Below are 55642 nucleotides of genomic sequence, written 5' to 3' on the forward strand. Positions count from 1 at the left end.
GCCGCAGGATGACGAACGTCCGCGCGTTGGTGGGCGCCGGGAAGACCGGCGTGAGCAGCGTGCCCTTCTCGGGGAAGCGCATCTCGATCAGCGGGACGACGCCCTCGTTGACGTCGAGCTCGGCCATCCGCTCGGGCGTCTCGGCGAGGTTGCGCAGGATCGGCGCCAGCCACTTCTTGAGGAAGTTGCCGTCGGCGTAGTCGCCGCAGTGGTTGATCGGGCCCTTGGCCTGCGGGCCGGTGCCGGTGAAGTCGATGACCAGCGGGGTCTCCCGCGTGGAGTCCATGGTCAGCGTGATCCGCTGGCGGTGGAGCTTGGGCTCCTCGACGCCGTCGTGCTCGGCGTAGTCCTCCCAGACGTAGGTGCCGTCGGGGATCTGCGACAGGATCTCCCGCCGGTACACCTCGGTGGAGTTGGCCAGGATCGCGTCGAAGCAGGCCTCGACGGCGGCCACGCCGTAGCGGTCGAACAGCTCGCCCAGGCGCCGGGCGCCGGCCAGGCACGCGGAGCACTCGGCGTCGAGGTCGGCGGCCAGCGAGTCGGGCATCCGCGAGTTGCGGGTCATGATCTTCAGGGCCGACTCGTTCGGCACGCCGCGGTCCCACAGCTTGATCGGGGGGACCATCAGGCCCTCCTCGTACACGCTGGTGGCCGCGCTCGGCATGGAGCCGGGCACCGCGCCGCCGATGTCGTCGTGGTGGCCGAACGCCTGGATGAAGGCGACCACCCGGGGCTCGCCGGTCTCCGGGGAGGCCGCGAACACCGGGACGGTCACGCACAGGTCGGGCAGGTGGCCGATCCCGCCCTCGGACAGGTAGACGTCGTTGTGGAAGAAGACGTCGCCGACGTTCATGGTCTCGATCGGGTAGTCGCGCACCACCGGGTGCACGAGCGCCGAGTACGAGCGGCCGGTGAGCTTGCGCAGCTGCCGGTCGTGGATGCCGGCGCGGAAGTCGTGGGCGTCGCGGATCATCGGCGAGCGCGAGGTGCGCCCGATGGAGGTCTCGACCTCCTTCTCGATCGCGGCCAGCGTGCCGGCGACGATCTCGACGAGGACCGGGTCGGCCTCGACCGCGCCGTTCTGGAGGCTCATCGGTCCGACTCCTTGGTGAGCAGCAGGTTGCCGTGGGCGTCGACGGTGGCGGCGAAGCCGGGGTGGACCGGGACGGTGGAGCCGAACTCCTCGACGATCGCCGGGCCGCTGACCACGTCGCCGGCGCCCAGCCGGGTGCGGTCGTAGGTCGGGGTGTCCACCCAGTCGTCGAAGAACACGCGGCGCGACCCCGTGACGGCCCGGTCCGTCCCGCCCTCCCGCTCGGGCAGCCGGACGATGTCCGGGCGGCGGATCGGCCCGATGCCGCTGACGCGCAGGTTGACCCACTCGACGGCCTGGCGCGGGTCGTCGGCGAAGTCGTAGCCGTAGAGCCGGCGGTGCGCGGCGTGGAAGGCCTGCGCGACGTCCTCCGCGGCGGCGCGGTCGAGCTCGCCGTCGGCCACCGGGACGCGGACCTCGAACGCCTGGCCCACGTAGCGCAGGTCGGCGGTCCGCTGCATCCGCTGCTGGTCGCGCCCGAAGCCCTCGCCGTCCAGGGCGGTCCGCGCCTGCGCCTCGAGGTCGCCGAAGACCGCCTGCACGCGCGCCAGGTCCAGGTCGAGGTGCTTGGAGACGACGGTCTGCACGTAGTCGTTGCGGACGTCGACGGTGAGCAGGCCGAACGCGCTGACGTTGCCCGGGTTCGGCGGCACCAGCGTGCGGGGCAGGTTGAGGACGTCCATGAGCCGGCAGGCCAGCAGCGAGCCCGAGCCGCCGAACGTGGTGAGCGTGAAGTCGCGGACGTCGAGGCCCCTGGCGACGGTCACCTGGCGCAGCGCGTTGGCCTGGTTCCAGGCGGAGATCTCCAGGATCCCGGTCGCGGTGCGCTCGAGGTCCATGTCGAGCTTCCCGCCGAGCTGCTGGAGGCCCTCGCGCGCGGCCTCGACCGACAGCGGGATCTCGCCGCCGAGCAGGTGCGGGGGGATCCGGCCGAGGACGACGTGGGCGTCGGTCACCGTCGGCTGGTCGCCGCCACCGGGGTAGCACATCGGGCCGGGGTCGGCGCCGGCCGACCTCGGGCCCACCTTGAGCGTGCCCTCGGGCGACAGCCAGGCGATCGAGCCGCCGCCCGCGCCGACCGTGACGACGTCGATCATCGGGATCTTGCTCGGGTAGTCGCCGACCGAGCCCTCGGTGGTCAGCGCCGGCTCGCCGTCGACGACCACCGTGACGTCGGTGGAGGTGCCGCCGCCGTCGCAGGTGAGCACCCGGTCGAAGCCCGCCGTCCCGGCGATGAGCGCGGCACCCAGGGCGCCGGCCGCGGGGCCGGACAGCATCGTGGTGATCGGCTGGTGCACGACCTCGCCGGCCGACAGCACGCCGCCGTTGCTCTTCATGACGTAGAAGGGCACGCCCGGCGCGATCTCGTCGAGCCGGGTGCGGATGTTGGTGACGTAGGCGCCGACCCTCGGCTTCACGGCGGCGTCGACGAGCGTGGTCACCGAGCGCTCGTACTCGCGGTACTCGCGCAGCACCTGCGAGCTGATGCTGACGACGGCGTCCGGGTGCTCCTCGCGGATGACGTCGAGCATGCGGCGCTCGTGGGCGTCGTCCGCGTAGGCGTGCAGGAAGCAGACGCCGATGGTGGTGATGCCGGCGTCGCGGAAGAAGCGGGCGGCGGCGCGGGCGTCGTCCTCGTCGAACGGCCGGACCTCGGCGCCGGTGTGGTCCAGCCGCCCGCGCACGGTGCGCACCAGGTCGGCCGGGACGATCCGCGGCGGCTTGACCCAGAAGTAGCTGTTGCCGTAGCCGTCGGGCACCGACTGGCGGGCGATCTCGAGCACCGACTCGTAGCCCTCGGTGGTGACGAACCCGATCCGGTCGAGCCGGCCCTCGAGCAGCTGGTTGGTGGCGACCGTCGTCCCGTGGCTGACCGCCGTCACCGCGGAGCCGTCCAGGCCCATGAGGCCGAGCACCTTGCGGACGCCGGCCAGGAAGCCCTCGGCGGGGTCGGCCGGGGTGGACGGCGTCTTGGTGGTCGTCGTCCGGCCGGTCTCCTCGTCGACGGCGACGACGTCGGTGAACGTGCCCCCGGTGTCGATCCCGATCCGCACCCGGCGCGCCGCTGCCATGGGTCGATACCTTAGCGCTGAGGGATCTCGGCGGGAAGGGACGCGCGGCGAGTCGGGAGACCGTGTCAGGGGACGGTGAGCGATCCGGGGCGGTCGCGGAACCGGACGGTCCGGGACCGTACTGATCGACGGTTGTCGGCAGGTCGTGCTGTGATCGCCTGTGCGGGGCGCCCGGTCCCGCCGGCGCGGGGAGGGAGGGGCCCGGGGTGCACGGCGGCTGCGGGGACGGCTCCTCCGGGGTCCGGTAGCGACCGGGTGGACGCCCGGCTGGCGCACGAGTTCGTGGAGGGCACCGACGCCCTCGTCTGCGTCGTGGACGGGGAGGGCCGCATCCTGCTGGCCAACCCGGCGCTGCAGCGGTTCACCGGGCGCACCCTCGACGAGCTGGTGGGACGCTCGTTCGTCGACGTGTGGGTGGTGCCGGAGCACCGCGCCCTGGCCGTGGACGCCGTCGGGCGGGCCGTCGCCACCGGCCGGGCGTTCCCGCAGGAGGGCGACTGGCTGACCGCCGACGGCACCCGCCGCCTGATCTCGATGCAGAACAACGTGCTCACCGGCGCCGACGGCCGCCCCTACGCGGTCGCGTGCGTCGGCATCGACGTGACCGACCAGCGGCGGCGGGAGGCGGTGCTGTCGGAGCGGGCGCGCACCGACCGGCTCACCGGGATCCTCAACCGGGGCGCGTTCTTCGAGGAGCTGACCGCCCGCCTGGAGCCGGCGGCCGACCGCGACTGCGGGGTCCTGTTCTGCGACCTCGACGGGTTCAAGGTGGTCAACGACGTGCACGGGCACGCCGTGGGCGACGCGGTGCTGGTCGAGGTCGCCGCCCGGCTGTGTGCGGAGGCCGGACCCGACGGGGTCGTCGCCCGGTTCGGCGGGGACGAGTTCGTGGTCCTGCGACCCGGCTGCGACGAGACCGCGCTCGACGACCTCGCCGCCGCGGTGCGCGAGCGGGTCGGCGCGCCGGTGCCCACCGCGGCCGGCCCGGTGGTGGTCGGCGTCAGCGTCGGCGGGGCGCTGGGCCGGCCCGGCGCCGCGCCGGACGAGGTCATCGCCCGGGCCGACCGCGCGATGTACGGCGCCAAGACCCGCCAGCGCCGCCGCTCGGAGCGGTGAGGGACACCGTCCCTCCCGCCACTCGCAGGCACGCGGCGAGCCGCCGGGCGGAGCCCGACGAGCCCTATCCCCTGGGCCGGCCGATCCCGGTGGCGTAGAGGACGGCGAGGACCGCGCCGGACGGGGCGAACCAGATGAACCACGGGTAGGCGGGGTCGCCGTTGCCGAGGGAGACCAGCAGCCAGACGACGACGTTCACCGCCACCGCGGCCGCCCACACGGTGGTGAGCACCCGCATCGCCGTCCCGCCGCCGGTGTCGGAGAACACCCGGTGCCGCGGCGCCGGGGGCGGCGGGGGCGGCGGCTCGGGCAGGTCGCGGGTGGTCCGCTCCAGCTCGCCGCGGGTGCGGGCGGCCCAGACCGCCGCCACCCGCTCGTCGAACTCGTGCAGGTCGAGCTGGCCGGTGCCGACCGCCCGGTGCAGCCGGTCCTGCACCGCCCTCCGCTCGACGTCGGAGACCCGCAGTTCCTCGGCCCGCACCGGCTCACCCATGCGCCTGATCGTGGCACCGCCGGACGCCCCGCGGGGTCCGTCGAGCGGTGGACCGTTCACTCCGCGACGGCGCGCAGCAGGCGGGCCAGCTCCGCGCGCTCGGCGGCGGACAGCCGGGCGAACAGCTCACGGGTGTCCGCGCGGCGGGCGGCGTCCACCTCGCCCTGCACCCGGCGCCCGTCGGCGGTCGCCCGCAGCAGCACGGCGCGGCGGTCGGTCGGGTCCGGTGTGCGCTCCAGCAGGCCCCGCTCCTGCAGGGCGTCGGCCACCTCGGTCGCCGAGCGGGGCGCGATGTGCAGCGCCTCGGCCAGGTCGGACAGCCGCACGCCCTCCTGGAGGACCACCACGCGCAGGGCCCGCGCCTGGTGGGGGGACAGCGCCCACGGGGCCAGGACGTCCCGCCAGCGCCGGCGCTGCGTGCGGGCGGCGCGCATCACCAGCTCGCCGAGCTCGGCGCCCTCGTCGTCCACGGGGGAATGCTACCGATGACAGTGTGGTTACCGGAACGTGAGGTAGCCTCAGCAACCACGGAGGTGGTCACCATCGAGGAGACGGGGAGTGGACGCGGGAGGGGCGGGTCCGGGCGGACCGTCGACCCCGCGGACCGGGCGCAGCTGGAGCGCGCGCCGGTCTCGCTGCGCCGGGTCGCGGCGCTGTTCCGCCCGTACCGCTGGCAGGTCGGGACCGTGGTGGCGCTCATCGTCGCCTCCTCGGTCGTCGCGCTGGCGACGCCGTTCCTCGTCCGGCTGGTCATCGACGAGGCCCTGCCCCGGCAGGACGTGCGGCTGCTGGTCTGGGCGGTCGCCGGCATGGTGGCCGTCACCGGGGTGACCGCCGTCCTCGGCGTCGTGCAGACGTGGCTGTCCACGACGGTCGGGCAGCGGGTCATGCACGGCCTGCGCACCGCCGTCTTCAGCCACCTGCAGCGCCAGTCGCTGGGCTTCTTCACCCGCACCCGCGGGGGAGAGGTGCAGTCGCGGCTGACGAACGACATCGGCGGCATGCAGTCGGTGGTCACCTCGACGGCGACGTCGCTGGCGGCCAACGCCACCACCGTCGTCGGCACGGTGGCCGCCATGGTGGCGCTGTCCTGGCGGCTGTCCCTGCTCTCCCTGGTCGTGCTGCCGCCGGCGATCGCGCTGACCCGCAAGGTGGCGCGGATGCGCCGCGCGGTCACCGCCCAGCGGCAGCGGCACCTCGCCGACCTCCACGGCCAGGTCGAGGAGGGGCTGTCCGTGAGCGGCGTGCTGCTGGGCAAGACCCTCGGCGCCGGCCCCGCCGCCTCGCGCCGGTTCGCCGCGACGTCGGCGGACCTGGTCGGCCTCGAGGTGCGCTCGCAGCTGGCCGGCCGCTGGCGGATGGCCTCGATGAGCGTCGTGTTCGCCGGGATCCCCGCGCTGATCTACCTGTTCGCCGGGCTGCCGGCGACCTCGGGCGGCATGACCATCGGCACGCTGGTCGCCTTCACCGCGCTGCAGGGGACGCTGTTCCGCCCGCTCATGGGCCTGCTCGACGTCGGCGTCTCGGTCACCAGCTCGATGGCGCTGTTCAGCCGGGTGTTCGAGTACCTGGACCTGCCGGTGGAGATCGACGACCCGGCGTCCCCGGTCGAGCTGGACCCGGCGGCGGTGCGCGGCGAGGTCCGCTGGGAGGGCGTGGACTTCACCCACCCCGACGGCGCCCGCCCGGCGCTGGCCGGCGTCGACGTCGCCGTCCCCGCGGGCACGACGCTGGCGCTGGTGGGCGAGACCGGCTCGGGGAAGTCGACGATGGCCTCGCTGGTCGCCCGGCTGGCCGACCCGACCGCCGGCCGCGTGACGATCGACGGCGTCGACCTGCGCGACCTGCGGCTGGCCACGCTCGCGCAGGTGGTCGGCGTCGTCTCGCAGGAGACGTACCTGCTGCACGCCACGGTGCGGGAGAACCTGCGGCACGCCCGGCCCACCGCGACCGACGCGGAGATCGAGGCCGCCGCCCGCCGCGCCCAGGTGCACGACGTGATCGCCGCGCTGCCCGACGGCTACGACACCGTCGTCGGCGCCCGCGGGCACCGGTTCTCCGGCGGGGAGAAGCAGCGGCTGGCCATCGCCCGCACGCTGCTGCGCGACCCGCGGGTCCTGGTGCTCGACGAGGCCACCAGCGCCCTGGACACCGCCACCGAGCGGGCGGTGCAGGCGGCGCTGGACGAGGCGCGCCGTGGCCGGACGACGATCACCATCGCGCACCGGCTGTCCACGGTGCGGCACGCCGACCGGATCGTCGTCCTCGAGGCCGGCCGGGTGGTGGAGTCCGGCACGCACGCGGAGCTCGTGGCCCGTGGTGGCCGCTACGCGGGGCTGGTCGCCGCCGGCGACGCCGCCGACGACCTGCTCGCCGCCTGACTCAGGCGGTCTCCACCGCCTTCAGCGGGACGCCGCGGAAGGCGGCCAGCCGCTCCGCCTGCTCCTCGATCCCGGCCCGGGCGGCGGGGGAGAGGCGGGTCCACGGCTCGACGGCGACGGTCAGCGTCCTCCCGGCCGTCCGCGGCCGCCAGACGCCGGCGATCCCGCCGTCCGCGAGCACCGCGCCGGGCCGGCCGAGCACCGGCCACATCGCCTTCCGCTGGCCGGTGTCGGGGACCAGCGTCCCGCGGTCGCGGGCCTGCAGGAACAGGTCGAAGGGGCCGAGCAGGCGCACGCCCCGGGGCGCCGGCGCGCCCAGCCGGCCGGCGTCGCCGGCCAGCAGCCAGCGGCGCCGCCCGTCCACCTCCACCTCGACGACGTCGTCCGGCCAGTGCGCCTTCACGTCCTCGACCGGCGCGTCGAGGTACCCGGCCACGTGCTGCGGCGTCGCCGGCCCGAGCAGGTGCAGGTACGCGCGGACGACGTCGAGCCGGTCGGGGACGGTGTCCTCCGGCGCGAGGCCGGGCACCGGCTGCAGCGCCGGCGGGGAGGTGCGCGGCTGCAGCTCCAGCCCGGCCCGCAGCGCGGCCAGGCGGAACGGCTGCTCGTAGAGGTGCACCGCGTCGCAGGGGCGGCAGTACCGGTTGTGGGGGCCGGGGTCGCCGTCGCGGGCCAGGGCGTCGGACACCGCCCGCGACACCTCGCCCGTGACCGTCGGCGCGGTCACGATCTCGCGCATCCGCCCGGCGATGGTGTCCAGGGCGGTGAGCACGGGGATGCCGGCCGCCTTGAGCGGCTTCGCGGCGTCGTGGACCCGCTTGGCCGCGTCGGCCTCGGAGAACGCCGCGGTGGCCGCGGTGACGGCGGGCAGGTCGGCGCGGCGGTACAGGTGCGGGGCGCCGCGCAGCGTCCACGCGGTGGCCAGCTCCGCGTCGTCCGGCACGACGCCGCGGATGGCCAGCGCCCACAGGCCGCCGTCGGGCCCGGTGTCCTGGACGCCGAGGTCGAGGACGGCGGTGTCGGCGGCCGTCCCGGCGTCGCGGTCGAGCTGCTGGGTGGTGACGCGGTACGCGAGGACGTCGTCGGCGGTCGCGGTCGGCACGCCGCGGACCCTAGGCCCGGCCGGGGACGGACGGTCCGTCCCCGGCCGGGGAGGTCAGTCGCGCCGGCCGTGCGCGGCGACCGACAGCGGCTCCCAGCGCCGCCACTCGGCGAGCCGGGACTCGTAGTCGCGGGTGGCGATGGCCAGCGGGCCGTCGCCGAGGAACACCCGCAGCGGCGGCTCGTCGGCGTCGACGAGCTGCAGGACGGCGTCGCGGGTGGCCACCGGGTCGCCGGGGTTCCCGGCGCGGGCCCTCCGCTGCTCGGCGGCCTTCTCGCGGAAGGCGTCGTAGGCGGGGTGGGGCTCGGCGTGCCTCGCCGACGAGCCGCCCCAGTCGGTGCCGTAGGCGCCCGGCTCGATGATCGTCACCCTGATCCCGAAGTCGGCGACCTCGGCGGCCAGCGACTGGCTGAACGCCTCGAGCGCCCACTTGGAGGCGTTGTAGACGCCGATGTTCGGGAAGGCGCTGATGCCGCCGATCGAGGAGACCTGCAGGACGTGCCCGGAGCCCTGTGCCCGCATGACCGGCAGCGCGGCCTGGGTGATCCACAGCGCGCCGAACAGGTTGGTCTCGAACTGGGCGCGGGCCTCGGCCTCGGAGACCTCCTCGATCATCCCGAACTGGCCGTAGCCGGCGTTGTTCACGACGACGTCGAGGCGGCCGAACCGCTCGGCGGCCTGCCGGACGGCGGCGACGCCGGCCTCGCGGTCGGTGACGTCGAGCCGCAGCGGCAGGACGGCGTCGCCGAAGCGCTCGACGAGGTCGTCGAGGGCGGCGGTGTCCCGCGCGGTGGCCGCGACGGAGTCGCCGCGCTCGAGGGCGGCGATCGCCCACTCGCGGCCGAAGCCGCGGGACGCGCCGGTGATGAACCAGGTCGTGGGCATGCCGGCGACAGCGCCGCCGCGGGACGGGGTGTTCCCGGGCGGGAGGTCAGCGCCGGCCGCGGCGGACGCTCTTCACGCCGTACATGGCCATGTCGGCGCGGTTCATGACGGTGTCGGGGTCGTCGCCGGGGCCGCCGGTCGCCGTCCCGGTGCTCACGCCCACCCGGACCTCGCCGTCGGCGACGTCGAACGGCTCCCGCACAGCCGCCTCGATCCGGTGGGCCCGGGCGGTGGCCGCGCCGGGGTCGATGCCCCGGGAGACGACGACGAACTCGTCGCCGCCGAGGCGCGCGACGACGTCGTCCGGGCCGGCGAGCGCGCGCAGCCGCCCGGCGACGGCGACCAGCAGCCGGTCACCGGCCGCGTGCCCGAAGCGGTCGTTGACCGCCTTGAAGCCGTCGAGGTCGCAGAAGACCAGGCTGCACCCGTCGCCGGTCTCGACGTGCAGGCGGGCGGCGAGGACGGCGAACAGCGCACTGCGGTTGGCCAGGCCGGTCAGCGGGTCGGTGACCGCCTGCTGCCGCACCTGCGCCTCCCGCTCGCGGTGCGCGGTGACGTCGATGCCGATGAAGGCGACGGCGTAGGGGGTGCCGTCGGCGCGGGTCAGCACGCTGGTCTGCAGCTCGACGCGGCGCTGCCGGCCGTCGCCGGTGCGCCAGTCGACCTCGCCGGGGATCGCCGGCCGGCCGGACAGGACCATCGCCACCGCCGCGCGGGCCAGCTCGACCTCCTCCGGGAGGGTCACCACCTCCCAGAACGGGACGCCGACCAGCTCGGCGGCGCTGCGGCCGGTGAAGCGCTCGAAGGCGGGGTTGGCCAGCAGGACCCGCCCGTCGCCGTCGCACACGAGCACGAGGGCCGCCGTCGCCTGCACGGCCGCGCGGGCCAGGCCGTCGAGGGCGGTGGGGGTGACGGAGACCGTCGCCGTCCGCGGGGTGCCGCCGGACGGGGACGGCCGTCGGGATGCGTGCACGGTCGGTCTCCTCGGGAGGGGTCTGTCCCCTTCATCGGCTCGGGGGACCGGTTGCTCGCGCGCGCATCCCCCGTCGGGGGTGCCCGCGCCCTTGGTGGTGGTGTGCTCGACGGCCGCACCTGCTGCGCCGGCCGCCCGGCGCCTGAGGGTCAGGCGGGCTGGTGCTCCGCGGCCCGGGGCGCGGGGACGGCGGGGCGCAGCGGGGACAGCGCCTCCGGCGGGCCGGGGCGGCCGTAGTACCAGCCCTGGCCGAGGTCGACGCCCAGGTCGCGCAGCCGGACGGCCTCCTGCGCCGTCTCGATGCCCTCGGCGACCACCGTCACGCCGCAGCCGTGGCCGAAGGTCACCAGCGACTCGACCAGCTTGGACAGCACCGGGTCGGTGTCCAGGCCGCTGACGATGCTGCGGTCCATCTTGATGACGTCGGGGTCGGTCACCACGATGTGCCGGAGCGAGGAGAAGCCGGCGCCGACGTCGTCGATGGCCAGCCGCATGCCGGCCGCGCGGAAGGGCACCAGCGCGGTGGTGAGCGCGTCGTAGTCCTCGACCGGGTCGTGCTCGGAGAGCTCGAGCAGGACGCGGTCGTGGGGCAGGTCGCCGAGCAGCGTGGCGAAACCCGGGGTGAGCAGGGTCTGCGGGGACACGTTCATCGCCACGTAGCCGCCGACCCGGTCCAGGTGGGCGGCCGCGCCGCGGAGGGCGAGCAGCTCCACCTCGGAGCCGCGGCCGACGCTGTGCGCCTCCTGGAAGACGACGTCGGGCCCCTTGCCCCACTCGCGGGGGAAGCGGCTGAGCGCCTCGGCGCCGACGCGGGCGCCGGTGACCAGGTCGACGATCGGCTGCAGGACGACGTCCGGGCCGCCCGCGGCGACCAGCGGGTCGAGCCGGCCGTCGATGTCGTCGCGGCGCTGCCGCTCGCGGACCTCGGGCTCGATGATCACCGACGCCGCCGACGCGAGGACCTGCATCAGCGCCTCGTCGCGGCGGGTGAGCTCCTTGTCCGAGGTGAAGCCGAAGGCGCAGAAGGTGCCGTAGAGGCTGCCGTCGGAGAGCGTGACCGGCGTCGAGACGTAGCTGCGGATGCGGGGGATGCGCGCCGCGGGCAGCGACATCGCCAGCGGGTAGCGCGTCACGTCGTCGATGACGGCGGGCAGCTCCCCGTCGAGGATCGCCTGGCAGAACGAGGTGTCCTGGGCGATCTGCGCCTTCTCCCGCACGAGCACCGGCACCCGGGTGTCGACCACCTCCAGGTGCTGGGTGGTCCCGTCCAGGCGGCTGAGGAACGCCACGCTCATGTGCAGCGACGTGCGCGCCGTCCGCAGCAGGTCGGCGATCTGCTGCTCGGCGTCGGTGCGCTGACGGGTCATCGGGTGCTCCTCGTCCGGTGGGGGTGACGTCCTCCCATCGGCGCCGGTCGTGCACAACTGGAGCGGGCCCGACGGGACTCACCCGGACCGATGAGTCCCGGCGCCGCCCGCCGTCTGCACCTCCGACCGCACCACCCCGGAGGAGAGACCGATGCGCCCGCTCACCGTGACCACGTTCCTGACCCTCGACGGCGTCGCCCAGGCCCCCGGCGGGCCGCAGGAGGACCCGTCCGGCGGCTTCCCCTACGGCGGCTGGCTGGTGCCCTTCGCCGACGAGGCGATGGGGGAGCAGATGGACGCCTGGTTCCGTCCGGCCGAGGACTTCCTCCTGGGCCGGACGACGTACGAGATCTTCGCCGCGCACTGGCCGCACGTGGACGCGACCGGTGACCCGGTGGCCCAGGCGCTGCAGACGAAGACCAAGCACGTCGCGTCCCGGACGCTGACCTCGCTGGAGTGGTCCACCGCCCGGCTGCTCGGCACCGACGTGCCGGCCGCCGTCCGGGAGCTCAAGGTCGCCGACGGCGGTGAGCTCCAGGTGCACGGCTCGATCGGGCTCGTGCAGACGCTGCTGGCCGAGGACCTGGTCGACGAGCTGCGCACCATCGTCTTCCCGGTGGTCCTCGGCACGGGCAAGCGGCTGTTCGAGGGCGGCGCCGCGCCGCGCACGTGGGAGCTGGTCTCCTCGACGACCACCTCGACCGGCGCGGTGATGACCGCCCACCGGCGCACCGGCGAGGTGGCCACCGGCTCCTTCGCGCTGGAGGACGCCGACACGACGGTTTGACATCCGTACTCACGGGTGTACGGTCCTCCCGTCTCGGTTGGAGAGTCCAACCGGGACGGGAGGAGGGACCCGTGACCGTCGCCGCTCTCGAGGCGCCGCCGCTCGTCTTCGACCCGTCCTGGCGGTCGTTCGCCCACGTGCAGGGCGGCCTGGTGGCCGGGCACCTGATGGCCGCCGCCGCGGACCGCACCGGCGCCGCGCCGCGGGCGGTCACCGCCCACCTGCTCGCCGGGGTGGAGCCGGGGGTGGAGACGGCGGTCGACGCCGTCCCCGACCGCACCGGCACCACCGGCAGCGTGCGGGCCACGATGAGCCAGCGGGGCCGGGTGCTCGCCGTCGCCCAGGTGCTCACGCTGGCCCGCCCCGCTTCCCCGGTCTCCGAGAGCGCCCCGCCGGCGCCCGGGCCGACCGTGCGCGAGGGCGTCCCGTTCCGGCTGCCGCGGGAGTTCGTGCCGATCGCCGACCACACCGAGATCCGCGCGCTCGGCACCTCCCGACCGCTGGCCGGCGGGCCCGAGCCGCGGCTGTCCGCGTGGGTGCGCATCGACGGCGACCTCGAGCCGCTGGTGCAGCTCGGCGTGCTGCTCGACGCGCTGCCGCCGTCGCTGTTCGCCGTCCGCACCACGCCGGCGGTGATGCCGACCGTCGAGCTGACCGCGCACCTGGCCGGCCCGCCGCCGGGGACCGGCGCGTGGGTGCGGATCGACCAGGTCACCACCTGGGCCGACGCCGACGTCGCGGTCGACGACGCCGAGCTGCGCGCCGTCGACGGCTCCCTGGTCGCCCGGGCCCGCCAGACCCGCCGCCTGCTCTCGCCCTGAGCGGCGCGGCTCGCGTCCCGGCGGGAGCGCCGTCAGTCCAGGCCGCCGCGGGCCACGAGCTGGCGGGCGATGACGTCGCGCTGGATCTCGTTGGTGCCCTCGCCGACGATCATGAGCGGGGCGTCGCGGAAGTAGCGCTCGACGTCGAACTCGGTGGAGTAGCCGTGCCCGCCGTGCACCCGGATGGCGTCCAGCGCCACCTTCATCGCCGTCTCGGAGGCGAACAGCTTGGCCATGCCGGCCTCCATGTCCGACCGCTGTCCCGACTCGTGGCGCTCGGCCGCGTACAGGACCAGCTGGCGGGCGGCGGTGAGCGAGGTGGCCATGTCGGCGAGCAGGTTGCCCACCGCCTGGTGCCGCCAGATCGGGCGCCCGAAGGTCTCCCGCTCCTGGGCGTAGCGCAGCGCGTCGTCGAAGGCCGCCTGCCCGACGCCGAGCGCCCGCGCCGCCACCTGGATCCGGCCGGTCTCCAGCCCGGTCATCATCTGCGCGAACCCGCGGCCCTCCACCCCGCCGAGGACGGCGTCGGCCGGTGCCCGGTACCCGTCGAAGACCAGCTCGCAGCTCTCCACGCCCTTGTAGCCGAGCTTGGGGAGGTCCCGCGACACGGTCAGGCCGGGCCCGTGCTCGACCAGCAGCACCGACACCCCGCGGTGCCGCGGCTGCGCCTGCGGGTCGGTCTTGCACAGCAGCGCCACCAGCTGCGACCGGCGCGCGTTGGTGATCCACGTCTTCGCGCCGTCGACGACCCAGCCCTCGCCGTCCCGCCGCGCGACGGTGCGCATCGCCTGCAGGTCCGACCCGCCGCCGGGCTCGGTGAGCGCCATCGTCGCGCGCACCTCGCCGGTGGCCATCCGCGGCAGCCAGCGGTCCTGCTGCTCCCGCGTCCCGAACGCCCGCAGCAGCCCGGCGACGACGGTGTGCCCGCCCATCGCCCCGGCCAGCGACATCCACCCCCGCGCGAGCTCCGCGGTGACCAGCGCGTAGCAGGGCATCGACACCGGCGCCCCGCCCCACGGCTCCGGGATCGCCAGGCCGAAGACGCCGAGCTCCTTCATCCGCCCGATCAGGGCCTCCGGGTACTCGTCCGCGTGCTCCAGCTCGCGCGCCACCGGCCGGACCTCGCGGTCGACGAAGGCGCGCACGGTGGCGACGACGTCCCGCTCCTCCGGGCTCAGCGCGGTCACCGGCGGGCCTCCGCGAGCACCGCGGTCCCGGTGACCGACGCCGGCTGCCCCACCGCCGCCGCGGTGAGCGCGAACCGGTCGCCGTCGAGCCGGCCGGTCGCCCGCACCGGCGTGCCCGCGTACGCCGGCCGGGTCAGCCGGTGGCCGAACGACGTGACGGACCGGTCCGGGGTGTGCCGGCGCGGCACCTCGAGCAGCAGCAGGGCGAGCAGCGGCCCGTGCACCACGAGGCCGGGGTGGCCCTCGACGCCGGTGGCGTAGGGCTGGTCGTAGTGGATGCGGTGCGCGTTGTAGGTCAGCGCGCTGAACCGGAACAGCAGCGGCGGGTCGGGCAGCACCTCGACCACGTGGTCGCCGTCGACGGCGGGCGACCCGGCGCCCGCCGGGGCCGGGGACGCGCCGGCCTCCTGGGAGCGGTAGACGACGTCCTGCTCCTCGGTGACCAGCAGCGCGCCGTCCGCCCGGTACTCGCTGCGCACGGTGACCAGCAGCACCTCCCCGCTCCGGCCGACCTTGACCTCGCACCGGGCCAGGGACGACGTCCGCTCGACGACGGCGCCCACCCGCAGCGGCGCGGCGACCTCCATCCGCCCGCCGGCGATCATCCGGCGCCGGTGCGGCAGCGGCGGGAGGAAGTGCCCGTCGCGGGGGTGGCCGTCGTCGCCGAGGTCGGCGGTGGCCGGCCGGTCGAGGAAGGTGAACCAGTGCCAGCCCGGCGGCAGCGGGTCGCCGTCGGCGAGGGGCGGCGCGGGCCGGTCGAGGACGGCGGCGAACGCGGCCGCGGGTCCGGGCAGGACCGGCGCGGCGTCGGTCAGCGGGCCCGGGGACCAGCCCGCGACGGCGTCGGACAGGAGGGACACGGCGTCATCGTGCCGGGTCACCGGCCGAGGGCACAGCGCCGCCTGTGACGCCGCCCGCATCCCGGAATGGCGCGGTCCCGCGAGGTGTCGGAACACCCGTGGACCTGTTCTCTCCCGTGAAGCTCGGCGACCTCGAGCTCGCCAACCGCGTGGCCATGGCGCCGCTGACCCGCATGCGCTCCGGCAAGGAGGGTGTCCCCGGCGACCTCGTCGTCGAGCACTACGCGCAGCGCGCCTCGATCGGCCTCATCGTCACCGAGGGCACCTACCCGACCCACGAGGGCCAGGCGTTCGTCGGCCAGCCCGGCATCGTCACCGACGAGCAGGTGGCCGGCTGGCGCCGCGTCGCCGACGCCGTGCACGCCCGCGGCGGCCGGATCGTCGTGCAGGTGATGCACGGCGGCCGCGTGACCCACCCCGACGTCAACGGCGGCCGCCGCGTCGTCGCCCCCAGCGCCATCGCCATCCAGGGCGAGGGGCACACCGAGAAGGGCAAGCAGCCCTACCCGGTGCCGCACGCGCTGACCACCGACGAGGTGCGCCAGGTCGTCCGCGACTTCGTCCGCGCCGCCGAGCGCGCCGTCGAGGCAGGCCTCGACGGCGTCGAGATCCACGGCGCCAACGGCTACCTGCTGCACGAGTTCCTGTCCCCGGCGTCCAACGTCCGCGACGACGAGTACGGCGGCTCCCCGGAGAACCGCGCCCGTCTGGTGGTGGAGGTCGTCACCGCGGTGTCCGAGGCGATCGGCGCGGGCCGCGTGGGGCTGCGCATCTCGCCGGAGCACGACATCCAGGACGCCCTCGAGACCGACCGCGAGGACGTGCGCGCGACCTACGGCACGCTGGTCGACCAGCTGCGCCCGCTGGGCCTGGCCTACCTCTCCGTGCTGCACCGCGAGCCGGCCGGCGACCTGGTCCAGGAGCTGCGCAGCCGGTTCGGCGGGCACCTGATGGCCAACAGCGGCTTCGGTTCGGTCACCACCCGCGAGGAGGCGCTCGCGCTCATCGAGGCCGCCCACGCCGACGTCGTCGCCGTGGGCCGGGCGGTCATCGCCAACCCCGACCTGGTCGAGCGCTGGGCCGGCGAGCACCCGGAGAACGAGATCCGGCCGCACCTGTTCTACGCGTCCGGCGCCGAGGGCTACACCGACTACCCGGCACTGCGCGCCGGCTGAGACGCCGCACGGACCGGGACCCCGGGTCCCCTCCGCTCCTGGGAGGGGGACCCGGGGTCCCGGACCGTGCTGCTCGCGCCGGGTGTCAGCCGGGCTGCCGCGCTCCCCCGGACGGGAAGTCGGCGGCGGGGTGCCGGTCGGAGCTGATGCCGAGCACGTTGCCGAACGGGTCGACGACGGCCACGCTGACGATCGGTCCGTGCGGCGTGAGCGGGATGTACTCCTTGGCGCCCATCGCGGTGAGGCGGTCGAGGACGGCCTCGAGGTCGTCGACCCGCCAGTACCCGACCGCGCCGCCGGTGCCCGGCGTCATGCCCGGCGGGGCGAAGGCGAGGTCGGCGACCGCCAGCGACGTCCCCCCGTCGACGGTGAACGTCGCGTAGCTGGGCCGCCCACTGGGACCGGGCCGGGTGAAGCGGGGCCCCGAGCCCAGCAGCTCCGTGTACCAGGCGACGGCCCCGGCCACGTCCTCGGCCCAGTAGGTGAGCGTGGCGATCCCGCGCAGGCTCACGCCGTCCCCTCCCGCGGCGTGGGCACCGGGTCCCCGGGCGCCCAGTCCGGTGCCGTCCAGCGGTGGAACACCCGGGCCACCGAGTCGCGCGGGCTCTGCCACGTCTCCGGGCGGTACGGGCTGACGTAGGGGGCGAGGTCCTGCATGACCTTGGCGAAGGCGGGCCGCATCGACTCGTGGTTCTCCCGCACGGCCGCGGCCTTGACCCGGTCCTGCTCCAGGAGGTGCACGAAGACGTCCTCCATCGAGTAGAGCCAGCGACCGGTGACGCCGGTCTCCGTCGGCAGCCCACCGGCGTCGGACGCGGCGAACACGCGGGCGATGTCCTCCTCGGTGCCCGGCCGCATCCGCTGGACGATCACGGTCATCTCACGGTCGGGGGAGACCTCGCCCTCGGGCAGCCACGTGTAGAAGTGCTTGGCCACCGAGTGCGACGGGTTCTGCCAGTAGCTGGGGTAGGGCGTCACGTAGGGCGCGATGACCTCGGCGATCTGCTGGAACGCCGGCAGACCGCGGCGCTGGCCGGAGACCTCCGGGTCCTCCTTGCGCTCGATGACGTGCAGGTACAGGCCCTCGTACGAGAGCAGGACCCGCCCGACGACGCCGAGGTCCTGCGGCCGGGTCGTCCGGTCGTAGTAGGCGAACACCGGTCCCACCTTGTCCTCGCTGCCGGGGACCATCCGGCAGACGATGACGTTGCGGAACGGCCGCCAGGAGCCGGAGGACCAGCTCGCGGGGGCCGTGGCCGTGGTCGCGAACTCGACCGTGTCGTTCGCCCACGGCGGTTCCGTGGGCGTCGAGGTGGCGTCGGCGGCGGGGTCTGCCGAGGGCGTCGCCGGCGGCGTGGTCTGGGTCATCGGGTGCCTCCTGGGGTGGGTGTGGGGGTGAAGCGCAGCGGCAGTGCGAGCAGACCGCGGAAGGCCGAGGCGGCAGGCAGCCACTGCAGCTCCTCCACGGGGACGTCGAGGCGCAGGTCGGGCAGCCGCAGCAGCACCTGCCGCAACGCCGTCGTCGCCTCCAGCCGGGCCAGCGCGGTGCCCAGGCAGTAGTGGATGCCGTGGCCGAAGGCCAGGTGCTGGGTGGGACCGCGCCGCAGGTCGAGGCGGTCGGGGTCCTCCGTGAGCGCCGGGTCGTGGTCGGCCGAGCTGAGGACGACGGTCACGATGGAGCCCTGCGGGATGGTCACGCCGCCGATCTCGAGGTCCTCGGTGGCGAACCGGAAGCTCGACACCGGCACCGACCCGTCGAAGCGCAGGAGCTCCTCCACGGCGTCGGGCACCCGGTCGAGGTCGGCGAGCAGCGCGGCCAGCTCCTCGGGGTGGGTCAGCAGCGCGACGACGGCGTTGCCGAGGAAGTCCGACGTCGTCTGGTAGCCCGCGAACAGCAGCAGGAAGCAGGTGGAGACCAGCTCCGCCTCCGACAGCCGGCCGTCGCCGTCGCGGGCGGCGATCAGACCGCTGACCAGGTCGTCGCCGGGCCGGGCGCGCTTGGCCGCGACCAGGCCGGTGAAGTAGGCGTGCAGCCGCTCCTGGGCCGCGCCGATCGCCGCCCGGTCCTCCTGCGGACTCCGCCCGCCGGTGCCCACGGTCCGGATCACCTGCGTGCCGGCGAGGATCTCCTCGTGGTCGGCCTCGGGGATGCCGAGCAGGTCGCCGATGACCGCCAGCGGCAGCCGCAGGGCGAACTCGTCGACGAACTCGGTGGACCCGCGCGGCGCGATCCGGTCGAGCAGCCCGGCGACGATCTGCTCGACCCGCGGGCGCATCGCCTCGATCCGCTTCGGGGTGAACGCCTGGGTCACCAGGCGGCGCAGCCGGGTGTGCTCGGGTGGGTCGGAGTTGAGCATGTTGGTGTTGATCTGCCGGGCCTTCTCGCCGAACACCGCGAGGTAGGTGTCGCCGGCCCGGTACAGGTCCTTGGACAGCCGCGGGTCCGACAGCGCCTGGCGGGCGTCGGCGTACCGGGTGACCAGGAACGAGTCGAAGCGGGGGGTGCGCACCTTGACCACCGGGCGCTCGGCGCGCAGCCGGGCGTAGACCGGGTAGGGGTCGGCGCGGAACTCCGGGGTGTAGATCTCCTGGCCGGGGACGACGTCGTCCGGGGGCGCGGTGTCGGGGGGTGCGGCCGGTCGGGGCTGCGCGGTCTGGGTCATGTCGGCTCCTGGGGGTGGCGGTCAGGGGGCGAAGACGCCGGCGAGGTGGTCGAGCAGGGCGGCCTCGTCCAGCGGGCGGCAGCGGAAGCCGACGTGGCCGTCGGGACGGACCAGGTAGGCCGCCGTCCCCGCGCCCGCGGTGCCGTAGGCCGCGGCGAAGGAGCCCTCGGCGTCGCGGACGACGGGCAGGTCGACGAGGAACGGCACCCGGGCGTCGGGAGCGGCCACGAGGTAGGCGCCCACCTCGCCCCGGGTCTGCTGCCGCACGCCGACGGCCAGCTTCTCCAGGTCCGACACCTGCTCCTCCGACGCGCCGGCGTCGACCGACAGCAGCAGCGTGGAGCGGGTGCCGCGGGTGAGGTCGAACAGCCGCAGCGGGTGGGCGACGCCGAAGCGCCGCAGCCCGTGCACGTCCGGCGCGCGGTGCCCGGGCTCGGGCCCGGCGGGGAAGCCGCCGGGGGCCGCCTCGCCCACCAGCGGGCTGCCGGCGTAGTTCATGGTCATCTGCATCTCGAGCAGGAACTGCGCCTTCTCGTCCTCCATGTCCATCTCGTCGGTGAACGCGATGGCCACGGCCCGGTCGACGATCATCTTCCCGGCGGGACGGCGCTCGCCCTCGTAGCTGTCGAGCAGCCCCGGCGCGGCCAGCCCGCGGACGGCGAGGGCCAGCTTCCAGCCGAGGTTCCAGGCGTCCTGGATGCCGGTGTTCATGCCCTGCCCGCCGGCCGGCGGGTGCAGGTGCGCGGCGTCGCCGGCGACGAAGACCCGCCCCTCGCGGTAGCGGTCGACGATGCCGTGCTTGATCCGGAAGATCGACGACCAGCGCAGGTTGCTCGCCGTCGTCCCGGGCGGGCCCAGGTCGTCGATGGCGGCCTGCATGTCGGCCAGCGTCGGCGGCTCGTACTCCTGCCAGAAGCCGGGCGGGACGACGCCGGAGCCGACCGCGTCCTGCCACCGCTGCGGGGCCAGGGTGGCGATCCGGTAGCGGTTGCGGCCCTTGAGCGGGACGCAGACGAGCATGCCGGTGAAGTCGTCCTCGTTCTCGATGCGCACGAACCGCACCAGGTGCCCGGCGGGCAGGTCCCAGTCGACGTCGACGTCCCCGAGCATGAACAGCTGCGGGAACATCGACAGCCCGCCCTCGAAGGCCAGCCCCAGCCCCGAGCGGACGGCGCTGTGCGCCCCGTCGCAGCCGACCAGGTACTGCGCCCGGGTGGTCTCCTCCTCGCCGGAGGCGTGCCGCAGCCGCGCGGTGACGCCCTCGTCGTCCTGGGAGAAGGCGACCAGCTCGACGCCGCGCTCGACGACCACCCCGAGGGAGGTCAGCCGCGCGCCGAGGAGCCGCTCGGTCTCGTACTGCGGCAGCCCGAGGTGGGCGTAGGGCAGCTCGTCGAGGCCGGCCCAGTCGACCTGGTGGGTCTGCACGCCGTTGACGAACACGGTCTGGCCGTGCAGCCAGATCCCGGCGTCCATCGCCTCGGTGACGATGCCCTGGTCCTCCCAGATCTCCATCGTCCGGCAGTGGATTCCGATCGCCTTGTCCGCCTGGGTGGAGGCCTCGGGGCGCTTGTCCACGACCCGGACGGCGACGCCGCGGCGGGCCAGCTCGATGGCGTGGGTGAGACCGGCCGGCCCGGCGCCGACGACGAGCACCTCGACCGCGCGTCCGGGGGTGCGCGAGGCGTCCCCGAGGTCGGCCGGCACCGGCAGCGCCGCCGCGGCGGCCGCGTGCTCGTCGTCGGGCTTCTCCACGAACTCCTGCACGCTGGCGCTGGGCACCGTGGTGACCGGCGGCCCGGCCACCGCCTCCGGGTCCGGCTCCGGCGCCACGGGGACCGCGGCGGGGACGGGGGTGGGGACGGGGGTGGGGACGGGGGTCGCCGACGGCGGCTCCGGGCGCACGCGCAGCGCGAACACCCGGCGGTCCTCGCCGCGGGTCAGCCAGCGGCCCAGCGGCCCGGCGGCCCAGTTGCCCGGCTCCGCCGCCCAGTCGGTGAAGTGCTGCTCGGACTCCCACTCGGCGACGACGTGGTAGCGCCGGCCGTCGGACTCGCGCAGCAGCTCCTCGCGGGCGTGGCCGGGGGCGCTGCGGGCCAGCTGCGCGGCGGCGAGGTAGGCCAGCTCGAAGGCCTCCTGCTCCCCGGGCTCGACGGCGACGGCGGAGTCGACGCGCACCCGCGCCACCTCGACGTCCCCGCCGGGCGGCAGCAGCGGCGGGAAGTCCGCGTCCGGATCGGTCCGCTGGCGGATCTCGAGCACCTCGCGCCGGAACTCCACCGAGTGCCAGCGGGCCAGCGGCGCGCCGGCCGCCATGTGCGAGGGGTCCTCGACCCACTGCACGAAGTCGTCCTCGGACTCCCACTCGGCGAAGATGTGGTAGCGCAGCCCGCTCGCGTCGCGCAGCAGCTCCTCGCGCACGTAGCCGCGCGAGTCGCCGATCCGCTGGGTGACCGTGGTGTAGGCGCGCTCGAAGGCCACCTGCTCGCCGGGCGCGACGCTGGTGGAGAAGTCGATGCGCACCGGCCGGCGGGGCTCGGCCGGCCGCACGGCCAGCACCGTGGACGTCTCGCGGGCGGTGTCCTCGCGCAGGTCGCGCAGCGCCGCGGTGAGGTCCTCCCGCGCGGCGCTGCCCTCGAAGGCGTCCGCCGCCGCCCGGTCGGTCCAGTCGCTGACGAAGCCGAACCAGCGGGGGTCGTCGGCGTCGCGCACCAGCTCCTGGCGCAGGTTGCCCGGCACCCGGGCCACCGCGGCCGCCGCCTGCTGCCAGGCCGCCGCGAAGGCGTCCTCGCAGCCCTCCCGGGCGCGCACCCGCAGGACCGTCCGCACCCCGGGGGCGGCCGCCCTCCCCCCGGTCCCCGGTGCCGTCATGCCGGGGCCTCCACCGGCCGCCCCGCGCCGGGGACGACGGCCAGCACCTCGTAGGTGTTGCGGGCGGCGTCCTCGCGCAGGTCGCGCAGCGCCTCGGTGAGCGTCTCCCGGGCGCTGCTGCGGCCGAACGCGTCGACGCTGGCGCGGTCGGTCCAGTCGCTGGTGATGACGAACGTGCGCGGGTCGTCGGCGTCGCGCACCAGCTCCTGGCGCAGGTTGCCCGGCACCCGGGCGATCTCGGCGGCCGCCCGCCGCCAGGCCGCCTCGAAGGCGGCCTCGCAGCCCTCGCGCGTCCGCATCCGCAGCATCGTGCGGATGCCGGCCTGCTCTCCCGCGGCGGTCACGCGGCCTCCTCCGCGCGGTGGCGGCGCAGCACCAGGCTGCTGTTGAAGCCGCCGGCGCCGCGGGCGAGGACCACCACGGTGGCCAGGTCCTGCACGCGGCCGGCGCGGACCAGCTCGACCCCCGGCGGCGTCTCGACCGGGTCGTCGAGGAAGGCGGTGCCGGGCACGATCCCGTCCCGCATCGCCAGCAGCGCCGTCGCCACGTTCAGCGCCGACCCGCCGGCCATGAGCCGGCCGGTCCACGACGACGGCGCGGTCACCGGCACCGGGGCCGCCCGCCCGCCGAACACCGCGCCGATCGCCTCCAGCTCCAGCCGGTCCAGCTCCGGGACGCCGGCGCCGTCGGCCACCACCAGGTCGACCTCGTCCGGGGAGACGCCGGCGTCGGCCAGCGACAGCCGGATCGCCCGGGCGTACTGCGTCGCGTCGGGCGCCGGGTCCTCGTGGTGGTGGGCGTCGTGGGTGGCGCCGTAGCCGGCGACCTCGCCCCACACCTTCGGGGCGCCGCGGGCCGCAGCCGCGCCGGGCTCCTCCAGCAGCAGGATCGCCCCGCCCTCGCCGACGACGTGCCCGTTGGCCCGCCGGTCGAAGGGCTTGTAGGCGTCCTCCGGGCGCCCGGCGCCCGACAGCCGGCCGCCGGTGGCCTGGCACAGCACCGCGTACGGGCACAGCCCGGCCTCGGTGCCGCCGACCAGCACCGCCGGGGTGCCGCGGCGGACCACCCGCCGCGCCCAGCCGATGCTGTCCAGCCCGCCCGCGCCCTCGGTGACGACGACGCCCGAGGGGCCCTTGAAGCCGTCGCGGATGGAGACCTGGCCGGTGGAGGCCGCGTAGAACCAGGCGATCGACTGGTAGGCGCCCACCGACCGGGGGCCCTTGGCCCACAGCCCCTGGATCTCGTGCTGGCTGAACTCGTTGCCGCCCGAGCCCGAGGCCAGGAACACCGACGTGGCGTAGACGTCGTCCTCGGGGGCGGTGTAGTCCGCGTCCTGCGCCGCGAGGGTGGCCGCCGCCAGCGACATCCACGTCCACCGGTCGGTCTGCACCATCAGCTGCGGCGAGACGTGGTCGGCGGGCACGAAGTCGCGCACCTGCCCGGCCAGCGGGACCCCGTAGCGGGCGGCGTCGAAGCCCTCCAGCGGCCGGATCGCCGGCTCCCCGCGGAGCAGCGAGGCCCAGTGCTCCTCGACGCCGACCCCGGTGGGGGCGACGACGCCGATCCCGGTGACGAGCAGCCCGGTCACGACTCCCTCCGCGTGGGGCCGGCCAGCACGATCGCCGACTGGAACCCGCCGAAGCCGCTGCCCACGGAGATGGCGACGTCGACCTTCTGCTCCCGCGCCACCTTCGGCACGTAGTCGAGGTCGCACTCGGGATCGGGCACCTCGTAGTTGGCCGTGGGCGGGAGCACGCCGCGCTGCACCGCCAGCGCGGTCGCGGCGATCTCGATGGACCCGATCGCGCCCAGCGAGTGCCCGACCATCGACTTGATCGAGCTCATCGCCACGCTGCCGGCGGCGGCGCCGAGGCTCTTCTTGACCGCCGCCGTCTCGTGCCGGTCGTTCTGCTTGGTCCCCGAGCCGTGCGCGTTGACGTAGCCGACCTCGTCCGGGGCGATGCGGCCCTGGTCCAGCGCCCGGGTGATGGCCTCGGCCATCTCGGTGCCGTCGGGCTTGAGCCCGGTCATGTGGAAGGCGTTGCAGCGGTTGGCGTAGCCGGTGATCTCGCAGTACACCTCCGCGCCGCGGCGGCGGGCGTGCCCGAGCTCCTCGAGCACGAGCACCGCCGCGCCCTCGCCCATGACGAACCCGTTGCGGCGGGCGTCGAAGGGCTTGGAGGCGTGCTCGGGGTCGTCGTTGCTGTCGGTGGTCGCCCGGATGGTGTCGAAGCAGGCCATCGAGATCGGCGAGATCGGGGCGTCGCTGGCCCCCGCGATGACGACGTCGGCGTCGCCGTCCTCGACCAGCTGCGCGCCGTAGCCGACCGCGTCGATGCCCGACGTGCAGCCGGTGGAGACGACGGTCGCCGGCCCGTGCGCGCCGAACCGGACGGCGAGCTCGGTGGCGCCGCAGCTCGGCACCAGCGCGGAGGCGAGGAACCGCGAGGCGTACCGCGGGTCGACCTCCCACAGCCGTCCCGAGTCGCTGACCTGCACGTACTCCTGCTCCAGGCGCATCGTCGCGCCGACCGCGCTGCCCAGCGTCACGCCGACGCGGTCGCCGTCCGGGCCGTCGTCGGCGCCGAAGCGCAGCCCGCTGTCGGCGACCGCCTCGTCGGCGGCGACCATCGCCATCTGGACGAAGCGGTCGTTGCGGAACACCTCGTGGGCGGTCAGGCCGAGCTTGCGGCCGTCGAAGTCCACCTCGGCGGCCACCTGGGAGCGGAACCGGGACGGGTCGAAGAAGGTGATCCGGCGGGTCGCCGTCCGCCCCTCGGTGAGCATGTCCCAGAAGCCCTCGCGGCCCATCGACCCGGGGGCGACCACCCCGATGCCGGTGACGACGACCCGGCGCCGGTCGGCGCTCACCGCACGCCCGGGGGCAGCTCGGTGTCCACGTGGCCCAGCTCCGGCCGGGGGGCCAGCGGACCGCACAGGAAGACGAACGTCGCCGTCGTGCCCGTGTCGTTGACGATCCGGTGCCGCACGCCGATCGGGATGTGGACGGCGGACTCGCCGACCAGGCGGCGCTCCTCGCCGTCGAGGGTGACCAGGACGTCGCCCTCCTGGCAGTAGAGGAACTCCTCCGAGTACGGGTGCCAGTGCTCGGTCACGACCTCGCCGGGCTCGAGGGTGAGCGTGCCCATGAAGCCGGCGGTCGAGCCGACGCTGGCCGGGGACAGCAGCACCCGGATGTCCCCGCCGCGGCGGCGGTTGGGCGCGGTGTCGGCGCGGTGGACGGTGGGGCCGCAGCGCGTCGGGGTGGCCGGCGCGTGCTGGATCGTCGTCATGTCTCTCCTCGGGAGCGGGTCAGGTGGGGACCGAGCCCGCGAGCGCGGGACCCGGGACGGCGGTGGGGACGGGGGCGCCCGGTCCCGCCGCCAGGTGGACGGGCAGGTGCGGGTGCACCTGGGCGACCAGCGGCCCGAGCACCGGGACGGCGCCGATCTCGACGACGGACGTCGCGCCGGCACCGGCCAGCGCCCGGGAGGTGGCCTCCCAGAGCACCGGTGCGGTGAGGTGGCGGCGCAGCGCGGAGCGCAGCCGACCGGGGTCACGGGTCGGCTCCCCGTCGGCGTTGGGGACGACGGGCACCAGCGGGACCGACCAGTCCAGGTCGGCCAGCGCGGTCGCCAGGTGCGCGGCGACCGGCTCCATCAGGGGCCCGTGGCACGGCGCCCGGCCGGGCAGCCGGACCAGTTCCAGGCCCGCCTCGCGGACGACCTCGGCCGCGCGGGCGAGCTCGGTGCGGCCGCCGGAGAGCACCGTGCGCTGCGGGGCGTCGAGGGCGGCGACGCACAGCGGGCCGTCGCCGCCGACCGCCGCGACGGCGGCGCGGGCCACCTGCTCGGCGCCGGGGCCGAGGACGGCTGCCAGGCCCGCGCAGGAGGGCCGGGGTGCCAGGCACAGCAGCTCGGCACGCCAGTGCACCAGCTCGACGACCTGGTCGAGCTCGAGGGCGCCGGCGGCGACGAGGGCGGCGAACTCGCCCACGCCGTGCCCGGCGACGACCGCCGGGAACAGCCCGCGGGCGGTCAGGCTGCGGAAGCCGGCCACCCCGGTCACGACGACCTCGAGGTGCGCCGCGACGGGGTCGGGGGCGGTCGCGGGGTCCCGCCACCAGGCGGCGACGTCGCGGCCGACGACGGCGTCGACCTCGGACACGGTGGCCGCGGCCACCGGGTCGGCCAGCCACGGGTCGACCATGCCCGGGCGGGAGCCCTCCTCCCCGGGCAGGACGACCGCGGGACCCCGCGGCGCGGTCACCCCACCGCTCCCCGGCTCGCGGCCGCCTCGACCTTGTCCCGGATGATCCCCATCTGGACCTTGCTGTTCGCGTCGATCCGCCGGGTCATCGTCTCGGTGTCGACCGGTGCCTCCGGCCGCATCCGGAAGTCCTGCACCCAGCGCATCCGGGTGCCGCCGTCCTCGGCCGTGTAGCTCCAGTGGATGTCCATGAACTCGAACGGGCCGGGCTCCACGCGGCGCGCGCGCACCTCGTGGGTGGCCGGGTCGAGGGTCCGCTCGGACACCCAGCTCCACACCCGCCCGGACTCGTCCGGGTGCATGGTCAGCCGGAACCGGAACCAGGTGTCGGTGGACTCCAGGATCTCGACGCTGCGGTACTCGGTGAACAGGTCCGGCCAGGACCGCAGGTCGTTGGTCATCGACCAGACGTGGTCGAGGTCGGCGCGGATGAGGATCGAGTTGTCGGTGTGGCCCACGGTCAGGCCGGGCTCGACGGTGCTGCTCATGGGGGCGCTCCGTTCGGGACGGGGATCAGGCCGGCTGCGCCTGGGCCGCGGACACGGCCCGGACGATCTCGCCGAACGTGTAGTTGTCGGGGCTGTCGTCGGGCATCGCGGTGCCGAAGCGGTCCTGCAGCTCGGTCTGCATGGACAGGAAGGCCAGCGAGTCCAGGCCGACGTCGGCGAAGCGGGCGTCGGGGTCGTCGGTGTGCGCCTCGGCCGGCAGGCCCGCCTTCTCGGTGAGCAGCTGCATGAGGTCGGCCTGGGTGAACGGGGCAGCGGACATGGGAGGGTCCTCCTCGGGACGGGAGTGGGGGACGGGCACCGGACCGGCGGGGTCGCCGGCCGGGACGAGGTGCAGCGCGCCGCGCGCGGCGGGCAGGGCCGGCTCCCGGGACGCGGCGATGGCCGCGGCGCGGGCCACGAGGTCGGGCAGCCGGCGGTCGAGGAACTGGACGTCGTGCCGGTCGGCGCGCACGTCGGGGTCGCGCAGCAGCGCGCGGTGCAGGGCGGCGGTGGTGTGCACGCCGGGGCCCTCGACGCGCAGCTCGGCCAGCGCACGGTCCATCCGCCGCACGGCCTGCTCGCGGTCCGGCGCCCAGACGACGAGCTTGCCCAGCAGCGAGTCGTAGTGCGGGCTGACCTCGTCGCCCTGGCGGTAGCCGGTGTCGAAGCGGGTCCACGGGCCGTCGGGGACGCGCAGCACGTCGAGCCGGCCGGGTGCCGGGGCGAACCCGCGGGCGGGGTCCTCGGCGTTGATCCGGCACTCGATCGCCGCGCCGCGCACGACGACGTCCTCCTGCCGCAGCCCCAGCCGCTCCCCGCCGGCCACCAGCAGCTGCTCGCGGACCAGGTCCACGCCGGTCAGCAGCTCGGTGACCGGGTGCTCGACCTGGATGCGGGCGTTCATCTCCATGAAGTAGGCGCGCCCGGCGTCGTCGACGAGGAACTCCACGGTCCCGGCGCCGCTGTAGCCGACCGACAGCGCGCCGCGGACCGCCATCTCGCCGAGCCCGGCCCGCTGCTCGGGCGTGAGGTGCCCGGCCGGGCCCTCCTCCAGCAGCTTCTGGTGCCGCCGCTGCAGCGAGCAGTCGCGCTCGCCGAGGTACACGCCGTTGCCGTGGGCGTCGCAGAGCACCTGGACCTCGACGTGCCGGGCGCCGGACAGGTAGCGCTCGACGTAGACGGTGGGGTCGCGGAACACCGCCCGGGCGACGGTGCGGGTGGTGGCGAACGCCTCGGCGAAGTCGGCGGGGTCGTGCACCACCGTCATCCCCCGGCCGCCGCCGCCGGCCGCGGCCTTGATGATCACCGGGTAGCCGATCTCCGCGGCGACGGCCAGGCCCTCCTCGGCGGTGCGCACCGGGTCCACCACGCCGGGCAGCAGCGGCAGGCCGGCCGCGGCCATCAGCCGCCGCGCGGTGGCCTTGTTGCCCATCTGCTGCATGACCTCCGGCGGCGGGCCGACGAAGGTCAGCCCCTCGGCCTCACAGATCTCGGCGAAGTCGGGGTCCTCGGAGAGGAAGCCGTAGCCGGGGTGCACCGCGTCGGCGCCGCTGCGCAGCGCCGCCTCGACGACGTTGGGCACGTGCAGGTAGCTGGCCCGCGGCGCCGGCGGGCCGATGTGCACGGCCTCGTCGGCCATCTCGACGACGGCGGAGCGCCGGTCGGCCGTGGAGTACACGGCGACGACCTCGATGCCGAGCTCCCGGCAGGCGCGGGCGACCCGGACGGCGATCTCGCCGCGGTTGGCGACCAGCAGCCGGCCGATCACCTCGGTCCCCCGGACGGGCGCAGCAGCACCAGGACCTGGTCGTACTCGACCGACTCGGCGTCGCCGACCCGGATCTCGGCCACCGCGCCCGCGGAGTCGGCCACGATCGGGTTCATCAGCTTCATCGCCTCGACGATCCCGAGCGTCTGGCCGGCCTCGACCTCGTCGCCGACCCGCACGAACGGCTCCGCGCCGGGGGAGGGCGCGGCGTAGAAGGTGCCCACCAGCGGCGCCCGGACGGCGATCGTGCCCTCGGGGACCTCCGGCTCCTCGCCCGCCGGCTCCGGGACCCCGGCCGGCCCGGAGGGCGCGGCGACGGCCTGCAGCCCGCCGGGCACCGGCGCCGGCGGGGCGGCCGCGGGGACGGCGTCGGCCGCCCACTCCACCTCGACGGCGCGGTCGCCGCTGCGGACGGTCAGCCGGCGCAGCGGCCCGGGCAGGGCGCGGGCGAGCTCGACCACCTCGTGGTGCAGGCCACTGGTCTCGTCCCCGGCCACGGGCTCCTCCGCCGCCTGTCCCGGCCGCGCCGGCAGCTCAGCGGGCCGCATCCCCGCCACCTCCCTCGGGCGCGGGCCCGACGACGCGCAGCGGCCGGTCGCCGTCGCCGCCGATGCGGGCCAGCCGGGCGGCCCGGGTGCCGAGCAGGGTGCCGACGTCGAGCCGGGCGAGCTCGTCGAGCTCGCGCACGAGCGCGGCGCGGACCAGTCCGGCGGCCGCGAGCGGGTCGGCGTCCGCGCCGCCGGGCGGCTCGGGCACCACCGAGGTGGCGATGCCGCTGGCCCGCAGGTGCGCCGCGCCCAGGCGCATCGCCCGCGCGGCGGTGGGCGCGGCGGTCGCCGTCCGCCAGAGGATCGCGGCGCAGCCCTCCGGGCTGATCACCGACAGGTAGGCGTTCTCCAGGACCAGCAGCCGGTCGGAGGTGCACAGCGCCAGCGCCCCGCCGCTGCCGCCCTCGCCGGTCAGCACCGCGACCACGGGCACCCGCAGCCGGCTGCTGCGCATGATGGTCTCGGCGATCGCGTGCGCCTGGCCGCGCTCCTCGGCCGCCGGCCCGGGGTGCGCGCCGGGGGTGTCGACCAGCGTGACCACCGGCAGGCCGAAGGTCTCGGCGTGCGCCATGAGCCGCATCGCCTTGCGGTAGCCCTCGGGGTGCGGCATGCCGAAGTTGCGCGCCACCCGCTCGCGCACCGAGTGGCCCTTCTCGTGGCCGATCACCACGACCGGGCGCCCGTCGAGGACGGCGACCCCGCCGACGACGGCCGGGTCGTCGGCGAACGCGCGGTCGCCGTGCAGCTCGACGAAGTCGTCGAAGACGGTATGCAGGTAGTCCAGCGTCGTGGGCCGGCCCGCGACCCGGGCCCGCTGGACGACGTCCCAGGCGTCCGCGTCCTCGGCGCCCTCGCCCGCCGGAGCGTCGTCCCGGGGCACCTCCGGCGCCGGCGCCGGGGCGGCGGCCGGGGGAGGAGCGGGACGGCGGCCGTGCAGCTCGAGCAGCCGCACCAGCAGCGGGCGCAGCTCCGCGCGGCTCTCCACCCGGTCGACCAGGCCGTGGGCCAGCAGGAACTCCGCCGTCTGGAAGTCGCTGGGCAGCTCGGCCCGGATGGTCTCCTGCACCACCCGCGGGCCGGCGAAGCCGACGTGCGCGCCCCGCTCCCCGACCAGGACGGCGGCCAGGGTGGCGAACGACGCCGACACCCCGCCGTAGGTGGGGTCGGTGAGCACGCAGACCGACAGCAGGCCGGACTCGTGCAGCTGGGCGAAGGCGTGGCTGACCCGCGCCATCTGGAACAGCGAGAACACGCCCTCCTGCATGCGGGCGCCGCCGCTGGCGCAGACGGTCACCAGGGGCAGGCCGCGCTGCAGGGCGAGGTCCGCGGCCGCGCTGACGCGGCGGCCCACCTCGATGCCCATGCTGCCGCCGAGGAAGCCGAAGTCCATCGCGGCGAGGACCACCGGGGTGCCGCCGATGCGGGCGGTGCCGAGGACGACGGCCTCGCTCTCGCCGGAGCGGGCGGCGGCCTCGTGCAGCCGGTCGCGGTAGTCGCGCAGGTCGGTGAAGTCCAGCGGGTCGGCGGGCCCGGGCGGGCAGGCGCGCTCGTCGAAGCTGCCGTCGTCGGCCAGCAGCGCGATCCGTGCGCGGGCGCCCAGCCGCAGGTGGTGGTCGCACTCGGGGCAGACCGACAGGTTGCGGTCCAGGCGCTTGCGGTAGAGCAGCCAGCCGCAGCTGGGGCAGCTCACCCAGTCGACCGACCCGGGCGCCGCGGCGTGCGGCCGGGCCGGCGTCGTCGCGGTCACGACCGCTCCGCCGACCACTCGTAGAACCGGCGCGCCATGGCGTCCCGCGGCGACCGCCAGTTCGGGTCGTAGGCGACGATGTAGGGCCGCAGCTCCTCGCTGACCGCCCGGAACGCCGGCAGCGACTGGGCGACCGCCATGGCCTCCTGCTCGGGGCGGTCGAACTCGATCAGGTGCACGTAGAGGTCGTGGAAGGTGAACAGCTGCCGGCGCCGCACCCCGATCTCGTACGGCATCGACGTCGCGTCGGAGCGGGCGAAGACGTCGGCGACCTTGTCCGCGTCGGCGGGGGTCATCCTCGCGATGATCATCGTCTGGTGCACGGGCACTCCAGCGTCGCTGTGGGCCGGCAGGGAGCCGGCGGACCGGTGCGGCCGGCGGGCCGGGACGGATGCCCGAGGACGCTAGGGCGGCGGGACGGCCGTCCGACAGCGCCACGGGTCGGATCCGTCGCGCCCGTCCCGGGGAGGGGACGCCCGGTCGCGAGGGTGCGCACCGGCGGGATGGGTGGCCCGTCCCGGGGTCCAGCGCCCGGGGACGGGGGCAACGCCCACCTTCCGGACCGGGAGACCGCGACTCGGGTATGAAACCGGAGGCCGATCACGCTCACCGCGTCGTTGATCGGTGGCGGCGGGTGACCGTCCGTCGCTAACTTCCGGGTCCTGGGACCAGCGGCGCCGGGCGCCGTGCATCGGACCTGAGCGGAGCAGACGCATGGGTGGCGAGCTGGAGGGAACCGTCCCGCCGCCTCACGACGGTCTCCGGCCTCCACCGCCTCACGACGGGCTCCGGCCTCCCGGCCCCCCGGCCCGCGTCCTGATCTGCGACGACCACGAGGTGCTCCGGCACGGGCTGCGCGCGGTGCTGCGCTGGGCGCCCGACCTCCTCGTCGTCGCCGAGGCGGCCGACGCGGCACGGGCGCTCGAGCTCGCCACCGAGCTGCACCCCGACGTCACCCTGCTCGGCCTGGGCGCCCAGGGGCCGGCGATGACCGAGCTGGTGCGGGCGCTGACCGCGACCGGCACCCGGGTGGTCCTGCTCGGCGAGGCCGGCAACGGCGGCGACCTGGTCGAGGCCCTGCGCGCCGGCGCCCGCGGCTACGTGTACACCACCGTCAGCTCCGACCGGCTGGTCGAGGGCGTGCGCTCCGTGGTCCGCGGCGAGACGCTGCTCGACGCCGCCGTCACCGGCGAGCTGCTGCACCACCTCGACGGCGCACGGAGCTCGGCGGGGACCGACGAGACCGGCGGGCGCAACCCGCTCACCGCCCGGCAGCAGGCGGTGTCCGAGCTGGTGGCCGAGGGCCTGACCAACGCGGAGATCGCGGCGCGGCTCCAGGTCAGCCGCGCGACCGTCAAGGGCCACATCACCGTCGCCCTGCGCCGGCTGGGTCTGCGCGACCGGACGCAGCTGGCCATCCACGTCAACCGCACGGCCCGGCCGGGCCCCGGCTGGGAGGCCGGCCCCGTCGGCGGCTGACCTCCGTACCCGGTTCGCCACTCTCCGTGCAGGCCCGGCGTACACGCCGGGGGACTCCCGCGCCCTGTGCACACGAACCTGGACGGGACCTGTGAAGGGCGTGCACATTACCTGGCAACGCCGGACGGTTGCGCGCTACCGTTCGGCGCGTCCGACTGAGACGGACGGGTCCCCCGGTCGGAGATCCCGCCCGGAGCCCCGTCAGCGCCACCCGGACAGGAGGAACGCATGAGTTCCGACGACGTCCTGCAGGGCCCGGGCCCCGCGGCACGCGGGACATGGCGACCGGTCGGCCCGGCACCGGGCGTGCCGGTCAGGGGACGGAGCACGCCGCCCCGTCCGCGGCCGGTCCTGAGGCCGGCGCGCCCGCTGGCCATCCGGCCGCCGTCCAGCCTGGTTCGTGTGCTGCTGTGCGAGGACCGGGAGGTCTTCCGGCTGGGGCTGCGGGAGGTCCTCGAGGCGCAGCCGGACATGGCCGTCGTCGCCGAGACCCACCACCTGCCCGGGGCGCTCGCCGCCATCGAGGACGTGCCCGCCCAGGTCGTCGTCGCCCGCCAGGGTCTGGTGCAGGGGGCCACGCTGCCGCTGCTGCGTGAGCTCTGCCGCCGGGGGACCGCGGTGCTCGTGCTCGCCGAGCCGCGTGAGGAGGCCGGTCCCGAGCTCGTGCAGGTGCTGCGGGCCGGCGTCCGGGGCTACCTGCCGCGCTGCTCGGCCGCCGCGCGACTGGTCGAGGCCGTGCGCGCGCTGGCCCGGCACGAGCCGGCCATCGACTCCTCGGCGACCACCCAGCTGGTGCGCTACCTGACCGACCCCACGCCACCGGCCGAGGTCCCCTGCCGCCCGTTGGACCGGCTCACCGACCGGCAGCGCGAGGTCGCCGAGCTGGTGGCGCAGGGGCTGAGCAACGAGGAGATCGCGCGGCGGCTGTTCCTGAGCCTCGCGACCGTGAAGAGCCACCTCACCGCCTCCATGCGGCGGCTGGGCGTCCGCGGCCGGACCCAGCTGGCCATCCTCGTGAACCGGGACCGCTCGCCGGCGGCGTGAGCGCGGACGACGACGGCGGAGCCCGCCGTCCCGTCCCCGCCGCGGGCGGGCGACCTGCGGCGCTGCGCCCGGCGCCCGCAGACCAGGGAGGCCACCGCATGGACCCCTCCACGAGGAGGCGGACCCGCTCCGGCGCCGCCCGTCTCGCGGCCGTCGCCGCCACGGGGGTCCTGCTCGTCGCGGCGCTCCCGGCCGGGGCCGCCTCGGCCCACGGCGGCCCCCACACGCTCCACGTCGGGCCGGGGCAGCAGTACACCCGGATCCAGGACGCCGTCGACGCGGCACGCTCGGGCGACACCATCCGCATCGCACCCGGGGACTACCACGAGGCCGTCTGCGTCCAGGGCAAGGGCCTGACCGTCCGCGGCGCCGGCGCGGGGGTGACCAACGTCGTGTGGCCCGAGTGGCGGACCGTCCGGGACCTGCCCGCGGTCCGCTCGACCCCCTGCTGGGAGGCGCAGGAGCGCGCCGACGCCGAGGGCGACCCGGACACGCTCGCCGACGACGTCTCCGGTCTGTTCTTCCTCGATCCGGACGGCCCGGTCCTGGTCGGTGGCCTGTCGACCCACCACCACCCCGCCAGCGGGATCGTCGCCCGGGGAGCCGACGGCTTCCGGGTGGCCGGCACGTCGGGCTCCGCCCACGACCGCTACGGCGTCGTCGCCGTCGACTCGACGGCGGTCCGGATCACGGACAACCGCGAGGTCGGCCTCGACCGCGGCACGGCGAGGCTGCCGGACTCGGGCACCGCCGGTGTCGCGGTCGTCGACTCCGACCGTGCCGACGCCACGGTCTCCGGCAACCACGTCGAGGGCTACGACGTCGGGATCTCGCTGCGGGAGGCGCGCGGCGGCCGCGTCACCGGGAACACCCTGACGGGCAACTGCATCGGCCTGCTGCTCGCCGACGACGTCTCGACCGAGGTCCCGAGCGGCGGGTTCGGCATCAGCGGGAACACCTCGACGGACAACGACCGGTACTGCTTGCAGGGTGGGGAGGTCGAGTCCTACGTCTCCGGCATCGGCGTGCAGGTGGTCGACGCGGACGACGTCACGGTCGCGGGCAACGTCATCGCCGACAACACGGCCGACCTGCCGGCGGGTGCGCCGTCGCCGACCCCCCCGGCCGCCGGACTGGTGCTGACCACGCTGCCCGGGTCCGACGCCGGGCCGGTGGAGGACGTCCGGGTGTCCAACAACTACTTCGGGGACAACCACGCCCTCCTGCCCGCCGGCACGACGCCGACCGGGTCGGTCGCCGTCGACATGGACGTCTTCGTCGGCGACCCCTCCGCCCTGCCGTCGCTCCCGCCCGGTGGGGGGCTGGAGTTCCAGGGCAACCGCTGCGACACGGGCCTCCCGGCGGACATCTGCGGCGAGCCCTACCCGGTCTGACCCGCGGCCGGCGCCTCCCCGGCGCCCACGACCGACCCCCGTCAGCGGGTCCGGCGGCCCAGCAGCCAGCCCACGAGGACGCCGAGCAGGGTGAGCCCGGCACCGCCGAGCGCGCCGACGGCGAGGGTCTGCACGTCCGACGACGGCGCCGCGGCCGGGGCCTCGGCGCGCCGGAAGACCTGCGGCTCCGGGGCGGCCGGCGTCCCCGCGGGGACGGCCGCGGGCGCCTCGGTGGAGCTCACCGCCGCCGAGGTCGCGCGGGCGGCGGCGGGCGCGGCGGCCACGGGGGCGCCCTCGGTGAGCTCGCGGTCGATCGCGGCGAAGAACTGCCCGGCCATCCGCTTGGCGACGCCGGAGATCATCCGCTGCCCCACCCCGGCCACCGGCCCGCCGACGACGGCGTCGGCCGAGTAGCTGAGCGTCGTCCCCTCCTCGTGCGGCTCCAGGTCGATGGTCACCCTCGCCCGCACGTTGCCCGGGGCGCCGGCGCCGGAGGCGTGCATGACGTAGGACGAGTGCGGCTGCTGGTCGGTCAGCCGGACCTCGCCGGCGTAGGTGCCGCGGATGGCGCCCACGCCGACCGAGACGTCCATCCGGTACTCGTCCTCGCCGGTGCGCTGCAGCGACTCGCAGCCGGGGATGGTCCGCGCGAGCACGGCCGGGTCGGTGACGACCCTCCAGACCTCCTCGGGCGTGCCGTGCAGCACCGCCGAGCCGTCGAGGTTCACGCGGGCACTCCCGTCTGGAGGGACGCCCGGGTCCGCTCCGCCGTCTCGTCTCTCATCAGGTCGTACAGCTCGGTCGGCGAGATCGGCATCGACGCGATCCGCCGTCCGGTGGCGTCCTCGATCGCCGAGGCGATCGCCGCCGTCCCCGGGATGACCCCCGCCTCGCCGGCGCCCTTGATCCCCAGCGGGTTCAGCGGCGACGGGGTCTCCTGGTGGTCGATGACCACGTCGGGCACCTCGGAGGCGTAGGGCATGAGGAAGTCCATGAACGACGCGTTCTGCAGCTGCCCGTCGCCGTCGTAGGCCATCCGCTCGTACAGCGCCCCGCCCACGCCCTGGGCGACGCCGCCGTGCACCTGGCCCTCGACGATCATCGGGTTCACCACGTTGCCGCAGTCGTGCACCACCGCGTACCGGACGACGTCGATCTCCCAGGTCTGCGGGTCGATCTCCACCACGGCGGCGTGCGCGCCGGAGGCGAACGTCGAGCGGATCGGCGAGTAGTAGTCGCGGTGCTCCAGGCCTGGCGCGTCCCCGGGCGCGACCGGCGGCTTGCTGTCGTCGTGCGTGGCGAACTGGGTGGCCTGCTTGGCCGCCTCGTCGAAGGCGTAGCGCAGCGGGTTGGACAGGACGGCGACCGTGCGCAGCGGGACCGACGCCCCCGGCGTCCCCCTGACCTGCACCAGGCCCTCGTCGATCTCCAGGTCCTCCGGGTTGGCCTCGAGTACCTCGGCGGCGATGCGCAGCGCCTTCTCCCGCACCCCGCGGGCGGCCAGCGCGACGGCGTTGCCGCTCATCACCGCGGCGCGCGAGGCGAAGGTGCCGACGGCGTACCCGAAGCGGCGGGTGTCGCCGGTGTGCACCTCGACGTCCTCGATCGGCACCCCGAGCTCGGAGGCGACGATCTGCGCGAACACCGTCTCGTGGCCCTGGCCCTGCGAGGTGAGCCCGGTGGAGACCAGTACCTTGCCGCTGCCGAGCACCTGGACGTGCCCGCCCTCGTAGGGCCCGGGCCCGGTGCCCTCCACGTACAGCGCCATGCCGACGCCGAGCAGCCTCCCGCGCGCCTGCGCGTCCGCGCGCAGGGCGGCGGCCTCGTCCCAGCCGACCAGCGCGACCAGCTTGTCCAGCAACCCCGGGTAGTCGCCGGAGTCGTAGATCACCGGCCGGCCGTCCTGGAACGTCAGGCGGTGGTCGTAGGGGAACTGGTCGGGCGTGATCAGGTTCCGGCGGCGCACCTCGGCGCGGTCGAGGCCGAGCGCGTCGGCGATGCGGTCCATCGTCCGCTCCATCGCGTAGCAGCCCTGCGGCCGCCCGGCCCCGCGGTAGGGCGTGACGATGACGGTGTTGGTGTAGACGCTCTCGACGACCACCCGGTACACGGGGATCACGTACGGGCCGACCAGCTGGGTCGCCGTCACGATCGGGACGATGATCCCGTAGGGCGTGTAGGCGCCGTTGTCGTGCCAGACGTGCACGTCGAGCGCGGTGATCCGGCCGTCGTCGTCGTAGCCGACGGTGATCTCCTGCCGCTGCTGGCGCTCGTGCGCGCTGGAGACGAAGTGCTCGCGCCGGTCCTCGGCCCACTTGACCTCGCGGCCGAGCCGGATCGCCGCCATCGGCACCAGCAGCTCCTCGGGCCACGGGTGCACGATCTTGACGCCGAAGCCGCCGCCGACGTCGGGCGCGATCACCTCGACGCGGTCCAGCGACAGCTCGAGCTTGGCGGCGATCGCCGCGCGCACCGACGTCGAGGCCTGGGTGCTGGAGTGCACGCGCAGGCTGCCGTCGTCGGCGTCCCAGCGGGCGTGCACGCCCTTGCCCTCCAGGGGCGTGCAGGCGCTGCGCTCGATGTACTGGGTGAACGACAGCGTGTGCGCGGCGGCGGCCAGCGCCGGCTCGACGTCGCCGGTCTCCTGGTGGTGCCGGGCGGCGACGTTGTCGGGGATCTCGTCGTGGACGGCCGCGCGCGCCTCGCGGGCGGCGTCCACCCCGACGACGACCGGCAGCTCCTCGTAGGTGACGACGATCCGCTCGGCGGCGTCCTCGGCCACGTACCGGTCGGTGGCCACGACCATGACGACCGGCTCGCCGACGTGGTTGACCTCGCCGTTGGCCAGGGGGTACCCGGTGCGCGGCGCGTGCAGCTGCGGGTGGGGGATGAGCACCGGCAGCGGCTCGGCCATGGGGCCGGTGAGGTCCTCGTAGGTGTAGATCGCGACCAGGCCCTCGACGTCCAGCGCCGCCTCGACGTCGACGTCGACGACGCGGGCGTGCGCGTGCGGGCTGCGCACGAACGCGGCGGCCAGGGCGCCGGCGCCGATGTCGTCGAGGTAGCGGCCGCGGCCGGTGATGAGGCGGGCGTCCTCGCGCCGGCGGACCGGCTCCCCGAACAGCTTGGTCGTCACGGGGCGTCCTCCCGCATCGCGGCGGCGGCGTGCCGGACGGCCTTCTTGATGTTGGCGTAGCCGGTGCACCGGCAGAGGTTGCCGCCGACGAGCTCGTCGACCTCCTCCTCGGTGATCTCCGTGCCCGCGTCCCGGGCCTCGAGGCCCGCGGCGATCGTCACCAGGAAGCCCGGCGTGCAGAACCCGCACTGCAGGGCGTGGCACTCGCGGAAGGCCTCCTGCACCGGGTGGAGCACCTGCCCGCCCTGGTGGTCCTCGCGGGCCAGGCCCTCGACGGTGGTCACCTCCGCGCCGTCGACCTGCACGGCGAGCACCAGGCAGGAGCGCACGGGGTCGCCGTCGACGAGCACCGTGCACGAGCCGCAGACACCGTGCGCGCAGCCGACGTGCGTGCCGGTCAGCCCGAGGTCGTCGCGCAGCGCGTCGGCGAGGACGCGGCGCACCGGGACGGTCACCTCCCGCGGGACGCCGTTCACCGTCACGCGGACGGTCCGCTCCGTGTCGATCCGGGGGGTGTCGACGGAGGTCATGCAGCGGTCCTCTCGGCCGCCTCGCGGGCGGCGTCGGCCAGCGTCCTCTCGGTGAGCACGCCGACCAGCAGCCGGCGGTAGTCGGCGCTGGCGTGGATGTCGGTGTCGGGGTCGACCAGCGTGCGGGCCAGGGCGCCGGCCGCGGCCCAGTCGGCGCTGTCGACGGGCTTGCCGGCGACGGCCTCGGTGAGGTCGTGCACCTCGGGCACCAGCCCGACCGACAGGTAGGACGCGCGGACGGCGGCCACCCGGCGGTCCGCGTCGAGGGTCACGACGACGCCGGCCCCGCAGACGGCGTAGTCGCCCCTGCGCCGGGCGATCTCGGCGAAGGCGGTGCCCGAGCGCTCGGGCAGGGCGGGGAAGAAGGCGTCGACGACGACCGCGCCGCCGGGCAGCGAGGTCTCCAGCGGCCCGACGAACAGGTCCTGCCAGCCGACGGTCTCCCGGCCCGAGGGCGTCGCCACGGTCACCGAGCCGCCGGTGAGGGCGAGCACCGAGGTCATCTCGCCGGAGGGGTCGGCGTGCGCGATCGAGCCGACCGTCGTGCCGCGGTTGCGGATGGCCGGGTGGGCCACGTTCGCCGTCGCCCGGGCCAGCAGCGGCTGGACCCGGGCGGCGGCGCCGTCGCGGAGCAGGTGCGCGTGCCGGACCAGGGCTCCCACCCGCACGCCGTCCCCGGTCGCCTCGACGGCGTCGAGGCCGGGCACCCGGTTGACGTCGACCAGCGTGGCCGGCGCCGCCAGGCGCATCGCCAGCAGCGGCAGCAGCGACTGCCCGCCGGCGAGCACCTTGGCGCCGGGTTCGGCGGCCAGGACGTCGAGTGCCTCGTCGAGGGACCGGGGGTCGGCGTAGCGGAAGGGTGCGGGCTTCACTTCTCGAGCATGTCCCTGCGTCGGTCGGTGCCGGGGCGGCCCACCTGGTCGACCGACGACGGGTCGGCGCTGTACTCGCGGGTCCCGGGGGTGTAGTCGTGCGCCCCGGCGTGGCCGAGCGCGGGGCCCGTGCCGCCGGCGTACTCCCGCTCGGCGACGAGCGCCGCCTTCATCTCGGCCGGCGCGAGGGCACGGGCCACGTGCCACCCGAGCACCGCCACGATGGTGCCCAGGGCGATGCCGCCCAGCGAGAAGGTGTCGGTGATCTGCAGGTTCACGTTGCCGATGGCGATGATGATGCCCGCGGCGAGCGGCACCAGGTTGATCGGGTTGGCGAAGTCGACCCGGTTCTCCTTCCAGATCTTCGCGCCGAGCAGGCCGATCATCCCGTAGAGGACGACGGTGATCCCGCCGAGCACGCCGCCCGGGATGATGTTGATCAGGGCGCCGAACTTCGGGCAGAGGCCGAGCAGGATCGCCACGAGGGCCGCCACGTAGTAGGCCGCCGTCGAGTAGACGCGGGTGGCGGCCATGACGCCGATGTTCTCGGCGTACGTGGTCGTCGGGGAGCCGCCGACCGAGGAGGCCACGACGGTGGCGACACCGTCGGCGGCGATCGCGCGGCCCATGTAGGGGTCGAGGTCGCGCTTGGTCATCTCGGCGACCGCCTTGACGTGGCCGGCGTTCTCCGCGACCAGCGCGATGACGGCGGGCAGCACCAGGAGGCTGAAGTTCAGGGAGAAGCTGGGCGCGGTGAAGTCCGGCAGGCCGAACCAGTCGGCCTGGCCGACGGTCTCGAAGTTGATCCGGTCGCGGGTGACGACCTCGCCGGTGCCGTCGGGCGAGGTGATCTGGCCGGCGGTCGCGTCGAGCAGGATCGACAGCAGGTAGCCGAAGACCAACCCGAGCAGGATCGAGATGCGGGCCCAGAAGCCGCGCAGCAGCAGCGAGGCGACGATGACGAAGGCCATCGTGGCCAGCGCCACCCACTGGTCCTGGGGCCAGTAGATGCCGGCGACCACCGGGGCCAGGTTGAAGCCGATCAGGAGCACGACCGCGCCGGTCACCGCCGGCGGCAGGATCGCGTGCAGGAACCGGACCCCGGCGAAGTGGATGAGCACGCCGACCAGCGCCAGCACGACGCCGGAGACCAGGATCGCGCCGACGACGTCGCCGGAGTCGCCGCCCTGCGCCCGGACGGCGACGACGCCGCCGACGAACGAGGCGCTCGTGCCCAGGTAGCTCGGCACCTTCCCGTTCACGATGAGCAGGAAGATGATCGTCGCGATCCCGCTCATCATGATCGCGAGGTTGGGGTCGAGCCCCATGACGATCGGGAAGACGAAGGTCGCCCCGAACATCGCGACGACGTGCTGGGCGCCGATGCCGATGGTGCGGGGCCACGACAGCCGCTCGTCGGGCGCGACGGCCTCGCCCAGCGGCGGTGTCTTGCCGTCGCCGTAGAGCTTCCAACCGAACGCCATGGGGTCCTCCTCGCGAGGCACAGCCGATGCGGGCCGGGAGGTGCCGCCACCCCCGGGAGGCCGTCACAGTGTCACGCGACACGCGGGCGCGAAAGTGCCTCAGCGCTAAATGTTCGACCGGAAGCAAGATCGTTGCGACGCCGATATCTCACCGCTGAGGGATCTCCCGGTACGGTCGGCGGGGTGAGCGATCCAGGCCCCGGAGAGGGCGTCCGGCACGTCTCCCTGCGCAGCGGCGTCTACGCGGACTCGGTGCGGTTGATGCAGGTCAGCCGCGATGTCGGCGCCCGGGAGGGGGTGACCGCGGTCCTCGTCGCCATGGCCACGCCGCTCAACGTCGAGCTCGCCGCGGGCATGGGGCTGGCGCCCGCGGAGACCCCCGCGCCCGACCAGCTGCTCATCGCCGTCCGGGCCGTGGACGACGACGCGCTGGCCGCCGCGGTGGCCGCCGTCGACGCCGCCCTGGCCGAGCGCGAGCGCTCCCGCGCCACCGCCGACGCCCAGCCGGCCCGCACGATCGGCGCCGGCCTCGACGACCTCGAGCCGGGGACCCCGGCACTGGCGATCGTGAGCGTCCCCGGGCAGTACGCCGCGCTCGAGGCCGCCGACGCGATCGCCGCCGGCCGCAGCGTGCTGGTCTTCTCCGACGGCGTCCCGGTCGAGCAGGAGGTCGCGCTCAAGCGCGCCGCGCACGCCGCCGGCGTCCTGGTCATGGGCCCCGACTGCGGCACCGCGATCGTGTCCGGCGTCGCGCTCGGCTTCGCCAACGTGGTGCGCCCCGGGCCGGTCGGCGTCGTCGCGGCGTCGGGGACCGGCGCGCAGCAGGTGTCCTGCCTGCTCGACGCGGCAGGCGTCGGCGTCTCGCACGTGATCGGCGTCGGCGGGCGCGACCTGTCCGAGGCCGTCGGCGGCCTGGCCACCCTCGACGCGTTGGCGGCGCTGGACGCCGACCCGGCCACCGAGCGGGTGCTCGTGGTCTCCAAGCCGCCGGCGCCGTCGGTGGCCGAGGCCGTGGAGCGGGCCGCCGCGGGGCTGTCCACGCCGGTCCGGTCGGCCGCCCTGTCGCCGGAGACGCCGGACCTCACCGCCGCCGTCGAGGCGCTGCTGACCGACATGGGCCTCGACGTCCCCGTCTGGCCCTCGCGGCCCGGCCCGGCGGAGGCCGCGCAGCCCGGGGCGGTGCTCAAGGGCCTCTACTCCGGCGGCACGCTGGCCGACGAGGCGATGCTCCTCGCCGCCCCCGTGCTGGGCGACGTCCGGTCCAACACCCCGCTGCGGCCCGAGCTGGACCTCGGGACGGACCTGTCCGCCCGCGGCCACGTCGTCGTCGACTTCGGCGACGACGCCCTCACCGTCGGCCGCGCCCACCCGATGATCGACCCGACGCTGCGGCTGGAGGCGATCGAGCGGCTGGCCGCCTCGGGCGAGCCCGCCGTGCTGCTGCTCGACGTCGTCCTCGGCCACGGCGCCGACGCCGACCCGGCGGCGGCCCTCGCCCCGGCGCTGGCCGCCGCGCGCGAACGCGCGCACCTGCCGGTGGTGGTCGCGCTGGTCGGCACCGAGGCCGACCCCCAGGGCTGGAGCCGGCAGGCCGACGCCCTCGCCGCGGCCGGTGCCGCGGTCTTCGCCTCCAACGCCGCGGCCACGCGGTACGCCCTCGACCTGCTGGGAGCGCAGCGATGAGCCTGGGTGGTCTGCTGGACGGCCCGCCGGCGGTGGTGGCCGCGGGTGTCGACGTCTTCTCCGGCGCGCTGCGCGCCCAGGGGGCGTCGGTGGCCGACGTCGACTGGCGGCCACCCGGCTTCGGCGACGCCGGCGACCTCGCCGCGCTGGCGCTGGACCCGCGACGGGCGGCGGCCAACCGGACGGCGGTCGAGCGGGTGCTCGCCGCCGGGTCGGTGCTGGTCGACGTCCGCCCGGCCCGGGAGGTGCTCGGCCTCGAGGGGCGCACGCTGCTGCACTCCGGCCCGCCGCTGACCTGGGAGGCGGCGTCGGGGCCGATGCGCGGGGCGCTGATCGGCGCCTGCCTGTTCGAGGGCTGGGCGTCCACGGTGGCCGACGCCGAGGCGCTGCTCGCGTCCGGCGGCGTGGAGCTCGAGCCGTGCCACCACCGCTCCGCCGTCGGCCCGATGGCCGGGGTGACCTCGCCGTCGATGTGGGCGTGGTGCCTGGAGGACCCGGTGGGCGGCGGCCGGGCCTACTGCAACCTCAACGAGGGCCTGGGCAAGGTGCTGCGGATGGGCGCCTTCGGCGAGGAGGTGCTCACCCGGCTGGCCTGGATGCGCGACGTCCTCGGCCCGCTGCTGGCCCGCGCGGTGCGCTCGATGGCCGAGCCGCTGGACGTCAAGGCCGTGCTCGCGCAGATGCTGCAGATGGGCGACGAGGGGCACAACCGCAACCGCGCCGGCTCGCTGATGACCCTGCGCGAGCTGTCCCCGGCGCTGGTCGCCCTCGACGCACCGTCGGACGACGTCGCGGCGGCGCTGCGCTTCATCGGCGGCAACGAGCACTTCTTCCTCAACCTCGGCATGCCGGCGGCGAAGCTGGCGATGGACGCCGCCCGCGACGTCCCGGGCTCGACGCTGGTCACCGTCATGGCGCGCAACGGCACCGAGTTCGGCGTGCAGACCGCCGGCACCGGCGACCGCTGGTTCACCGGCCCCGCGCAGACGCCGGTCGGCCTGTTCCTCGGCGACTACGGCCCCGAGGACGCCAACCCCGACATCGGCGACTCCGCGATCATGGAGACCTACGGCGTCGGCGGGTTCTCGATGGCCGCCGCGCCGGCGATCGTGCGGTTCGTCGGGGGCACCGTGCCCGACGCGCTGGCCACCACCGAGCGGATGTACCAGCTCACCCTGGCCGAGAACCCGGCGATGGCCATCCCCATCCTCGGCTTCCGCGGCGCCCCGACCGGCATCGACGTCCTCGCCGTGGCCCGCACCGGCTGGCTGCCGCAGATCAACACCGGCATGGCCGGGCGGGTGGCCGGCACGGGTCAGGTGGGCGCGGGCCTCGTGCAGCCGCCGCGGGAGTGCTTCGAGCAGGCGCTGGCCGCCCTCGCCGAGGAGGCCCGCGCCGCGACCGCGGCCTGACCCGGGTCCCGCTTGCCGGGCCCGGCGGGGACCGGCCAGGCTGCGGCGCGTGGGGACCAGCGCCTGGCCGGACGACGGACCGGACGACGACGCCCTGCGACGGACGGTGCGCCGCAGAACGAGCTGCCGGTGGCCCTGCCGCAGAACGTGCTGCTCGCCCGCACCGACGACGTCGTGGTGGTCCTGTTGGGGATGCAGGTCTACTCGACGGGCCTGGCGTTCGACCTCGGCGTCCGGATCCGGCCGGGGAGCCTGTCCGGGGCCGAGCTCCACGAGGTGCTCTGGCGGCCCGGCGTGCCACCGCTGCTCCTGGGGCTCGAGCTGGCCGACGGCACGCGGGTGGACAACGTCGGCGAGCCCCGGCAGGGCGGGGGCGTCGTCCTCACCCAGGGGAGCGGCTCGGGCAGTGAGAACTCCGTCGACCACTCCTGGTGGTTGTCCCCGCTGCCGCCGGCCGGGCCGCTGACGGTGGTCGTGCGGTGCCCGGAGCTCGGTGTCCCGGAGACCAGCACGGTGCTCGACGGGACGGCGATCCGCGAGGCCGCCGACCGGGCGGTCACGCTGTGGCCCTGGGAGCCCCCTCGACGGCGCGGCCCCGACCTGCCGCCCTCCCCACCGGAGATCCCGGAGGACAGCTGGTTCGCCCGCCGCTGACCGGAGGTCCCGCGGGACCGCTAGGCCGGGCCGCAGGCGAGCAGGGTGTCCAGCGCGGCGGCCAGGCCCTCCCCGCCGGTCAGCGGGGCCCGGAACGGCACGCGCAGGTCGTAGCAGGAGTGCCGCGCCTCGACGCGGAACCGCACCCCGTGCCGGTCCAGCCCGAGCAGGCGGACGTCGTCGTGCGGGCCGGCCCAGGCCCGCACCCGGCCGCGCAGGGTGTCCAGCGCACCGGCGTGCACGGTGGCGAGGCCGGACTCGTCGGCGCTCACCGGGTCCGGCCGCGCGTCCGCGAACTCCTCGGGCTCGACCTCCGACGACGTCCCGGCGTCGGTGAGCAGCGCCTCGGCGAGGTCCAGGCGCAGCAGCACCGCGCCCAGGCCGACGTCGAGCAGCGCGTCCGAGGGCCGGACGTCGGCGAGGTCGAGCAGGGCCGTCTGCACGCCGGCCGGGTGCACCGGGGTCAGCCAGCCGGACAGCTCCACCTGCCCGCGCACCGGGTGCTGCACCGGGAAGGGCGTGCGGTCGGTGACGGTCAGCCGCGCCGGCAGGTCGCCCAGGGGCGAGGTCCGCAGCGCCGTCGCCAGGCGCCCGTCCGCGGGGACGACGACGAGCACCTGCCCGGACGCCGTCGTCCCGGTGACCGTCACCTCGACCGCGCCGACGCCGGCCGCGTGCAGCGCCGCCGAGGCCCGGGCGGCCACCGTGCGGGCGCGCTCGGCGGGGGAGGGCTGCGGGATGCCGGTGGTGCCCGAACCGGCGCGGGAGGAGGGGCCGGCGGTCATCGATCACCTCGGGTGTCGGGATGGGGGTAAGGTGAACCTAACCTAACTCGACGACGGAGGTCCCGTTGAACACCCCGCGCCCCAAGGTCCGGCTCAGCCGCCGGCTCGGCCTGCCGCTCACCCCGAAGGCCGTGAGCTACTTCGAGCGCCGCCCCTACCCGCCGGGCGAGCACGGCCGCAAGCGCAAGCAGCAGAGCGACTACTCGACCCGGCTGCTGGAGAAGCAGCGGCTGCGGGCGCAGTACGACGTCAGCGAGACCCAGCTGCGCCGGGCGTTCGACCGGGCCCGGCGCACCGGCGGCAAGACCGGCGAGGCGCTGATCCAGGACCTCGAGTCGCGGCTGGACGCCACGGTGCTGCGGGCCGGGTTCGCGCGGACCATCTACCAGGCCCGCCAGTTCGTCACCCACCGGCACGTGCTCGTCAACGGCCGCCGGGTGGACCGCCCGTCCTACCGGCTGCGCCCGGGCGACTGGATCTCGATCGCCGAGGGGTCGCGGACCCGGGAGCCGTTCCAGGTCGCCGCGTCCGGCGCGCACGCCACCGCCCCGGCCTACCTCGAGGTGCGGCTGGCCGACCTCACCGCCCGGGTGGAGCGCGTGCCCGCCCGCGAGGAGGTCCCGGTGGTGTGCGAGGAGCAGCTGGTCGTGGAGTACTACTCCCGCTGACCCGGCACCAGCACCCCGACGTCGTCGGCGAAGGACAGCCGGGCGGCCGTGGCGCCCTGGAGGTCGTCGCGGCCGAGCCCGGCCACCATCTCGCGCACGAGGAACCCCTCGGCGGTGACGTCGAGGACGGCGAGGTCGGTGTAGACGCGGTCGACCACGCCGGCGGCGGTGAGCGGGTAGGTGCAGCGCGGCACGAGCTTGGGCTCGCCGGCCTTCGTCGTGTGCGTCGTCATCACCAGCACCCGCTTCGCGCCGACGGCGAGGTCCATCGCGCCGCCGACCGCCGGCGGGTGCGAGGCGTCGTCGGTGGCCCAGTTGGCGAGGTCGCCGTGCTCGGAGACCTGGAAGGCGCCGAGCACGGTCAGGTCGACGTGGCCGCCGCGCATCATGAGGAACGCGTCGGTGTGGTGGAAGAACGCCCCGCCGGGCAGGAGGGTCACCGGCTGCTTGCCGGCGTTGATCAGCTCGGGGTCCTCCTCGCCCGGTGCCGGGGCCGGACCCATGCCGAGGATCCCGTTCTCCGAGTGGTAGACGACCTCCCGGTCGTCCCCGACGCAGTCGGCGACCAGCGTGGGCAGGCCGATGCCGAGGTTGACGTAGGCGCCGTCGGGGATGTCCCGGGCGATCCGCCGTGCGACGTCCCGTGTGTCCAGCCTCACGCCCTGCCCACCTCCACGACGCGGTCCACGAAGATCCCCGGCGTCACGATCACCTCCGGGTCCAGCCCACCCAGCTCCACGAACTCGTCCACCTGGACGACGGTCAGCGCGGCCGCCGCGGCCATCGTCGGGCCGAAGTTCCGCGCGGCGGTGCGGTAGACGAGGTTGCCCCAGCGGTCGGCGCGCGCGGCCCGGACCAGGGCGACGTCGCCGGGCAGGGGCTCCTCGAAGACGTGCCGGCGGCCGTCGATCACCCGCACCTCCTTGCCCTCGGCGAGGCGGGTGTCGGCACCGGTCGGGGTGAAGAACCCGCCGAGGCCCGCGGCCGCCGCGCGCATCCGCTCGCTGAGCGTGCCCTGCGGGACCAGCTCGAGCTCCACCTCGCCGGCGCGCCAGCGCTCCTCGAACCAGACCGAGCCGGCCGAGCGCGGGTAGGAGCAGACGATCTTGCGCACCCGCCGCTCGCGCAGCAGCGCCGCGACGTCGGTCTCGCCGGAGCCGGCGTTGTTGGTGACGACGGTGAGGTCGGTGGTCCCCTGGTCGAGCAGCGCGTGCACCAGCTCCACCGGGACGCCGGAGGCGCCGAACCCGCCGATGAGCACGGTCGCGCCGTCCTCGATGCCCGCGACGGCGTCGGCCAGTGACCCGACCCGCTTGTCGATCATCCGCACCTCTCCGGTCCGTCGGCGTGCCCCGACGCTAACGGGCCGGCGCGCGCCCGGCTCCACCGCCGGGCTGCGGCCGTGGGGCACACCGGCCCCCGGACGGCGACGACGGCCCCGACGGGGAGTTCCTCCGGCGGATGGGCCCGCCGGACGACGAGGTGCCGGTGACGCTGCCGGTGACCGTGCGGCTCGCCCGCACCGGCGACGCCGCCGGCGCCCCCGGACCTGCCGCCGGGGTCGGGTTCCGCGGACCCCATGACCGCGGAGACGCCACCGGCCGGCGCCGGGTGCCGTGAGGGCCCCGACGCCGGCCGGTGACGGTCGGTTCAGCTGGACAGGCGGACCAGCCGCTGGATCAGCGACCGGCTGGGGAACCGGTCCTGGCGGATCTTGTCCAGCAGGATCTCCGCGTACTCCTGCTTGCGCCACGGCGTGAGGAGCGCCTCGACGTCGTCCATCATCGTCGCCGACGGGTAGTGGTCGGTCTCGATCTTCTCCAGGAGGACGTCGAGGACCTCCTCCCGGACGCTGAGCGAGATCGCCGCCTCACGCAGGGACGCGGGGACCTCGCCGTTCTCGGTCTGCGACACCGTCGCCTCCTCTCAGCGGGTCCCGGCGGGTGCTGCCCGCCGCGCCCGTCGCCGCGGGGGCGCGCCGCCCCCGGATCCGTCGCCGGAGGACGCCCCCGCGGGGACCGGCTCCTCCTCCGGAGCCTCCTCCGGGGCCTCCTCGGGAGCCTCCTCCTCGGGCTCCTCCTCAGCGCCCTCCTCCTCGCCGGCCTCCTCCTCGTCGTACCCGGCTTCCTCGTCGTAGCCGGTCTCGTCCTGGTCCTCGGCCTCTTCCGGGGACTCGGTACCGGTCTCGTCCGGCTCCGGCTCGTCGGGTCCGCGGACCACCTCGCCGTCCCGGATCTCCCCACGCCAGCTGCCGGTGGCCTCGCCGCGCATCATGATGAAGCGCCGGAAGTGCTTGAGGTCCAGCCGGGCGCGGCGACCCTGGGCCCGCCAGATGTTGCCGGTCTTCTCGAACAGGCCCTGCGGGTAGTACTCCATGACCAGCAGGACCTGCGTGAGGTCGTCGGCGAGCGGGTGGAACGTGATGACGCCCTTGGTCGTGCCCTTGGCGCCCTCGGTGGTCCAGACGATCCGCCGGTCCGGGATCTGCTCGGTGACGCTGGCCTTCCAGTTCCGCCGGGACTTGAACACCTTCACCCGCCAGTTGCTGGACACCTCGTCGGCCTGGTCGACCGAGTCGACGCCCTTCATGAAGCTGGCGAACTCCTGGTACTGCGTCCACTGGTCGTAGGCGACGTTTACCGGGACGCCGACGTAGACGTCCTCGACGATGTTGACGAACTTCTTGTTGCCGCCGGCCCCGCCGCCCTTGCGGAAGACGCCCTTGATCTTCTCCTTGATGCCGGAGCCCACGCCGCCGAGGACCGCCTTGACCGGGCTGTCGCCCTCGGCCAGCCGGGAGATGGCCCCGGTGGCGGCGGGGGCGACGAAGCCGCCGCCCTCGGCCTTCTCCTTGAGGTTGTCGGTGACGCCGCCGACCTTGGTGCCGAGCGACTTCACCGCGTCGGTGGCGCGGGCCTTGGCGTAGTCCTTCGCCGCGTCACCGAGGCGGCCGATCACGGGGTTGCTGGCGAGCCCGCCGAGCAGGCCCCCGCCACCTCCGCCGCCGCCGCCGCCGGTGTCCTGGTTCTCCTGGTTCTCCGTGCTGGTCATGCCCGGGTTCCTTCCGTGCGCGGACGACGGGGTGAGCGGCCCTGCGGCCGGGCGCGGCGTGCCGGCTCGGCCTCGTTCTGGCGGCCCTCGTCACGGCCGGCGGCCTCCTGGCCGCCGCCGGACGCGGCCTCGCCGGTCTGCCGGGACCGTCGGCGGGGAGCCTCCGAGGACTGCCCCCGGTCCCCCTGTGCCCTTTCCCCTCGAGGCTGACGGCCCTGCGGACGCCGGGCCCCACGGCGCGGCGGCAGCGGGGTCTCCTGCGGGGCCTCGTCCTCGCCGGTGCCGGCGTCGTCCGACTCGGCGCTGTCCGACTCGGCGGTGTCATCACCCGGCGAGCCACCGGCCTGGCCCGGGTCGACGTCGACGTCGGCGTGGCCGGGGTCGGGGGTGCGGTCCTCGCCCTCGTCCTCGCCCTCGTCCTCCGTGGACGTGGCGTCCTCGGCCGTGGCCTCGTCGGACTCCGCCTCGTCCTCGTCGGACTCCGCCTCGTCCTCGTCGGAGGTGTCGCCCTCCGCGGTGAGGTCGGTGTCGCCCTCGTCCTCGTCGGACTCGGCGTCCTCGTCGGCCGTGTCGTCCTCGGCGGTGAGGTCGGCGTCCCCCTCGTCCTCGGCGGACTCCTCGTCCTCGTCGGACTCCTCGTCCTCGGCGGACTCCTCGTCCTCGTCGGACTCCTCGTCCTCGTCGGACTCCTCGTCCTCGTCGGACTCCTCGTCCTCGTCGGACTCCTCGTCCTCGTCGGAGGTGTCGTCCTCGGCGGTGAGGTCCTCGTCCCCCTCGTCCTCCGCCTCGTCCTCGTCGCCCTCCTCGTCGTCGTAGGCGTCCTCGTCGTCCTCGTAGTCGTCCTCGTCGGACTCGGCGTCCTCGTCAGCCGTGTCGTCCTCGGCGGTGAGGTCCTCGTCCCCCTCGTCCTCCGCCTCGCCCTCGTCGGACGCGTCCTCGTCGGACTCCGCCTGGTCCTCGTCGGACGCGGTCTCGGACTCGCCGGTGTCCTCCGCGGCCCCGGCGTCCTCGGACTCGTCCGCCTCGGTGTCCTGGTCCTCAGCGGTGTCCTGGTCCTCAGCGGTGTCCTGGTCCTCAGCGGTGTCCTGGTCCTGGGCGGTGCCGGTGTCCTGGTCCTCGGTGTCCTGGTCCGCGGACCCGGCGGTGTCCTCGTCGCCGGCCTTGCCGGTGTCCTCGCCGGTGTCCTCGCCGGTGTCCTCCTCCTTGCCCTTGCCCTTGCCGGTGATCGCCCGGAGGCCACGGCGCAGTACGCCGGTGCCCGACTCGGCCGCGCCGCCCGCGGCGCCGCCCGCGGCGCCGGCCGCCTTGCCGGCGGTGTCGGTGGCCGTGGAGGCGGCCTCGCCGGCGGTGTCGGTGGCCTTGAGCGCCGCCTCGCCCACGGTGTCGGCGGCCTTCCCGGCCTTCTCGTTCAGGGCGGCCGTGCGCTGCTCCAGCGCCTTCGTCAGCGCCGCGAGCTGGGTGTCGAAGGTGGCCGTCGCCGCGCTCCTGCCGGCCTGCAGCAGGGGACCGCGCAGCTGGGTCAGCAGCTCCTTGGCCTCGTTGCTGCTGGCGACGGACAGGAGGGCCTCACGCAGGAGGCGCTTGGGGTCCAGGGCGGACTGCGAGCCGGCGACCCACATGGCGAAACTGAGTGCGGCCCGGCCCTTCTTCATGCGGCCCAGCAGGTAGCCACCGAGCGTGGCGGCCCCCAGCTTGAGCACGGACGGGGTGGGACTCTCGGTCACAGTGGTCCTCTTCTCCCACCAGGGACCTGGTCCCCGGTGCACCTGGTCGATCGACTGCCGCCGGCCCCCGTACCGACGGTGTGCTGCTTTCCCTCACCACCCCCATCGCGAACGGGGTGCGGGCTGCGAACCCACGACCACGTCGTCCAGGAAGCTGTAGACGGGCATCGGGCCCACGTACTCGACGCTCGCGCTGCCGGCGGCGGCCTCCCGCAGCCGGGCGACCGCGGCGTCGGCGTCGTCGAGCCGGTCGCGCCGGACCAGGTACGCCGTCCGCGACACCTGGTCGTCGACGTGCAGCTCGCGCGACTGCTCGGCCACCCCGGACAGCTCCTGCGTCCAGGTGGCGGCGAGCTCGGCCTGCAGGTCGGCGACGCGCGCGGCCACGGCCTCGCCCACCGCCATCCGGTCGGCCAGCGAGGCCCCCGGCACCCGGGCGCGCGCGGCGAGCCGCGCGATGTCCGGGTCGTCGCGGCTCACCGCGGCGACCGAGGCGTCGGTGTCGAAGTCGAGGTCCAGCCGCAGCTCGACCAGGTCGGCCACGGCGGCCAGGCGCTGGGCCAGCTCGTCCGCCGACGGCTCGAGCACCTCGGCCCGGACGGCGTCCTCGTCGGGCGCGACGGTCCCGAACGGCAGCGGCAGCACCGGGACGGTCACCACCAGGGCCACCAGCAGGTCGAGGTGCGCGACGGCGTCGTCGCCCACCAGGTCGCCGTCCGGCGCGTCGGACACCACCGCCGCCAGCGGACCGGCGACGACGGCGCGCGGCTGCCGCAGCCGGCCGGGCGGCACCCGGCCGACGGCGGGGGCGTCGGACTCGCGGACGACGCCGTGGACGAGCAGCACCGTCAGCTCCGGTTCTGCGGCCGCCGCGACGCCGGGGCACCACGCTCGCCGCCGCCGCGCGAGCCGCCGTCGCCCTCGTCCTCGCGGTTCCGGTCGCGGCCGGTGAGGGAGCCGATGACGTCCTGCGCGGTCTCCCGGGCGCCGCTCAGGGCTCCTTTCGTCGCCGACTTCGGCCCACCCTGTGTCACCTCGCGGATGAGGCCGGGCAGGCCCGCGACCTGGTCCTGCGGCTGCAGGTCCAGCCGGTTGACCGCCTCGGCGAAGCGCAGGTAGGTGTCGACGCTGGCGATGACGATCCGCGCGTCGATGGTGAGCAACTCGATGCCCACCAGCGCCACGCGCACGTACGCGTCGATGACGATGCCCTTGTCGAGGACGACGTCGAGGACGTCCGCGAGGCCGCTGGGCCGGGGGGCGCGGTTGACGGAGGACGTGGACATGGTCATGGCTGTCTCCTGCTCGGGTCGGGGTCAGGGGGCCGTGCTCGGGTGCCCGTGGTGCCACCGCGCGCCAGCGCGGTGAGGTCGAGGGGCAGGTACAGGTCCTCGGGGACGACGCCGAACGCGTCGATCAGCTCGTCGAAGGTGGCCTCCAGGTCGATCAGCGCCCGGCCGAGCTGCTCGACCTGGGCGTCGGTGAGGTCGCCGGCGTCCACCCGCCGCAGCGCCTGGCGCTCGACGACCTGGCGGACGACCTCCAGCAGGGACACGACCAGCCGCCCCAGCGAGCGGCCGACCTCCTCGCCGCTGCCCTCGAGGCGGCGGGCGGCGCCGGACGGTCCCCTCCGCTGCGGTGGCGGGAGGTCGGGGCCGGTCACCGGAGGTCCTCCGTGCCGGCCGGCTGCGGCTCCTGGGGCTGGACGGCGGTGAGCAGCAGGCGCAGGTCCAGCCGGACCAGGTCGATGCCGGCCAGGGTGATGACGACGTCCCCGCCGACGTAGGCGCCGCGCTGCAGCACCCGGTCGAGCAGCTCGACCAGGCTCGTGCCCCGGGTGTCCCCGCCGAGGATGCCGGTCCGCTCAGCCACCGTGGCCCTCCGCGGTCAGCGCGGCGAAGGAGTACGGCGGCCAGGGCCCACTGACCTCCAGCGCGAGTCCGTCGTCCTCGAGCTCGCTCCGGAGGTCCCCGACCGCGGCGAGGAACGCCTCCTCCGCGTCCGGCACCACCAGGCAGGCGAGGTCGAGCAGCAGCCCGGATGCCGGCGCGGCGCCGCGGTGCAGGCACTCCCGGACGTGCGGGTCCAGCGCCTGCTCGAGCCGGTCGGCCGCCCGGGCGGCGTCGCGGGCGGCCTCGTCCCGCTCGCGCAGCGCCTGCCGGCGCCGGGCCAGGTACGCGGTGCCGGTCAGCTCCTCCCGGTCGGGCCGGGACCCGCCGTCGGCGGCCTCCTCGCCGTCGGCCGGGCGGACCAGCCGGACGCCCCACTCGCGGGCGTCGCCGATGCGGGTCAGCTGCTCGCGGGCCACGGCGGCGTGCTCGGCCAGGAGGCGGCGGGCGGCCGTCTCGTCGGGGACGGCGGTGCCCAGCCGCAGCGGCAGCACCGGACCGGCGGCGACGGCGGCCCGGACGACGGCGTCGTGGCCGCGGGCCAGCAGCGCCAGCCGCCCGCCCTCGGACAGGTCGTCGGGGTCGACCTCCAGGTCGGCCCGCGGCACGCGGCGCACGAGCAGGCCGAGGTCGCCGTCGGTGACCAGCTCGAGGGGGCGCCCCCCGTGGGGGGCGCCGGACGGGTCCGCGGGCACCGGGAGGTCGGCGGGGGCCAGCGCGAAGGCGTACAGCACCTCGCCCGGCAGCGGGGCCGCGTCGGTCCGGGGCGGGGGCACGGGAGGCGGTGCCGGCTCGGGCGGCGCGGCGGGCTCGGGCCGTGCGGCCGCGGCCGGCGCGGGGGCCGCACCCGCGGCCCGGCCGGCGAGGACCTCCGCCACCAGGGCGTCGGCGAGCAGGCCGGCCAGCCGCTCGACCGCCAGTTCGCGGCCCCGGACGACCGCGTCCGCCAGCACCTCGGGGCCCAGCTCGCGGGCCACCCGGGTGAGGCGGTCGGGGACGTCGGGACCGGTCACCGCTGCTCGGCTCCCCGCCGCTCCGTCGCCCCGCCCGTCGCCTCGTCCGAGGCTGCCGGGCCGGCCTCGAGGCCCTGCCGGCGGACCAGGTCCTCCAGCTCGGCCACGCGCGCCCGCAGCGCGGCGACCTCGCCGTCGTCGCGCTCGCCGTCGTCGCGCTCGCCGCCCTCGACGGCCGGCGCGGGCCGGCCGGAGAAGAACGGGTCGTGGCTCCACCAGTCCAGGCCCATCTCGCGGGCGGTCTCCGCGGAGGACACGAACAGGCGCAGCTTCAGGGTCAGCAGCTCGATGTCGAGGATGTTCACGACGATGTCGCCGGCGATGACGATGCCCTTGTCGAGCACCCGCTCGAGCACGTCGGCCAGCGAGTCGGGCTGCCGGCCGAGTGCTCCGCTGCCGACGCCGACCTGCCGGCGGGCGACGGGGCCGCTCATGCCTGGTCCACCTGGCCCCGGCTGAAGCGGCGCAGCCGCTCGAACCCGGTCAGCGTGCCGGAGCCGTCCATGTCGACCCGGTAGGTCGCCATGACGCTCGTCGTGGTGGGGATGCGCTCGAGCTCGACGACGTCGACCAGCACGGACCACCCGTCGCCGTCCCGGCGCACACCGGTGGTGGCGACGGGCTCGAGGCCCGTCAGAGCCATGAACTGCTCCAACGCGCCCCGGACGGCGCCCACGAGTCCCCCGTGACCCTCGCGATGATCCGTGTCCATTGGCTTGGCCCACTTCACTCGTCGAATGATCAGGATGCGCCTCTACCCTGCCCCCTTCCAGGAGAAACGGATAGATCACGGACCGGTGACGGTGCACCGGAGCCGGTCCCGGGGCACCGCTGACCCGTGGACGTCGTCCGGGTGAGCAAGCGGTTGTCCTACGTCCTGCGGCACCGGCCCGACAGCGTCGGCATCGCCCTCGACGAGGCAGGCTGGGTCGACGTCGACGTGCTGCTGGCCGCTCTCGCCGCGCACGGCACGCCGCTGACCCGCGGGGACCTCGACCGCGTCGTCGCCGGGAACGACAAGCGGCGCTTCGCCTACGACCCGGGCGGCACGCGCATCCGCGCCAGCCAGGGGCACAGCGTGCCGGTCGCGCTCGGGTACGCGGCCGAGTCGCCGCCGGCCGTGCTGTTCCACGGCACCCCGGTGCGCCACCTGCCGTCGATCCTCACCGAGGGGCTGCGGCCGGGCCGCCGGCACGCGGTGCACCTGAGCCCCGACGAGGCGACCGCCCGGACGGTCGGGGAGCGCCGGGGCCGCGCCGCCGTCCTCCGCGTCGACGCGGCGGGGCTGGCCGCCACCGGGGCGGTGTTCACCCGGTCGGCCAACGGCGTGTGGCTGGTCGACGCCGTCCCGCCGGCCTTCCTGGCCGTCCTCGACGGATGACCCCGGCTGCCGTCCCCGGACCGCCGCCGGGGCCGGTGCGGCCGAGGACGGGCGGGGATCCGCGACGTCGTCGTCGGGGAGCCGTCCCCCCGCGGGTGGGCCGACGCCGGGATCCGGGGAGTCCCGTGCGCATCGCCTCGCCGGCCGCACCGCGGTCGTCACCGGCTCGTCCCGGGGCATCGTCGCCGGTCGGCCGCGACCTGCCCTGGGACGAGGCGCGGGGGCGGTTCACGCCTCGCCGCCGGCTCGGCCACCACGGGCGGCGCGCTGCGCGTCGACGGCGGCTGCGTCGACGCGATCCTGCCGTGAGCGGGACCCGCGGGGGAGCGCCCCGCGGGTCCCGCGCCGGCCTCAGGCCCTGACGATCGCCGCGACCGGGCCGCCGCCCGACGGGCCCTGGTGCACCGCTGCCACGGACACGAACACCGCCGGGTCGCCGGTCACCGACGCCGCGACGCCCCCGACGGTCGCCTTGATCTGCCGGTGCCAGAAGACGTCGGAGTCGTCGAGCATCGCGTTGCGCCGGCCGCGGACGTAGCCGGTCGGGTCGGCCTCGCACTTGAGGAAGACGTTGACCAGCCGGTCGCCGAGGTCGCTGACGTGCGGGCGCTCGGGCAGGTCGAGGCCGGCCTGGCGGATGGCGTCCCAGATGCCGTCCTGGTCCAGGGCGTCCTTCATCACCGAGTGGCCGATGCGGTAGTTCCCGCCGTGCCCGCGCGCGTTGCCGACGACGACGATCTGCGCCCGGTCGAGCTCCACGCCCGACGAGCACGAGGCGAC

Annotated in this window: 57 protein-coding genes (2 of these 57 cut by a window edge); 14 read left to right on the forward strand and 43 right to left on the reverse strand. The window is 75.6% G+C overall.

Annotated features, from left to right (window positions below; translation table 11 throughout):
• On the reverse strand, positions 1-1093 hold the 5' portion of the coding sequence (locus tag ACI8AB_RS09940; protein WP_456950000.1) for a hydantoinase B/oxoprolinase family protein. It extends 785 nt beyond the left edge of the window; 1093 of the gene's 1878 nt are visible here — the first part of the coding sequence; it begins with the start codon at positions 1091-1093; its stop codon lies beyond the left edge, outside the window.
• Positions 1090-3165: a hydantoinase/oxoprolinase family protein gene (locus tag ACI8AB_RS09945; protein ID WP_456950001.1), complete on the reverse strand. Its 2076-nt coding sequence runs from the start codon at positions 3163-3165 to the stop codon at positions 1090-1092. The genes ACI8AB_RS09940 and ACI8AB_RS09945 overlap by 4 nt, the downstream gene beginning before the upstream one ends.
• A gap of 255 nt (positions 3166-3420) precedes the next feature.
• Between ACI8AB_RS09945 and ACI8AB_RS09950 the strand changes: the two genes are divergently transcribed.
• Positions 3421-4281, forward strand: a complete 861-nt coding sequence (locus ACI8AB_RS09950) for a GGDEF domain-containing protein (protein ID WP_456950002.1) — start codon at positions 3421-3423, stop codon at positions 4279-4281.
• A 64-nt stretch (positions 4282-4345) separates the two neighbouring features.
• Here ACI8AB_RS09950 and ACI8AB_RS09955 read toward each other — a convergent pair whose 3' ends face one another.
• A complete protein-coding gene (locus ACI8AB_RS09955) occupies positions 4346-4774 on the reverse strand; it encodes a DUF1707 SHOCT-like domain-containing protein (protein WP_456950003.1) in 429 nt (142 codons plus the stop codon).
• A gap of 56 nt (positions 4775-4830) precedes the next feature.
• Positions 4831-5244, reverse strand: a complete 414-nt coding sequence (locus tag ACI8AB_RS09960) for a MarR family winged helix-turn-helix transcriptional regulator (RefSeq protein WP_456950004.1) — start codon at positions 5242-5244, stop codon at positions 4831-4833.
• A 63-nt stretch (positions 5245-5307) separates the two neighbouring features.
• Here ACI8AB_RS09960 and ACI8AB_RS09965 point away from each other — a divergent pair, with 63 nt between their 5' ends.
• Positions 5308-7155: an ABC transporter ATP-binding protein gene (locus ACI8AB_RS09965; RefSeq protein ID WP_456950005.1), complete on the forward strand. Its 1848-nt coding sequence runs from the start codon at positions 5308-5310 to the stop codon at positions 7153-7155.
• Position 7156: 1 nt separating this feature from the next.
• On the opposite strand, the gene ACI8AB_RS09970 is transcribed toward ACI8AB_RS09965, so the two are convergent.
• The 4 genes from ACI8AB_RS09970 to ACI8AB_RS09985 form a co-directional block, all read right to left on the reverse strand.
• Positions 7157-8257, reverse strand: a complete 1101-nt coding sequence (locus ACI8AB_RS09970) for a winged helix DNA-binding domain-containing protein (RefSeq protein WP_456950006.1) — start codon at positions 8255-8257, stop codon at positions 7157-7159.
• A gap of 54 nt (positions 8258-8311) precedes the next feature.
• On the reverse strand, positions 8312-9142 hold the full coding sequence (locus ACI8AB_RS09975; RefSeq protein WP_456950007.1) for an SDR family oxidoreductase: 831 nt from the start codon (positions 9140-9142) through the stop codon (positions 8312-8314).
• A gap of 46 nt (positions 9143-9188) precedes the next feature.
• On the reverse strand, positions 9189-10115 hold the full coding sequence (locus ACI8AB_RS09980; protein ID WP_456950008.1) for a diguanylate cyclase domain-containing protein: 927 nt from the start codon (positions 10113-10115) through the stop codon (positions 9189-9191).
• Positions 10116-10264: 149 nt separating this feature from the next.
• A complete protein-coding gene (locus ACI8AB_RS09985; RefSeq protein ID WP_456950009.1) occupies positions 10265-11482 on the reverse strand; it encodes an EAL domain-containing protein in 1218 nt (405 codons plus the stop codon).
• A 151-nt stretch (positions 11483-11633) separates the two neighbouring features.
• On the opposite strand from ACI8AB_RS09985, the gene ACI8AB_RS09990 reads away from it, so the two are divergent.
• Positions 11634-12269 carry a dihydrofolate reductase family protein gene (locus tag ACI8AB_RS09990; protein ID WP_456950010.1) on the forward strand — a complete coding sequence of 212 codons (636 nt, stop codon included), beginning with the start codon at positions 11634-11636 and terminating at the stop codon, positions 12267-12269.
• A 71-nt stretch (positions 12270-12340) separates the two neighbouring features.
• Complete coding sequence (locus ACI8AB_RS09995) at positions 12341-13090, forward strand: thioesterase family protein (RefSeq protein ID WP_456950011.1); 750 nt, start codon at positions 12341-12343, stop codon at positions 13088-13090.
• A gap of 32 nt (positions 13091-13122) precedes the next feature.
• On the opposite strand, the gene ACI8AB_RS10000 is transcribed toward ACI8AB_RS09995, so the two are convergent.
• Both ACI8AB_RS10000 and ACI8AB_RS10005 read right to left on the reverse strand, forming a co-directional pair.
• Positions 13123-14277 (reverse strand): acyl-CoA dehydrogenase family protein, encoded by a 1155-nt coding sequence (locus ACI8AB_RS10000; protein ID WP_456950012.1) that lies wholly within the window; start codon positions 14275-14277, stop codon positions 13123-13125.
• Entirely contained in the window at positions 14274-15137 is an 864-nt protein-coding gene (locus tag ACI8AB_RS10005) for a hypothetical protein (protein ID WP_456950013.1), read from the reverse strand. The genes ACI8AB_RS10000 and ACI8AB_RS10005 overlap by 4 nt, the downstream gene beginning before the upstream one ends.
• Positions 15138-15235: 98 nt before the next feature.
• Between ACI8AB_RS10005 and ACI8AB_RS10010 the strand changes: the two genes are divergently transcribed.
• On the forward strand, positions 15236-16312 hold the full coding sequence (locus tag ACI8AB_RS10010; RefSeq protein WP_387991171.1) for an alkene reductase: 1077 nt from the start codon (positions 15236-15238) through the stop codon (positions 16310-16312).
• 85 nt (positions 16313-16397) lie between these two features.
• Here the strand turns inward: ACI8AB_RS10010 and ACI8AB_RS10015 are convergent, their stop codons facing one another.
• The 14 genes from ACI8AB_RS10015 to ACI8AB_RS10080 are packed head-to-tail and all read right to left on the reverse strand — an operon-like array spanning position 16398 to position 30974.
• A complete protein-coding gene (locus ACI8AB_RS10015; protein ID WP_456950014.1) occupies positions 16398-16823 on the reverse strand; it encodes a VOC family protein in 426 nt (141 codons plus the stop codon).
• Positions 16820-17680, reverse strand: coding sequence for a TcmI family type II polyketide cyclase (locus ACI8AB_RS10020; protein ID WP_456950015.1), 861 nt, complete (start codon positions 17678-17680; stop codon positions 16820-16822). Before ACI8AB_RS10020 ends, ACI8AB_RS10015 begins: the two co-directional genes overlap by 4 nt.
• Entirely contained in the window at positions 17677-18975 is a 1299-nt protein-coding gene (locus ACI8AB_RS10025) for a cytochrome P450 family protein (RefSeq protein WP_456950016.1), read from the reverse strand. Before ACI8AB_RS10025 ends, ACI8AB_RS10020 begins: the two co-directional genes overlap by 4 nt.
• Positions 18976-18996: 21 nt before the next feature.
• Positions 18997-21843 (reverse strand): FAD-dependent monooxygenase, encoded by a 2847-nt coding sequence (locus tag ACI8AB_RS10030; protein WP_456950017.1) that lies wholly within the window; start codon positions 21841-21843, stop codon positions 18997-18999.
• Complete coding sequence (locus ACI8AB_RS10035; RefSeq protein WP_456950018.1) at positions 21840-22187, reverse strand: putative quinol monooxygenase; 348 nt, start codon at positions 22185-22187, stop codon at positions 21840-21842. Before ACI8AB_RS10035 ends, ACI8AB_RS10030 begins: the two co-directional genes overlap by 4 nt.
• Positions 22184-23431: a beta-ketoacyl synthase N-terminal-like domain-containing protein gene (locus ACI8AB_RS10040; RefSeq protein WP_456950019.1), complete on the reverse strand. Its 1248-nt coding sequence runs from the start codon at positions 23429-23431 to the stop codon at positions 22184-22186. The genes ACI8AB_RS10035 and ACI8AB_RS10040 overlap by 4 nt, the downstream gene beginning before the upstream one ends.
• Positions 23428-24714: a beta-ketoacyl-[acyl-carrier-protein] synthase family protein gene (locus tag ACI8AB_RS10045; RefSeq protein ID WP_456950020.1), complete on the reverse strand. Its 1287-nt coding sequence runs from the start codon at positions 24712-24714 to the stop codon at positions 23428-23430. The genes ACI8AB_RS10040 and ACI8AB_RS10045 overlap by 4 nt, the downstream gene beginning before the upstream one ends.
• Entirely contained in the window at positions 24711-25136 is a 426-nt protein-coding gene (locus tag ACI8AB_RS10050) for a cupin domain-containing protein (RefSeq protein ID WP_387991150.1), read from the reverse strand. Before ACI8AB_RS10050 ends, ACI8AB_RS10045 begins: the two co-directional genes overlap by 4 nt.
• A 19-nt stretch (positions 25137-25155) precedes the next feature.
• Complete coding sequence (locus ACI8AB_RS10055; protein ID WP_456950021.1) at positions 25156-26112, reverse strand: ACP S-malonyltransferase; 957 nt, start codon at positions 26110-26112, stop codon at positions 25156-25158.
• Positions 26109-26600, reverse strand: a complete 492-nt coding sequence (locus ACI8AB_RS10060; protein WP_456950022.1) for an SRPBCC family protein — start codon at positions 26598-26600, stop codon at positions 26109-26111. Before ACI8AB_RS10060 ends, ACI8AB_RS10055 begins: the two co-directional genes overlap by 4 nt.
• A gap of 25 nt (positions 26601-26625) precedes the next feature.
• Positions 26626-28368 (reverse strand): acetyl-CoA carboxylase biotin carboxylase subunit, encoded by a 1743-nt coding sequence (locus tag ACI8AB_RS10065; protein ID WP_456902052.1) that lies wholly within the window; start codon positions 28366-28368, stop codon positions 26626-26628.
• Positions 28365-28916: an acetyl-CoA carboxylase biotin carboxyl carrier protein gene (accB, locus tag ACI8AB_RS10070; RefSeq protein ID WP_456950023.1), complete on the reverse strand. Its 552-nt coding sequence runs from the start codon at positions 28914-28916 to the stop codon at positions 28365-28367. The genes ACI8AB_RS10065 and accB overlap by 4 nt, the downstream gene beginning before the upstream one ends.
• The gene (locus ACI8AB_RS10075; RefSeq protein ID WP_456950024.1) at positions 28903-30663 is read right to left on the reverse strand and encodes an acetyl-CoA carboxylase carboxyltransferase subunit alpha; all 1761 of its coding nucleotides are present in this window, start codon (positions 30661-30663) and stop codon (positions 28903-28905) included. The genes accB and ACI8AB_RS10075 overlap by 14 nt, the downstream gene beginning before the upstream one ends.
• Positions 30660-30974 carry a TcmI family type II polyketide cyclase gene (locus tag ACI8AB_RS10080; protein ID WP_387991358.1) on the reverse strand — a complete coding sequence of 105 codons (315 nt, stop codon included), beginning with the start codon at positions 30972-30974 and terminating at the stop codon, positions 30660-30662. The genes ACI8AB_RS10075 and ACI8AB_RS10080 overlap by 4 nt, the downstream gene beginning before the upstream one ends.
• A gap of 403 nt (positions 30975-31377) precedes the next feature.
• On the opposite strand from ACI8AB_RS10080, the gene ACI8AB_RS10085 reads away from it, so the two are divergent.
• The 3 genes from ACI8AB_RS10085 to ACI8AB_RS10095 all read left to right on the forward strand — a co-directional run bounded on the left by ACI8AB_RS10085 (position 31378) and on the right by ACI8AB_RS10095 (position 34580).
• Positions 31378-32142: a LuxR C-terminal-related transcriptional regulator gene (locus ACI8AB_RS10085; protein ID WP_456950025.1), complete on the forward strand. Its 765-nt coding sequence runs from the start codon at positions 31378-31380 to the stop codon at positions 32140-32142.
• Between the two features lie 402 nt (positions 32143-32544).
• Positions 32545-33186: a response regulator transcription factor gene (locus ACI8AB_RS10090; protein ID WP_387991130.1), complete on the forward strand. Its 642-nt coding sequence runs from the start codon at positions 32545-32547 to the stop codon at positions 33184-33186.
• Positions 33187-33284: 98 nt separating this feature from the next.
• On the forward strand, positions 33285-34580 hold the full coding sequence (locus tag ACI8AB_RS10095; protein WP_456950026.1) for a right-handed parallel beta-helix repeat-containing protein: 1296 nt from the start codon (positions 33285-33287) through the stop codon (positions 34578-34580).
• Between the two features lie 41 nt (positions 34581-34621).
• Here the strand turns inward: ACI8AB_RS10095 and ACI8AB_RS10100 are convergent, their stop codons facing one another.
• Genes ACI8AB_RS10100 through ACI8AB_RS10120 form a run of 5 tightly spaced genes read right to left on the reverse strand, consistent with a single transcriptional unit; the run spans position 34622 to position 40602 of the window.
• A complete protein-coding gene (locus ACI8AB_RS10100; RefSeq protein ID WP_456950027.1) occupies positions 34622-35308 on the reverse strand; it encodes an SRPBCC family protein in 687 nt (228 codons plus the stop codon).
• Positions 35305-37716, reverse strand: a complete 2412-nt coding sequence (cutA, locus tag ACI8AB_RS10105) for an aerobic carbon-monoxide dehydrogenase large subunit (protein WP_456950028.1) — start codon at positions 37714-37716, stop codon at positions 35305-35307. Before cutA ends, ACI8AB_RS10100 begins: the two co-directional genes overlap by 4 nt.
• On the reverse strand, positions 37713-38246 hold the full coding sequence (locus tag ACI8AB_RS10110; RefSeq protein WP_456950029.1) for a (2Fe-2S)-binding protein: 534 nt from the start codon (positions 38244-38246) through the stop codon (positions 37713-37715). The genes cutA and ACI8AB_RS10110 overlap by 4 nt, the downstream gene beginning before the upstream one ends.
• Positions 38243-39118, reverse strand: coding sequence for an FAD binding domain-containing protein (locus tag ACI8AB_RS10115; protein WP_456950030.1), 876 nt, complete (start codon positions 39116-39118; stop codon positions 38243-38245). The genes ACI8AB_RS10110 and ACI8AB_RS10115 overlap by 4 nt, the downstream gene beginning before the upstream one ends.
• Positions 39115-40602: a uracil-xanthine permease family protein gene (locus tag ACI8AB_RS10120; RefSeq protein WP_456950031.1), complete on the reverse strand. Its 1488-nt coding sequence runs from the start codon at positions 40600-40602 to the stop codon at positions 39115-39117. Before ACI8AB_RS10120 ends, ACI8AB_RS10115 begins: the two co-directional genes overlap by 4 nt.
• Positions 40603-40785: 183 nt before the next feature.
• Between ACI8AB_RS10120 and ACI8AB_RS10125 the strand changes: the two genes are divergently transcribed.
• The 3 genes from ACI8AB_RS10125 to ACI8AB_RS10135 all read left to right on the forward strand — a co-directional run bounded on the left by ACI8AB_RS10125 (position 40786) and on the right by ACI8AB_RS10135 (position 44351).
• Positions 40786-42285, forward strand: coding sequence for an FdrA family protein (locus ACI8AB_RS10125; protein WP_456950032.1), 1500 nt, complete (start codon positions 40786-40788; stop codon positions 42283-42285).
• Complete coding sequence (locus tag ACI8AB_RS10130; RefSeq protein ID WP_387991107.1) at positions 42282-43697, forward strand: YlbE family protein; 1416 nt, start codon at positions 42282-42284, stop codon at positions 43695-43697. Before ACI8AB_RS10125 ends, ACI8AB_RS10130 begins: the two co-directional genes overlap by 4 nt.
• A 129-nt stretch (positions 43698-43826) precedes the next feature.
• Positions 43827-44351 (forward strand): hypothetical protein, encoded by a 525-nt coding sequence (locus ACI8AB_RS10135; protein WP_456950033.1) that lies wholly within the window; start codon positions 43827-43829, stop codon positions 44349-44351.
• 20 nt (positions 44352-44371) lie between these two features.
• Here the strand turns inward: ACI8AB_RS10135 and ACI8AB_RS10140 are convergent, their stop codons facing one another.
• Positions 44372-45136 (reverse strand): DUF2470 domain-containing protein, encoded by a 765-nt coding sequence (locus tag ACI8AB_RS10140; RefSeq protein ID WP_456950034.1) that lies wholly within the window; start codon positions 45134-45136, stop codon positions 44372-44374.
• 65 nt (positions 45137-45201) lie between these two features.
• Here ACI8AB_RS10140 and rpsD point away from each other — a divergent pair, with 65 nt between their 5' ends.
• Positions 45202-45804: a 30S ribosomal protein S4 gene (rpsD, locus tag ACI8AB_RS10145; protein WP_387991098.1), complete on the forward strand. Its 603-nt coding sequence runs from the start codon at positions 45202-45204 to the stop codon at positions 45802-45804.
• Here the strand turns inward: rpsD and ACI8AB_RS10150 are convergent.
• Together ACI8AB_RS10150 and ACI8AB_RS10155 are read right to left on the reverse strand one after the other, a co-directional pair.
• Complete coding sequence (locus ACI8AB_RS10150; protein ID WP_387991095.1) at positions 45792-46463, reverse strand: 3-oxoacid CoA-transferase subunit B; 672 nt, start codon at positions 46461-46463, stop codon at positions 45792-45794. The genes rpsD and ACI8AB_RS10150 overlap by 13 nt on opposite strands.
• A complete protein-coding gene (locus ACI8AB_RS10155) occupies positions 46460-47128 on the reverse strand; it encodes a 3-oxoacid CoA-transferase subunit A (RefSeq protein WP_456950035.1) in 669 nt (222 codons plus the stop codon). Before ACI8AB_RS10155 ends, ACI8AB_RS10150 begins: the two co-directional genes overlap by 4 nt.
• A gap of 137 nt (positions 47129-47265) precedes the next feature.
• On the opposite strand from ACI8AB_RS10155, the gene ACI8AB_RS10160 reads away from it, so the two are divergent.
• On the forward strand, positions 47266-47424 hold the full coding sequence (locus ACI8AB_RS10160) for a hypothetical protein (RefSeq protein ID WP_456950036.1): 159 nt from the start codon (positions 47266-47268) through the stop codon (positions 47422-47424).
• A 30-nt stretch (positions 47425-47454) separates the two neighbouring features.
• Here ACI8AB_RS10160 and ACI8AB_RS10165 read toward each other — a convergent pair whose 3' ends face one another.
• From ACI8AB_RS10165 to ACI8AB_RS10210, 10 genes are all read right to left on the reverse strand, one after another.
• Positions 47455-47718, reverse strand: coding sequence for a hypothetical protein (locus ACI8AB_RS10165; protein WP_387991089.1), 264 nt, complete (start codon positions 47716-47718; stop codon positions 47455-47457).
• A 12-nt stretch (positions 47719-47730) separates the two neighbouring features.
• On the reverse strand, positions 47731-48855 hold the full coding sequence (locus ACI8AB_RS10170) for an SRPBCC family protein (RefSeq protein ID WP_456950037.1): 1125 nt from the start codon (positions 48853-48855) through the stop codon (positions 47731-47733).
• A complete protein-coding gene (locus ACI8AB_RS10175) occupies positions 48852-50579 on the reverse strand; it encodes a hypothetical protein (RefSeq protein ID WP_456950038.1) in 1728 nt (575 codons plus the stop codon). Before ACI8AB_RS10175 ends, ACI8AB_RS10170 begins: the two co-directional genes overlap by 4 nt.
• A gap of 93 nt (positions 50580-50672) precedes the next feature.
• Positions 50673-51425, reverse strand: a complete 753-nt coding sequence (locus ACI8AB_RS10180) for a GvpL/GvpF family gas vesicle protein (RefSeq protein WP_456950039.1) — start codon at positions 51423-51425, stop codon at positions 50673-50675.
• A gap of 2 nt (positions 51426-51427) precedes the next feature.
• A complete protein-coding gene (locus tag ACI8AB_RS10185) occupies positions 51428-51871 on the reverse strand; it encodes a gas vesicle structural protein GvpA (RefSeq protein WP_456950040.1) in 444 nt (147 codons plus the stop codon).
• Positions 51868-52242 carry a gas vesicle protein K gene (locus tag ACI8AB_RS10190; RefSeq protein ID WP_456936121.1) on the reverse strand — a complete coding sequence of 125 codons (375 nt, stop codon included), beginning with the start codon at positions 52240-52242 and terminating at the stop codon, positions 51868-51870. Before ACI8AB_RS10190 ends, ACI8AB_RS10185 begins: the two co-directional genes overlap by 4 nt.
• Entirely contained in the window at positions 52239-52451 is a 213-nt protein-coding gene (gene gvpJ / locus ACI8AB_RS10195) for a gas vesicle protein GvpJ (protein ID WP_456950041.1), read from the reverse strand. Before gvpJ ends, ACI8AB_RS10190 begins: the two co-directional genes overlap by 4 nt.
• Complete coding sequence (locus ACI8AB_RS10200; RefSeq protein ID WP_456950042.1) at positions 52444-53481, reverse strand: GvpL/GvpF family gas vesicle protein; 1038 nt, start codon at positions 53479-53481, stop codon at positions 52444-52446. The genes gvpJ and ACI8AB_RS10200 overlap by 8 nt, the downstream gene beginning before the upstream one ends.
• Positions 53478-53915, reverse strand: coding sequence for a gas vesicle protein (locus ACI8AB_RS10205; RefSeq protein ID WP_456950043.1), 438 nt, complete (start codon positions 53913-53915; stop codon positions 53478-53480). The genes ACI8AB_RS10200 and ACI8AB_RS10205 overlap by 4 nt, the downstream gene beginning before the upstream one ends.
• A complete protein-coding gene (locus ACI8AB_RS10210; protein ID WP_387991065.1) occupies positions 53912-54193 on the reverse strand; it encodes a gas vesicle protein GvpO in 282 nt (93 codons plus the stop codon). Before ACI8AB_RS10210 ends, ACI8AB_RS10205 begins: the two co-directional genes overlap by 4 nt.
• A 126-nt stretch (positions 54194-54319) precedes the next feature.
• Between ACI8AB_RS10210 and ACI8AB_RS10215 the strand changes: the two genes are divergently transcribed.
• Entirely contained in the window at positions 54320-54862 is a 543-nt protein-coding gene (locus ACI8AB_RS10215; RefSeq protein ID WP_456950044.1) for an RNA 2'-phosphotransferase, read from the forward strand.
• 351 nt (positions 54863-55213) lie between these two features.
• Here the strand turns inward: ACI8AB_RS10215 and bar are convergent, their stop codons facing one another.
• A protein-coding gene (bar, locus tag ACI8AB_RS10220; protein WP_387991056.1) for a barbiturase crosses the window boundary here: on the reverse strand, positions 55214-55642 show its final stretch. The gene runs 675 nt beyond the window's last position; the window shows 429 of its 1104 coding nt (coding positions 676-1104); its start codon lies beyond the right edge, outside the window — the gene reads right to left on this strand; its stop codon occupies positions 55214-55216.

It is taken from the genome of Geodermatophilus sp. SYSU D00698, assembly GCF_054050335.1.

Excerpts from the sequence above, each read along its gene's own strand:
- ACI8AB_RS09985 (WP_456950009.1), bottom strand. The coding sequence starts at position 11,482 with ATGACCCGTCAGCGCACCGACGCCGAGCAGCAGATCGCCGACCTGCTG.
- ACI8AB_RS10080 (WP_387991358.1), bottom strand. The coding sequence starts at position 30,974 with ATGATCATCGCGAGGATGACCCCCGCCGACGCGGACAAGGTCGCCGAC.
- ACI8AB_RS10050 (WP_387991150.1), bottom strand. The coding sequence starts at position 25,136 with ATGACGACGATCCAGCACGCGCCGGCCACCCCGACGCGCTGCGGCCCC.
- ACI8AB_RS09975 (WP_456950007.1), bottom strand. The coding sequence starts at position 9,142 with ATGCCCACGACCTGGTTCATCACCGGCGCGTCCCGCGGCTTCGGCCGC.
- ACI8AB_RS09990 (WP_456950010.1), top strand. The coding sequence starts at position 11,634 with ATGCGCCCGCTCACCGTGACCACGTTCCTGACCCTCGACGGCGTCGCC.
- ACI8AB_RS10110 (WP_456950029.1), bottom strand. The coding sequence starts at position 38,246 with ATGACCTCCGTCGACACCCCCCGGATCGACACGGAGCGGACCGTCCGC.
- ACI8AB_RS10185 (WP_456950040.1), bottom strand. The coding sequence starts at position 51,871 with ATGACCATGTCCACGTCCTCCGTCAACCGCGCCCCCCGGCCCAGCGGC.
- ACI8AB_RS10030 (WP_456950017.1), bottom strand. The coding sequence starts at position 21,843 with ATGACGGCACCGGGGACCGGGGGGAGGGCGGCCGCCCCCGGGGTGCGG.
- ACI8AB_RS10085 (WP_456950025.1), top strand. The coding sequence starts at position 31,378 with ATGGGTGGCGAGCTGGAGGGAACCGTCCCGCCGCCTCACGACGGTCTC.
- ACI8AB_RS10160 (WP_456950036.1), top strand. The coding sequence starts at position 47,266 with ATGGGCCCGCCGGACGACGAGGTGCCGGTGACGCTGCCGGTGACCGTG.
- ACI8AB_RS10140 (WP_456950034.1), bottom strand. The coding sequence starts at position 45,136 with ATGACCGCCGGCCCCTCCTCCCGCGCCGGTTCGGGCACCACCGGCATC.
- ACI8AB_RS10095 (WP_456950026.1), top strand. The coding sequence starts at position 33,285 with ATGGACCCCTCCACGAGGAGGCGGACCCGCTCCGGCGCCGCCCGTCTC.
- ACI8AB_RS10205 (WP_456950043.1), bottom strand. The coding sequence starts at position 53,915 with ATGAGCGGCCCCGTCGCCCGCCGGCAGGTCGGCGTCGGCAGCGGAGCA.
- ACI8AB_RS10120 (WP_456950031.1), bottom strand. The coding sequence starts at position 40,602 with ATGGCGTTCGGTTGGAAGCTCTACGGCGACGGCAAGACACCGCCGCTG.
- ACI8AB_RS10020 (WP_456950015.1), bottom strand. The coding sequence starts at position 17,680 with ATGACCCAGACCACGCCGCCGGCGACGCCCTCGGCAGACCCCGCCGCC.
- accB (WP_456950023.1), bottom strand. The coding sequence starts at position 28,916 with ATGCGGCCCGCTGAGCTGCCGGCGCGGCCGGGACAGGCGGCGGAGGAG.
- ACI8AB_RS10155 (WP_456950035.1), bottom strand. The coding sequence starts at position 47,128 with ATGATCGACAAGCGGGTCGGGTCACTGGCCGACGCCGTCGCGGGCATC.
- ACI8AB_RS09945 (WP_456950001.1), bottom strand. The coding sequence starts at position 3,165 with ATGGCAGCGGCGCGCCGGGTGCGGATCGGGATCGACACCGGGGGCACG.
- ACI8AB_RS10210 (WP_387991065.1), bottom strand. The coding sequence starts at position 54,193 with ATGGACACGGATCATCGCGAGGGTCACGGGGGACTCGTGGGCGCCGTC.
- ACI8AB_RS10060 (WP_456950022.1), bottom strand. The coding sequence starts at position 26,600 with ATGAGCAGCACCGTCGAGCCCGGCCTGACCGTGGGCCACACCGACAAC.
- ACI8AB_RS10130 (WP_387991107.1), top strand. The coding sequence starts at position 42,282 with ATGAGCCTGGGTGGTCTGCTGGACGGCCCGCCGGCGGTGGTGGCCGCG.
- ACI8AB_RS10170 (WP_456950037.1), bottom strand. The coding sequence starts at position 48,855 with ATGACCAGCACGGAGAACCAGGAGAACCAGGACACCGGCGGCGGCGGC.
- ACI8AB_RS10025 (WP_456950016.1), bottom strand. The coding sequence starts at position 18,975 with ATGACCCAGACCGCGCAGCCCCGACCGGCCGCACCCCCCGACACCGCG.
- ACI8AB_RS09955 (WP_456950003.1), bottom strand. The coding sequence starts at position 4,774 with ATGGGTGAGCCGGTGCGGGCCGAGGAACTGCGGGTCTCCGACGTCGAG.